Origin of the sequence: Herbidospora cretacea (genome assembly GCF_001570605.1) — a bacterium.
GTDB classification, from domain to species: Bacteria; Actinomycetota; Actinomycetes; order Streptosporangiales; family Streptosporangiaceae; genus Herbidospora; species Herbidospora cretacea.
This window is the reverse complement of record NZ_BBXG01000010.1, coordinates 181,144-225,175: the sequence shown is the minus strand read 5'-3', so window position 1 is coordinate 225,175 and position 44,032 is coordinate 181,144. Positions and strand designations below refer to the sequence as shown.

Annotated in this window: 43 protein-coding genes, 1 rRNA gene and 1 pseudogene (1 of these 45 cut by a window edge); 18 read left to right on the top strand and 27 right to left on the bottom strand. The window is 69.2% G+C overall.

The window, feature by feature from the left end; genetic code table 11:
* Positions 1–226: ribosomal RNA gene (locus AW270_RS22055) — 16S ribosomal RNA — on the bottom strand; the annotation flags it as partial.
* Positions 227–658: 432 nt separating this feature from the next.
* On the opposite strand from AW270_RS22055, the gene AW270_RS22050 reads away from it, so the two are divergent.
* On the top strand, positions 659–1,708 hold the full coding sequence (locus AW270_RS22050; RefSeq protein ID WP_061297010.1) for an AI-2E family transporter: 1,050 nt from the start codon (positions 659–661) through the stop codon (positions 1,706–1,708).
* Positions 1,709–1,954: 246 nt separating this feature from the next.
* Here AW270_RS22050 and AW270_RS22040 read toward each other — a convergent pair whose 3' ends face one another.
* The 5 genes from AW270_RS22040 to AW270_RS22020 all read right to left on the bottom strand — a co-directional run bounded on the left by AW270_RS22040 (position 1,955) and on the right by AW270_RS22020 (position 9,282).
* Complete coding sequence (locus AW270_RS22040) at positions 1,955–3,388, bottom strand: putative hexosyltransferase (RefSeq protein ID WP_063819294.1); 1,434 nt, start codon at positions 3,386–3,388, stop codon at positions 1,955–1,957.
* 236 nt (positions 3,389–3,624) lie between these two features.
* The gene (locus tag AW270_RS22035; RefSeq protein ID WP_061297008.1) at positions 3,625–5,169 is read right to left on the bottom strand and encodes a cellulose binding domain-containing protein; all 1,545 of its coding nucleotides are present in this window, start codon (positions 5,167–5,169) and stop codon (positions 3,625–3,627) included.
* Between the two features lie 12 nt (positions 5,170–5,181).
* Entirely contained in the window at positions 5,182–6,948 is a 1,767-nt protein-coding gene (locus AW270_RS22030; RefSeq protein ID WP_061297007.1) for a chitinase, read from the bottom strand.
* A complete protein-coding gene (locus tag AW270_RS22025) occupies positions 6,949–8,562 on the bottom strand; it encodes a chitinase (RefSeq protein ID WP_061297006.1) in 1,614 nt (537 codons plus the stop codon). It lies immediately after the preceding gene.
* A 246-nt stretch (positions 8,563–8,808) separates the two neighbouring features.
* Complete coding sequence (locus AW270_RS22020; protein ID WP_061297005.1) at positions 8,809–9,282, bottom strand: GbsR/MarR family transcriptional regulator; 474 nt, start codon at positions 9,280–9,282, stop codon at positions 8,809–8,811.
* A gap of 83 nt (positions 9,283–9,365) precedes the next feature.
* Here AW270_RS22020 and AW270_RS22015 point away from each other — a divergent pair, with 83 nt between their 5' ends.
* Positions 9,366–10,247, top strand: a complete 882-nt coding sequence (locus AW270_RS22015; protein ID WP_061297004.1) for an ABC transporter ATP-binding protein — start codon at positions 9,366–9,368, stop codon at positions 10,245–10,247.
* On the top strand, positions 10,244–11,803 hold the full coding sequence (locus AW270_RS22010; RefSeq protein ID WP_061297003.1) for an ABC transporter permease: 1,560 nt from the start codon (positions 10,244–10,246) through the stop codon (positions 11,801–11,803). The genes AW270_RS22015 and AW270_RS22010 overlap by 4 nt, the downstream gene beginning before the upstream one ends.
* A gap of 76 nt (positions 11,804–11,879) precedes the next feature.
* Here the strand turns inward: AW270_RS22010 and AW270_RS22005 are convergent, their stop codons facing one another.
* Positions 11,880–12,968: a YeiH family protein gene (locus AW270_RS22005; protein ID WP_061297002.1), complete on the bottom strand. Its 1,089-nt coding sequence runs from the start codon at positions 12,966–12,968 to the stop codon at positions 11,880–11,882.
* Positions 12,965–13,093, bottom strand: a complete 129-nt coding sequence (locus AW270_RS41840) for a hypothetical protein (protein ID WP_269321531.1) — start codon at positions 13,091–13,093, stop codon at positions 12,965–12,967. The genes AW270_RS22005 and AW270_RS41840 overlap by 4 nt, the downstream gene beginning before the upstream one ends.
* A gap of 59 nt (positions 13,094–13,152) precedes the next feature.
* Here AW270_RS41840 and leuE point away from each other — a divergent pair, with 59 nt between their 5' ends.
* The 3 genes from leuE (at position 13,153) to AW270_RS21990 (ending at position 15,114) form a co-directional block, all read left to right on the top strand.
* Positions 13,153–13,791, top strand: a complete 639-nt coding sequence (gene leuE, locus AW270_RS22000) for a leucine efflux protein LeuE (RefSeq protein ID WP_061297001.1) — start codon at positions 13,153–13,155, stop codon at positions 13,789–13,791.
* A gap of 194 nt (positions 13,792–13,985) precedes the next feature.
* A complete protein-coding gene (locus tag AW270_RS21995) occupies positions 13,986–14,615 on the top strand; it encodes a VC0807 family protein (protein ID WP_061297000.1) in 630 nt (209 codons plus the stop codon).
* A 28-nt stretch (positions 14,616–14,643) separates the two neighbouring features.
* On the top strand, positions 14,644–15,114 hold the full coding sequence (locus AW270_RS21990; protein ID WP_061296999.1) for a TspO/MBR family protein: 471 nt from the start codon (positions 14,644–14,646) through the stop codon (positions 15,112–15,114).
* On the opposite strand, the gene AW270_RS21985 is transcribed toward AW270_RS21990, so the two are convergent.
* A complete protein-coding gene (locus tag AW270_RS21985) occupies positions 15,111–16,052 on the bottom strand; it encodes an ROK family transcriptional regulator (protein WP_061296998.1) in 942 nt (313 codons plus the stop codon). The two genes, AW270_RS21990 and AW270_RS21985, sit on opposite strands and share 4 nt — an antisense overlap.
* A gap of 54 nt (positions 16,053–16,106) precedes the next feature.
* Here AW270_RS21985 and AW270_RS21980 point away from each other — a divergent pair, with 54 nt between their 5' ends.
* The 7 genes from AW270_RS21980 (at position 16,107) to AW270_RS21950 (ending at position 22,527) form a co-directional block, all read left to right on the top strand.
* The gene (locus tag AW270_RS21980; protein ID WP_061296997.1) at positions 16,107–17,243 is read left to right on the top strand and encodes an MFS transporter; all 1,137 of its coding nucleotides are present in this window, start codon (positions 16,107–16,109) and stop codon (positions 17,241–17,243) included.
* A gap of 11 nt (positions 17,244–17,254) precedes the next feature.
* Positions 17,255–17,986 (top strand): SDR family oxidoreductase, encoded by a 732-nt coding sequence (locus AW270_RS21975; RefSeq protein WP_061296996.1) that lies wholly within the window; start codon positions 17,255–17,257, stop codon positions 17,984–17,986.
* Positions 17,987–18,201: 215 nt separating this feature from the next.
* On the top strand, positions 18,202–19,020 hold the full coding sequence (locus AW270_RS21970) for a DMT family transporter (RefSeq protein ID WP_061296995.1): 819 nt from the start codon (positions 18,202–18,204) through the stop codon (positions 19,018–19,020).
* A gap of 11 nt (positions 19,021–19,031) precedes the next feature.
* Positions 19,032–20,255 carry a glycosyltransferase gene (locus tag AW270_RS21965; RefSeq protein ID WP_061296994.1) on the top strand — a complete coding sequence of 408 codons (1,224 nt, stop codon included), beginning with the start codon at positions 19,032–19,034 and terminating at the stop codon, positions 20,253–20,255.
* Between the two features lie 11 nt (positions 20,256–20,266).
* Positions 20,267–20,902 carry a DUF998 domain-containing protein gene (locus tag AW270_RS21960; RefSeq protein WP_061296993.1) on the top strand — a complete coding sequence of 212 codons (636 nt, stop codon included), beginning with the start codon at positions 20,267–20,269 and terminating at the stop codon, positions 20,900–20,902.
* Positions 20,903–21,197: 295 nt separating this feature from the next.
* Complete coding sequence (locus AW270_RS21955) at positions 21,198–21,638, top strand: hypothetical protein (RefSeq protein ID WP_061296992.1); 441 nt, start codon at positions 21,198–21,200, stop codon at positions 21,636–21,638.
* Positions 21,639–21,690: 52 nt separating this feature from the next.
* Positions 21,691–22,527 carry a phosphotriesterase family protein gene (locus AW270_RS21950; RefSeq protein ID WP_061296991.1) on the top strand — a complete coding sequence of 279 codons (837 nt, stop codon included), beginning with the start codon at positions 21,691–21,693 and terminating at the stop codon, positions 22,525–22,527.
* Here the strand turns inward: AW270_RS21950 and AW270_RS21945 are convergent.
* From AW270_RS21945 to AW270_RS21915, 7 genes are all read right to left on the bottom strand, one after another.
* Positions 22,484–23,380 (bottom strand): alpha/beta hydrolase, encoded by an 897-nt coding sequence (locus AW270_RS21945; protein ID WP_061296990.1) that lies wholly within the window; start codon positions 23,378–23,380, stop codon positions 22,484–22,486. The genes AW270_RS21950 and AW270_RS21945 overlap by 44 nt on opposite strands.
* Before the next feature lie 24 nt (positions 23,381–23,404).
* Positions 23,405–24,802, bottom strand: coding sequence for an NAD(P)/FAD-dependent oxidoreductase (locus AW270_RS21940; RefSeq protein WP_061297032.1), 1,398 nt, complete (start codon positions 24,800–24,802; stop codon positions 23,405–23,407).
* Positions 24,803–25,118: 316 nt separating this feature from the next.
* Positions 25,119–25,907 carry an ABC transporter permease gene (locus AW270_RS21935; RefSeq protein WP_061296989.1) on the bottom strand — a complete coding sequence of 263 codons (789 nt, stop codon included), beginning with the start codon at positions 25,905–25,907 and terminating at the stop codon, positions 25,119–25,121.
* Positions 25,904–26,755, bottom strand: coding sequence for an ABC transporter permease (locus AW270_RS21930; RefSeq protein WP_061296988.1), 852 nt, complete (start codon positions 26,753–26,755; stop codon positions 25,904–25,906). Before AW270_RS21930 ends, AW270_RS21935 begins: the two co-directional genes overlap by 4 nt.
* A gap of 4 nt (positions 26,756–26,759) precedes the next feature.
* Positions 26,760–27,959, bottom strand: coding sequence for an ABC transporter substrate-binding protein (locus tag AW270_RS21925; protein WP_061296987.1), 1,200 nt, complete (start codon positions 27,957–27,959; stop codon positions 26,760–26,762).
* Between the two features lie 84 nt (positions 27,960–28,043).
* Positions 28,044–29,138, bottom strand: coding sequence for an ABC transporter ATP-binding protein (locus tag AW270_RS21920; protein ID WP_061296986.1), 1,095 nt, complete (start codon positions 29,136–29,138; stop codon positions 28,044–28,046).
* Positions 29,139–29,154: 16 nt separating this feature from the next.
* Positions 29,155–30,582, bottom strand: coding sequence for a gamma-aminobutyraldehyde dehydrogenase (locus AW270_RS21915; RefSeq protein ID WP_061296985.1), 1,428 nt, complete (start codon positions 30,580–30,582; stop codon positions 29,155–29,157).
* Between the two features lie 182 nt (positions 30,583–30,764).
* Here AW270_RS21915 and AW270_RS21910 point away from each other — a divergent pair, with 182 nt between their 5' ends.
* The gene (locus tag AW270_RS21910; protein ID WP_061296984.1) at positions 30,765–31,247 is read left to right on the top strand and encodes an Lrp/AsnC family transcriptional regulator; all 483 of its coding nucleotides are present in this window, start codon (positions 30,765–30,767) and stop codon (positions 31,245–31,247) included.
* A 39-nt stretch (positions 31,248–31,286) separates the two neighbouring features.
* Here the strand turns inward: AW270_RS21910 and AW270_RS21905 are convergent, their stop codons facing one another.
* Genes AW270_RS21905 through AW270_RS21895 form a run of 3 tightly spaced genes read right to left on the bottom strand, consistent with a single transcriptional unit; the run spans position 31,287 to position 32,753 of the window.
* Positions 31,287–31,961, bottom strand: a complete 675-nt coding sequence (locus AW270_RS21905; protein ID WP_061296983.1) for a hypothetical protein — start codon at positions 31,959–31,961, stop codon at positions 31,287–31,289.
* A complete protein-coding gene (locus AW270_RS21900; protein WP_082801735.1) occupies positions 31,958–32,515 on the bottom strand; it encodes an RNA polymerase sigma factor in 558 nt (185 codons plus the stop codon). The genes AW270_RS21905 and AW270_RS21900 overlap by 4 nt, the downstream gene beginning before the upstream one ends.
* Positions 32,508–32,753, bottom strand: coding sequence for a hypothetical protein (locus AW270_RS21895; RefSeq protein ID WP_061296981.1), 246 nt, complete (start codon positions 32,751–32,753; stop codon positions 32,508–32,510). Before AW270_RS21895 ends, AW270_RS21900 begins: the two co-directional genes overlap by 8 nt.
* Before the next feature lie 47 nt (positions 32,754–32,800).
* Here AW270_RS21895 and AW270_RS21890 point away from each other — a divergent pair.
* Positions 32,801–34,189, top strand: a pseudogene (locus AW270_RS21890) (Nramp family divalent metal transporter).
* Between the two features lie 36 nt (positions 34,190–34,225).
* Here AW270_RS21890 and AW270_RS21885 read toward each other — a convergent pair.
* Positions 34,226–35,611 carry a M1 family metallopeptidase gene (locus AW270_RS21885; protein WP_063819293.1) on the bottom strand — a complete coding sequence of 462 codons (1,386 nt, stop codon included), beginning with the start codon at positions 35,609–35,611 and terminating at the stop codon, positions 34,226–34,228.
* A gap of 56 nt (positions 35,612–35,667) precedes the next feature.
* Between AW270_RS21885 and AW270_RS21880 the strand changes: the two genes are divergently transcribed.
* A complete protein-coding gene (locus tag AW270_RS21880) occupies positions 35,668–36,369 on the top strand; it encodes an ABC transporter ATP-binding protein (protein WP_061296980.1) in 702 nt (233 codons plus the stop codon).
* Positions 36,366–37,031: a hypothetical protein gene (locus AW270_RS21875; protein ID WP_061296979.1), complete on the top strand. Its 666-nt coding sequence runs from the start codon at positions 36,366–36,368 to the stop codon at positions 37,029–37,031. Before AW270_RS21880 ends, AW270_RS21875 begins: the two co-directional genes overlap by 4 nt.
* Here the strand turns inward: AW270_RS21875 and rlmN are convergent.
* Positions 37,021–38,133, bottom strand: a complete 1,113-nt coding sequence (gene rlmN, locus AW270_RS21870; protein ID WP_061296978.1) for a dual-specificity RNA methyltransferase RlmN — start codon at positions 38,131–38,133, stop codon at positions 37,021–37,023. The two genes, AW270_RS21875 and rlmN, sit on opposite strands and share 11 nt — an antisense overlap.
* Before the next feature lie 77 nt (positions 38,134–38,210).
* On the opposite strand from rlmN, the gene AW270_RS21865 reads away from it, so the two are divergent.
* Positions 38,211–39,248 carry a suppressor of fused domain protein gene (locus AW270_RS21865; protein WP_061296977.1) on the top strand — a complete coding sequence of 346 codons (1,038 nt, stop codon included), beginning with the start codon at positions 38,211–38,213 and terminating at the stop codon, positions 39,246–39,248.
* On the opposite strand, the gene AW270_RS21860 is transcribed toward AW270_RS21865, so the two are convergent.
* The 6 genes from AW270_RS21860 to AW270_RS21835 form a co-directional block, all read right to left on the bottom strand.
* Positions 39,245–40,078: a phosphatidate cytidylyltransferase gene (locus AW270_RS21860; RefSeq protein ID WP_061296976.1), complete on the bottom strand. Its 834-nt coding sequence runs from the start codon at positions 40,076–40,078 to the stop codon at positions 39,245–39,247. The two genes, AW270_RS21865 and AW270_RS21860, sit on opposite strands and share 4 nt — an antisense overlap.
* A gap of 73 nt (positions 40,079–40,151) precedes the next feature.
* Positions 40,152–40,709, bottom strand: a complete 558-nt coding sequence (frr, locus tag AW270_RS21855) for a ribosome recycling factor (RefSeq protein WP_061296975.1) — start codon at positions 40,707–40,709, stop codon at positions 40,152–40,154.
* Between the two features lie 10 nt (positions 40,710–40,719).
* Entirely contained in the window at positions 40,720–41,487 is a 768-nt protein-coding gene (gene pyrH / locus AW270_RS21850) for a UMP kinase (protein WP_030455680.1), read from the bottom strand.
* Positions 41,488–41,568: 81 nt separating this feature from the next.
* Positions 41,569–42,402 (bottom strand): translation elongation factor Ts, encoded by an 834-nt coding sequence (gene tsf, locus AW270_RS21845; protein WP_061296974.1) that lies wholly within the window; start codon positions 42,400–42,402, stop codon positions 41,569–41,571.
* An 85-nt stretch (positions 42,403–42,487) separates the two neighbouring features.
* Entirely contained in the window at positions 42,488–43,396 is a 909-nt protein-coding gene (gene rpsB / locus AW270_RS21840; RefSeq protein WP_061297030.1) for a 30S ribosomal protein S2, read from the bottom strand.
* Between the two features lie 299 nt (positions 43,397–43,695).
* Positions 43,696–44,032 carry the 3' portion of a helix-turn-helix domain-containing protein gene (locus AW270_RS21835; RefSeq protein ID WP_063819292.1) on the bottom strand. The gene runs 245 nt beyond the window's last position, so the window shows 337 of its 582 coding nt (coding positions 246–582); its start codon lies off the right edge, out of view; its stop codon occupies positions 43,696–43,698.

The window sequence follows — 44,032 nt, the reverse complement described above, 5'->3', positions numbered from 1 at the left end:
GCCCATCCCTGACCGAAAAAACTTTCCACACACAGACGATGCCATCGTGTGTCGTATCCGGTATTAGACCCAGTTTCCCAGGCTTATCCCAGAGTCAGGGGCAGGTTACTCACGTGTTACTCACCCGTTCGCCGCTCGAGTACCCCGAAGGGCCTTTCCGCTCGACTTGCATGTGTTAAGCACGCCGCCAGCGTTCGTCCTGAGCCAGGATCAAACTCTCCAAAAGATGTCTTCAGAGATGTTCTCCCAGCCAACATTCGTCATGAATGTCAACCAAAGGAATCCGTCATCAAATGACGGGGTTGTGCATCATGCACTGGCTTTTAGCACACTGTTGAGTTCTCAAGAAACGGACTTGCTTTTAAGCTTTTGTTTTTTCTTGCTGTTGTGCCTTTATCTTTTCAGCGTTTCCCGCTAGTGTCAAACTGGCACTTTTTGCGGTTCCTGCCGAAAAGCAACCCCTCTAACTTAGCCAGATTCCAGGCGATGTCAAACCGCCCGGATTCCCGGATCTTGTTGAGTGGGGTTTGTCGAACCAGGTCGACGGATTAAAGATTAACAGCTCCCCGGAGTGCTCCCGCACGTTTACCGGGTCACGGGTCGGTCAGTTGATCGCCAACGGTGGGTCTCCGCCGGTCAGAAGGGTAGGAGACGGCTCATGGTCCAATTGCCGCGCGCACTGGTCGTCCTGCTCACCACGGCGGCGGCCGTCGTGACACTCGCCGGGATCCAGGCCGTGGGGTCCATCGTCGGTCCGGTGATGCTGGCCTTGGTGCTGGTGGTGGCGGTCGCACCGGTCAGGGGCGTGCTGGAGAGGAAGGGCGCGCCGCAGTGGCTGCAGGTCACTGTTCCCTTTCTGATCGTGCTGCTGGTGCTGGCCGGGATGCTGGCGATCATCGCGGTGGCCGCGACTCAGCTGGCGGTGCTCGCACCCACGTACGCGGATAAGTTCGCCGCGCTGGCGGCGGAGGCGCGCGCCTTCGCGGCCGGGATCGGGCTGGGGACCGACCAGATCGACAAGGCGGTGGCGTCGTTCGATCCGAGCCGGCTGCTGCCGGTCGCGCAGGGGCTGCTGGCGGGGGCGCTGGGGGCCGGGTCTGCGCTGTTCCTGATCGTGGTGCTGTCGCTGTCGATGAGCCTGGACGCGCCGGCGTTCACCCGGATCATCCGGGTGGCCAAGACCGAGCGGCCCGAGATGCACGCCGCGCTGACGACCTTCGCGGCGCGGACGCGGCGGTACCTGCTGGTCTCCACGGTCTTCGGGATCATCTGCGCGGTGCTCGACGTGATCGCGCTGCTCTTCCTGAGCGTGCCGCTGCCGCTCCTGTGGGGGATCCTGGCGCTGATCACCAACTATGTGCCGAACATCGGCTTCATCCTCGGGCTGGTGCCGCCGGCGCTGCTCGGGCTGCTCGACGGGGGATTCTCGACGATGGTGCTGGTGATCCTGGCCTACATCGTGATCAATGTGGTGGTGCAGTCGTTCGTGCAGCCGAAGTTCCTCGGGGACGCCGTCGGACTGTCGACCACGATGACGTTGGTCTCGCTGATCGTGTGGGCCTTCGTGATCGGGCCGCTGGGGGCGTTGCTGGCGATTCCGCTGTCGCTGCTGGTCCGGGCGCTGATCATCGACAGTGATCCGTCCGCCCGGTTCGCCCGCGCGCTGGTTTCCGGGGAACCTCCCCCGCCGGAGCGGGCGGCGACGTAAGGTCACCGGATGCGCAGATGGGACATCGACGAACGGCAGACCGGGATCGCCGACGGCACGGCGATGGACCCCCAGGTCGCCAGTCTGCTGGCGGGCATGCGCCGCGACGGGTGGGTGACCGAGGAGCCGGAGGTCCACCTGCTGCCGCACCTGAAGAAGGCGTGTGGCCAGACCTGGCGGATCACCGGCGAACGGCTCGTCGACGACGGGGTCTACGAGGTCACGCTGGCGACCGGCGCGGAGCTGTCAGGTGTCGCGCTGCACCGTGCCGCTGTCGGTCTTCTCGCGGCGATCGCCGAGCCCGTCTTCTTCGTCCGGCAGAGCGAACCCCGGGTCTTCGACTGCGTCACCGGGGTGCTCGACGGCGACCCGCCCGGCTTCAAGAGTCACGGGCACCTGGTCCGGCTGATCGTCGAGTGAGCCCAGCGTCCGGCGGGCCCACGGCATCGCGGCGATGAGCAGCGGGAACAGCACGATCGAGCTGATCGCCCACGGCGCGTGCAGCGCGCCCCAGTCGGGGCCGCGGAACTGGGTCAGCACGAGATAGCCGGTCGCGGCCCACAGCGAGCTGCCGATGATGGCCGGCCACGCCCAGCGGGTCGGGCGGGCGACCAGGAACGGCATGAACCAGAGCAGGTACTGCGCGCCCAGGCGGGGCGTGACGACCATGAATCCCAGCAGGATGGCGATCGACACGTCGACGGGGTCGGCCTTGCGCCACCACCACAGGCAGAACGCGGCCACGGCGTAGATCATGTACTGGCCGACGACGAGCTTCCACGGCGTGAGGTCCCAGTTGCCGCCGTTGATCACGGCGGTCCAGCCCCAGTCGCCGGTGATCGGCCGCACGTCGCTCGGCCGCAGGCTGATCTCCTTCAGCACGTCGACGAGCTGGTCCCAGCGCACCCAGCCGCCGAGCGGCATGGTCAGCAGCACCAGGATCGGCGGCACGGCCACCGCCAGCCCCGAGACGATCCGCGCCCGCACTCCCGGCAGGAACATCAGCATGCCCGGCACCAGGATCACCGGCCAGCTCTTGGCGCAGAGCGCCAGCCCCATGAGCATCCCGGCGCAGACCGCGCGGCGGGTCACCCCGGTCGCGTCGCGGGTGAGCAGGCTGCGCACCATCCGGTCGGGCCGGTCGAGCAGCGGCTCACTCCCCCGGAACTCGCCCGGTCCGCGCGCCACGACGTAGGCGGCCACGGCGAACACCAGCGAGACGGGCTCGACCTGGCCGTGGACCGAGGCGACCAGGACGGCGAGCGGATTGCACGCGTATTGGAAGGCGCGCAGCCTCCCCTGCCCCCGACCGGCGAGTCTGCCGACGAGGGGAATGAGCGCGAGGTCGGCGACGACGGTGACGAGCCGCCCCGCGACCTCCCACGGGATGCCCAGCCACATCAGCGACCCGTAGACATAGGGGATCGCCGGCAGGAAGTGCCACCCGCTGTTGACCGGGTTGCGCCCTTCGAGGATCGCCTCCCCGGCCGGGCGGAAGCTGTTGACGAAGTCGATCGGCTGCCAGGAGTCGGCGGCCGAGAACGCCATGATCAGCACCCGCACCGCGATGCCGACCCCGAGGATCGCCAGGAGTGAGGGTTGCCACCCCCTCCGCTGCGCGAGGACGGCGAGCACGACACCGGTGACGAGAAGGATTCCCGTGGGGATTGCGTAATCCATGACGCGCCAACCTTAGCGACGAAGGCGGCCGCCGGTTCCCGCACGGCGAAGAGCCTCTTCTTTCTTTCCGTTACGGCTCCGCCCGGCCGGCCCCGCCCGCCGCCTCCGCGTCTCGCCGTGACCGGCGCCGACCACCCGCTCCCGCCTCGCCCCGTCACGACTGACCGGGGCCGATCGAAAGAGGGCGGTGCGCGCCCCGGCGTCCCGGCGTGGGTGCGCACCGCCCTCGGCTTGGGTCAGAAGCCGCCCGTGATCCGGGTGAAGTCCCAGTTCGACTGGCTGATGCCGGAGCAGTTGGCGACCACGCCGCCGCCCGGACAGGGGCGGTCGCGGTTGACCGACCACGTCGCGAAGCGGGTCAGACCACGCTGGAGGGCGTAGTCGCGGATGGCCGTCCAGGCCGCGGGGGTGGTGGTCTCCAGTTGGTCGGACAGGCCGACCATGCCGGAGATGCCCATCTTCGCGTAGGCCTGGGCGTCGGTGTAGCCGTAGGCGGACTTGAGCACGTTCTTCAGGCCCTCGGACGCGTTGATCGTGTCCTGCTGGATGTTCGAGCTGCCGAAGTCGAACGTCATGATCGTGAAGTTGTCGATCGGCACCGCCAGGGCCCGCGCCTGGTTGATCAGGCGCACGCCGTGGGAGGTGGGGCCGGTCGTGGACGTCCCGAAGGTGACCGCGATCTTGATGTTCGGGTTGTTCTGCTTGACGATCTTGAGGCCGTTCAGGATGCGGTCCTGGACGGTGTAGTTCTCGAACTCGTCGGTGTTCTCGATGTCGAAGTCGACCACGGCCGGCCCGGTGGCGTTGATCACCGTCTGGACCGCCTGCGCGTAGGCCTGCGGCGTCGAGCAGTTCGGGCCGAGCTTGTTGCCCTGCCAGCCGCCGAAGGAGACCTGGATCGACCCGCCGGCCGCCTTGATCGCGTTGATGGCGTTGACGTCGGCCGCGTTGTTCAGCGGGCGGTTGCCGTCCCAGGCCGGGTTGCAGCCGCCGCTCGACAGGATGAAGGCCATCGTGAACGACTTCACGCCGGTCGCCGACATCACGCTCGCGGGGTTGGGCGGGTCGCCCCAGCCCATGTAGAGGTAGGGCGCGCCGGGCATCCGGGGCCCGCCGGTCGGGCAGCCGGTGGTCGAGCCGGTCACCGAACCGGACGACGACGACTCACCCACGGTGTTGTACGCCCTCACGACGTAGGTCTTCGAGGTGCACGCCGCGATCCCCGAGATGGTCGCCGAGGTGCCGGTGACCTGCGCGCGCTGGGTCGAGCCCTCGTACACGCGATAGCCCGTGACCGTGCCCGAGGACGCGCCCCACGACAGGGAGATCGACGAGCCGGTGGTCCCGGTCACCGACGGGGTCCCGGGGGTGCCGGGGGCGCCGGGGTTGGTGGTGCCGCCGCCGCAGGGCTGCCCGTTCAGGGTGCAGTTCGCGGGGACGGCCGAGCCGGGTGAGGCGATGAAGCCGAAGCTGGCGGTGGCTCCCGGCGCCAGGGAGCCGTTCCAGCCCACGTTGGAGAAGGTGAAGCGCTGCCCGCTGCGGGACAGCACGGCGTCCCACTGAGAGCTGACGTTCCCGCCCGAGGGCAGGTCGAAGGCGACCGACCAGCCGTTGATGGTGGACGTCGTGCCGTTGGTGATGACGTACTTGCCCTCGAAGGCCGAGCCCCAGTCGGAGGTCTTGGTGAAGACGGCGGTGGCGGGGGCGGCCTGCGCGGGGGTGGCGGCGACGAGGACCCCGGCGAGAGTCCCTAACGCGACCAGAGTCGCACGTAGTTTCATCGGAAAGGTCCCTTATCCGAGCGCGTTGAGGTAGGCGCGGTGGTTGCGGGAGAACTCGAAGTTGTTGAACCGGTCCCAGTTGATCGACCAGGTCATCAGGCCTCGGAGGTTCGGGTAGACACCGCGCGGCCGGTACGTGCCGCAGTTGGTGCCCTTGGCCAGGCAGTCGAAGGCCTTCTGGACCTCGGCGACGCTGGTGAAGCCGTTGCCGGCCTGGCCCGACGCCGGCAGCCCGATGGCCACCTGGTCCTGGCGCAGCGCCGGGAACACGTTGTTCGCGTTGCCCTGGATCGGGAACCCGGCGAGCAGCATGTCGGTCATCGCGACGTGGAAGTCGTGGCCGCCCATCGTGTGGTACTGGTTGTCCAGGCCCATGATCGGCCCGGAGTTGTAGTCCTGCACGTGGAGCAGGGTCAGGTCGTTCCGCATCGCGTGGATGACCGGCAGGTAGGCGGCGGCGCGCGGGTCCGCGCCTCCCCACTGGCCCGAGCCGTAGAACTGGTAGCCGAGCTGGACGAAGAACGTCTCCGGAGCCATGGTCAGGATGAAACGGCTCCCGTAACGGGTCTTCAGCGAGCGCAGCGCCGCGATCAGGTTGACGATCACGGGGGTGGTCGGGTTGCGGAAGTCGGTGTCACCGGTGTTCAGCGACAGGCTGTGGCCCTCGAAGTCGATGTCGAGACCGTCGAGGCCGTACTTGTCGATGATCGCGCCGACCGACTGGACGAACTTGTCGCGCGCCGCCGTCGTCGTGAGCTGGACCTGGCCGTTCTGGCCGCCGATCGAGATCAGCACCTTCTTGCCGGCCTGCTGCTTGGCCCGGATGCCCGCGATGAACTGCGCCTCGGTCTCCACGTTGGGGCACTCGGCGGCCGGGCACTGGGTGAAGCGGATGTCGCCGGAGGTCACCGAGGTCGGCTCGCCGAACGACAGGTTGACGACGTCCCACTCGTTCGGCACATCGGCCATCCGCGTGTAGCCGGAGCCGTTGGCGAACGAGGCGTGCAGGTAGCCGACCAGGACGCGTTTCGGCAGGCCCGTCGGCGGTGGCGGGACACTGCCGATCACCGCGGTGACCGTGTTGGAGCGCCCCGACTCGCCGGCGGCGTTGACCGCGCCGACCTGGTAGCCGTAGGTGCCCGCGGCGGGCCGGTCGGTGTAGGTCGTCCCGGTCTGCGTCGCGATCAGCGCGCCGTTCCGGTAGACGCGGTACTGCGTGGCCCCGGAGACGGCGGGCCAGGACAGGTTGGCCTCGGAAACGGTCTGGCTGAGCGACAGCGCCGGAGCCGCCGGGGGCTGCGGGCCGGGCGGGTTGCCGCCGGGGCCGTCGAGGACGACGTCGTCGGCGTAGTAGGTGCCCTGGCCGTACCAGCCGTTCAGGTAGATCGTCACGGAGGTCTGTGACGCGCCGGTGGTGAACGAGCGGGTGAGCTGGGCCCAGTTCGCCCCGGGCGCGGCCCAGGTCTCGGAGAACCCGATGGCGCCGAGGAAGACGTAGGGGCCGCGCACCCACGCCGAGAGCGTGTAGGCGGTGTTCGGCTGGACGGTCACGGTCTGGGAGCACCGGGCGAAGTCGCTGCCCGCCGGGGTGGCGGCCAGCGCTCCGGAGCCCGATCGGACGGGGGTGGTGACGGCCTGCGCGCCCGAGGAGCACGTCCAGCCTGTCAGGCCCGACTCGAAGCCGGGGTTGGTGGCGATGTTGGCGGCCTGGGCGGGCGACGCCACAAAGGCGCCGCCCAGCACGAGGGCCGCAGCTGCTATGAGGCTGCGGATCTTCATCTACGGAAGGGTGTTCAGGTGGGGGCGGACGGTCCGGGAGAAGTTCCAGTTGTTGCTGGCGTCCCAGTTGATCGACCAGGTCATCGCGCCCCGGATGCCCGGGTAGGCGCGCGGCGGCACGAAGCTGCCGCAGTTGGTCCGGGTCGCCAGGCAGGTCAGCGCCTGGTTGACCATCGAGGGGGCGACCACGCCGCCGCCGGCCGCGCCGGGCCCGGACGGCAGGCCGAGTGCCACTTGGTCGTCGCGCAGGCCGTTCTCCAGCTGGATGCAGGCGAGGGCGGTGAGGAAGTTGACCGAGCCCTGGCCGTAGGCGAACGACTGGTCGCAGCCGAGCATCGAGCCGGAGTTGTAGTACTGCATGTGGACGACGGTGAGGATGTCCTTGATGGCCAGGGCCAGCTTGAAGTACTCCATGCCGGTCGACTGCATGTCGATCGTCTGCGGCGCCATCGTGATGATGAGCGACGAGCCGACGCGGGAGCGGAGCTGGCGCAGCGCGTCGCCCATCCACTGGGCGTTGAGGCCGTTCTCCAGGTCGATGTCGACGCCGTCGAAGCCGTAGGTCTGCATGATCGAGTAAACCGAGTTGGCGAACTGGGTCGCGGCGGCGGAGCTGGCGACCTGCACGCGGCCGGTCTCGCCGCCGACCGAGATGATGACCTTCTTGCCCGCCGCCTTCTTGGCCTGGACGTCGGCCTTGAACTGCGCCTCGGTGTAGCCGCCGACGGCCGAGGCCAGGCCCGGGTCGAGGGCGAAGGTGACCTGGCCGGGGGTGGTGGTGGCCTCGGCGAACGCGATGGCGATCAGGTCGTACTCGTTCGGCACCGCCGACAGCTTCAGCTCGGTGGCCGGGTTGACGAAGTTGTGCCAGTAGCCGGTGAGGAAGTGCTTGGGCAGCGGCCCGATCGGGCAGCCGGTGGTGGAGCCGCTCACCGCGTCGCTGGCGACCGACTCGCCCTGCGCGTTGTAGGCCTTGACCGTGTACGTCTTCCCGGTGCAGGCGGCCAGCCCGGAGACGGTCGCCGTGGTGCCGGTGACCTGGGCGCGCTGGGTCGAGCCCTCGTACACGCGGTAGCCGGTGACCGTGCCCGAAGACGCGCCCCACGACAGCGAGATCGAGGAACCGGTGGTGCCGGTCACGGTCGGGGCGCCGGGCTTGCCGGGCACCCCCGGCTGCGGCGAGGGAGAGGGCGACGGGGAGGGGTTGGTGCCGCCGCCGCAGGAGACGCCGTTGAGGGTGCAGTTGGCCGGGGTCGCGCCGCCGGGGCTGGCGATGAAGCCGAAGCTCACCGAGCCGCCGACCGGGATCGCGCCGTTCCAGCCGACGTTGCCGAAGGTGAAGCGCTGGCCGTTGCGGGACAGCACGGCGTCCCACTGGGAGCTGACCGCGCCGCCGGACGGCAGGTCGAAGGCGAGCGACCAGCCGTTGATCGCGGTGGGGCCGGCGTTGGTGATGACGTACTTGCCCTCGAAGGCCGACCCCCAGGAGGAGGTCTTGGTGAAGGTCGCCGTCGCGGCCGCGCTGGCGGGACTGGCGACGAAGGGGATCACGACGAAGGCGAGCGCGAGCGAGAAGACCGCCGTCAGCGCACGCCAGAGGTACCTGCGTTGCATGTCACAACCTCTGTGGGACGGGTGGGGGGAACAGAGCTGTGGCCGCGTCCGGTGACTTGACGCAGTGGTTCAGGATTTCTTTTAGTAAAGTTTCCTAAGAGTTGTGGGGATCGTAGCCCGCCGATCCCGCCCTCACAAGGCCCATCCCGGTATCCGGTGAGACATGACGAAACCGCCCCGGAATCCCGGGGCGGTCTATGTCAACATATGTCAGACCCTCTGTCAGTCACGGGGTCAGTCACAGGGTCAGTCAAGGCCGTGTTCCACCTTGTACTTCCGCCAGAGCTCCATGAGCATCGGCAGCGACTCGTGGACGAACTTGAAGTATTCGTTCATGGTCCCGACCCGGCGGGCCGCCGGGGTGTCCTCCCCGAGCGCGACGACGATCTCCTCGGCCATGGCGGCCAGGGTGATGAAGAGGTCGTTCTTCAGGACCGTCGCCTCGTACCAGGGGTTGTCGGGCAGCCGGTAGACGTCGCTGCGCGAGCCGATCTGCGGCTCCTTGGCCAGCATGCCCACCTGGAGCAGGTAGCGCACCGCACCTGACACCGCCGCCGGGCTCACCCCCAGCCGCTCACCGATCTGGCCGGCCGTGAGCGCGTCCTCGTCGGCGATCATCACCGTCATCAGCACCCGGGCGGACATCCGGGGAAAGCCCCAGCTCGTGAACACCATGGCCATCCGCTCGGTGGCCATGCGTACCTGTTCCTCGTCTCGCATCCAACCTCCCCACCGAAATATATATGCGATTCATACGCGTCACTCATTTCACAACTTCGTGAAACGAGTGTACGGTCCGAAACATGGAAAACGCCATCATGGTGTCCGGCCTCCACAAGACGTTCGGCCGGACGCACGCGCTCAACGGACTCGACCTCACGGTCAAGACCGGGGAGGTGCACGGTTTTCTGGGCCCGAACGGATCGGGGAAGTCCACCACGATCCGGGTCCTCCTCGGGCTGCTGCGTGCCGACTCCGGCTCAGCCCGGCTGCTCGGCGGCGATCCGTGGAAGGACGCCACCGCGCTCCACCGCCGCCTGGCCTACGTGCCCGGTGACGTCACCCTGTGGCCGAACCTGTCGGGCGGCGAGGTCATCGACCTGCTCGGCCGGCTGCGCGGCGGGCTGAACCCCCAGCGCCGGGCCGAACTGCTGGAGCGCTTCGACCTCGACCCGCGCAAGAAGGGCCGTGCCTACTCCAAGGGCAACCGGCAGAAGGTCGCCCTGGTCGCGGCCCTCGCCTCCGACGTGGAGCTGCTCATCCTCGACGAGCCCACCTCCGGCCTGGACCCCCTGATGGAGGAGGTCTTCCGCGAGTGCGTGGTCGAGGAGAAGCGGTCGGGTCGCACGGTCCTGCTGTCGAGCCACATCCTGGCCGAGGTCGAGCAGCTCTGCGACCGGGTGAGCATCATCAGGAACGGCCAGACCGTCGAGACCGGCACCCTCACCGACCTGCGCCACCTGACCCGCACGTCGATCAGCGCCGACCTGGCCGCCCCCCTGACCTCCATCCCGGGCGTGCACGACCTGGTCGTCGACGGCACCCGGGTCCGCTTCGAGGTCGACACCGACCGGCTCGACGAGACCCTCAAGCACCTGACGACGGCGGGCGTGCGCAGCCTCACCTCCCAGCCCCCCACCCTCGAAGAGCTCTTCATGCGCCACTACCAGGGCGTGGCGTCATGACCGGCGGATGGCACCTGATCCGGTTGATCCTGCGGCGCGACCGGGTCCTGCTCCCCCTGTGGGTGCTGATCCTCTCGGCCCTCCCCGCCGCGTACGCCGCGAGCTTCGCCGAGCTCACGCCCACCGAGGAGTCCCGGGCCCTCTACGCGCGGACCACGGCGGGCATCCCGTCGATCGAGGGCATGCTGGGCCCGATCTACGGGTCGAGCGTCGGCGCCCTGGCCACCCAGCGGGCCGGGCTGACGCTGCTGATCGTCGCGCTGATCAACGTGCTGGTGGTGATCAGGCACACCCGCACGGAGGAGGACGCCGGGCGGCGGGAGCTCGTCGCCGCGACCGTCGTCGGGCGGCACGCCCCCCTCGGCGCCGCTCTCCTCGTGGTGATCGCCGCCGATCTCGTCCTGGGCCTGCTGACCGCGGCCTTCATGGGCTTGTCCAGCGGCTCGCTGCTGCTGGGCATGTCGGTGGCGTCCGCCGGGATCGTGTTCGCCGCCGTCGGCGCGGTGGCCGCGCAGCTCACCGAGAACGCCGGACCGGCGCGCGGGCTGGCGCTGGGCGCGCTCGGGGTGGCCTACCTGGTCCGCGCGGCCGGTGACGCGACCGGCTCCGGCCTGTCGTGGGCCTCGCCGCTGGCGTGGAGCCAGTACACCCAGCCGTTCGCCGACGAGACCTGGCTGCCGCTGCTGGCCTCCGCCGGCCTGGCCGTGCTGCTGGCCGGGCTGGCCGGATGGCTGTCGGTCCGCCGCGACGTGGGCGGCGGGCTGCTGCCGGCCCGGCTCGGCCCCGCCGGTTCGACCTCGCTGACCGGCCCGTTCGCGCTGGCCTGGCGGCTGCAGAAGGGCCTGCTGATCGGCTGGAGCGCCGGTTTCCTGGTCTTCGGGCTGGCCTTCGGCGGCGCGGTGTCCGGCGCGACCGAGGCGTTCAACGGCAACCCGGAGCTGGCGGAGCTGTTCGCCCGCCTGGGCGGCGGGGTGTCGCTCACCGACACCTTCATCGCCACCCTGCTGGGCATGGCGGCCATCGCCGCCGCGGCGTACGGGATCCAGGCGGCGCTGCGGATGCGCGCGGAGGAGAGCGCGATGCGGGCCGAACCGGTGCTCGCCACGGCGACCGCGCGGGTGCCGTGGGCGCTCGGCCACGTGGTCTTCGCGGTGATCGGCCCGGTCGTGGCTCTGGTCATGATCGGCGCGGGCCTCGGCCTCACCTACGGAGCGGACGTCGGCGACCTGGGCCAGGTCCCCCGCCTGATCGGCGCGGCGCTCGCGCAGGCCCCGGCGGCGGCCACCCTCACGGGCCTGACGGTCGCGCTGTTCGGGCTGCTGCCGCGTCTTTCGGCGGTGGCGTGGGGGATCCTGGCGATCTGCCTGCTGCTGGGACAGATCGGCGCACTGCTCCAGCTCAGCCAGGCCGTTCTCGACCTGTCGCCGTTCACCCACACGCCCCGCCTCCCCGGCGGAGAGGCGACCGCGCTTCCGCTGGTCGTGCTCACCGGGGTCGCCACGGTGCTCGTCGCAGCGGGGCTCTGGGGCTTCCGCCGCCGCGACGTCGGGGTGTGAAGCTACCGGCAGGGTGACGCCCCGAACAAGGGGCGTCACCCGTGAGCACGTTCCAGCGATCGAATTGTGACCCAGGTCACACGGTGAACCCGCTGAACAGCAGCAGGGCGAGCCCGAGTGCCAGGACCAGGTTGAGCACGGCGGCGCTGCCGAACACCACGACGGGCCGCCAGCCCGCCTCCCGCAGCGAGCTGACCTTGAACTCCAGCCCGATGCTGACGAAGGCCAGGATGAGGAACCACACCCGCAGGTCGTTGGCGACCGCGATGGTGGCCTTCCCCTCGTCGGAGGAGACCGTGGAGAGGTACCAGGTCGCGATCACCGAGGCGGCCACGAACCCGAGCACGAACTTGGGGAAGCGCGCCCAGAACTCCCCGATCCCCGGCGCTCTGGCCCCGGGGGTCCGCTCGATCCGGAACGCGAACCACGCCGTCAGCGCGATCACCACGATGCCGATCAGCGCGTTCTGGGTGACCTTGACGATGGAGGCGACCGCCAGCGCGTCCTCGCCGACCAGCGCGCCGGCGGCGGTGACGGCGGCGGTGGTGTCGATGTTGCCGCCGATCCAGGCCCCCGCGACCTCGTCGCTCAGCCCGAACACCGAGGCCAGCCACGGCACCAGGAAGATCGACGGCAGCGCGAAGGCGATGACCAGGCTGGCCGTGTAGGCCAGCTGCTCCTTCTTCGCCTGGACGGCTCCCGCCGCCGCGATGGCCGCGCTCACCCCGCAGATCGACACGGCCGACGACAGCAGCGCGCGGAGCTTGTCGTCGATCCCGAGCCGCCCGGCCAGCCACCAGGTGAACAGGAACACGCTGGTGATGAGCAGGATCCCCTGGATGATCGCGGGCCCGGCGGCCGTGACGATCACCTTCAGGTTGATGGACGCCCCGAGCAGCACGAGCCCGGTCTTGATGAAGAACTCGGTCCGGAAGCCGCCCTCCAGCCGCTCCCGCCACCCGGTGGCGGTCAGGATCGCGTTGCCGAGCAGGCCGAGGACGATGGCGTAGACGGGATATTCGACGGCCTTGGCGAAGTCGCCCTCGAACCAGGTCGGGACGTTCTTCTCCAGGAACCGGGTGGCCGCGCCGAGCAGCAGCACGACGACGACACCGAGAGCGGCGTACAGCCCGGTGCTCCGGGTCTCGGTCCGGGTCTCGGTCACGGGATCAGCCCCGGCGGGATGACGCCGACGATGACGAGCACGAGCAGGAGGAGTCCGATGACGGTGGCCGCCCAGTCCTCGTTGAACTGGGTGCGACTCTCCTGCCGGGTGGGGGGTTCGGTCATACATTCCATACTAAACATATAGGAATTACCGGCAAAGCCTCCGGGAGTATCGTGACCACGTGTTCTTCGGCATCACCGACATATGGACTTATGTCATCGGCGCGTTCCTGATCGTCCTCCTCCCCGGCCCGAACTCCCTGTTCGTGCTCTCCACCGCCGCCCAGCGCGGCGTCCGCGACGCCTACCGCGCGGCGGCCGCGGTCTTCATCGGCGACTCGGTCCTGATGATCGCCTCGGCGGCGGGGGCCGCCTCCCTGCTCATGTCCAGCGACCTGGTCTTCACGATCGTCAAGTACGCCGGTGCGGCCTACCTGGCCTACATCGGGATCAGCATGATCTGGGGCGCGTGGCGGACCAGAACCGTGACCGCGGGCGTCGAGACCCCGGCGCCCTCCCCCGACCCGTTCCGCAAGGCGCTCGTCATCAGCCTGCTGAACCCGAAGGCGATCCTGTTCTTCGTCTCGTTCTTCATCCAGTTCGTCGACCCCGGCTACGCCGCGCCCGCGCTGTCGTTCCTCATCCTCGGGGCGATCCTGCAGGTGTTCTCGGTGCTCTACCTGTCGGCGCTGATCTTCGGCGGCACGTTCCTGGCCGGGCAGTTCCGGCGGCGGAAGGTGCTGACGGCGGGGCTGACGACGGGCGTGGGGGCCGTGTTCCTCGGCTTCGGGGCGAAGCTGGCGACCACCAGCCTGGGGTAACCGGACGGCCGTGACCAAGAGGGTTACATCCCTCTAACTCCGTACATGTCCCTTAAGGGGTAAGCCGTGGGCACCCCTAGGGGTCGGGTACTGTAACGGATCGGCCACGGCCTTCCCAACGGGTTTTCACAGACCGCCCCATGGGTAGGCGCGCAAGCTTTAGCGTCGGTGCTTTCGACGCCCGAAGGAGCGGCATGACCCACCCGCCATTCACCCTGCCCCGGCTGACCGCCCTGTTGCGTACGGCGGTCCCCCGGCTGCTGGAAGGGGTGGTCGCTCCTCTGGTGGTCTTCTACACCGCCTTCGCGCTGCTCGGTCTCGACGGCGGGCTCATCGCCGCCGTCTCCTGGGTCTACATCGGCGTCCTCTACCGGCTGGTCCGGCGGCGGCCGGTGCCCGGGACCATGGTGCTGGCGGCGATCGCGATCACCGTGCGGGCGCTCCTGGGGTGGTGGAGCGGGGACGCGGTGGTCTACTTCATCCAGCCGGAGCTCGGCACGATCTGCATCGCGCTGGCCTTCCTGGCCTCCGTCCGGCTGAACAAGCCGCTGGTGCAGCGGCTCACGCTCGACTACATCCACCTGCCGCAGTTCGTGCTGAGGCACGAGCGGATGCGGCAGTTCTTCGCGCGGATCACCCTGCTGTGGGCGTTCGTGCTGATGTGCAACTCGGCGGTGAGCATCTGGCTGCTGCTGCACAACAACGTCTCGACCTATCTGCTGGTCCGCACGTCGGCGGTGGCCGTGATCACCGGTGTGGCGTTCGCGGGGTCGATCTGGGCGTTCAAGCGGGTCCTGAACCGGATGCACGCCGAGCCCGCTTGACCTGAGCCCCTCCGGGCAGGGGTGGGTCATGAGTACCCTCACCCGTCACCGCTGGCCCGGTCTCGCCCTGTTCGCGCTGGTCGTGGCGCTGGTCGCCGTGGTCGGCGGGCTCGCGGCCGCCAACGCCGGCGCCGTCTACGTCCGGCTCGACCTGCCCGTGTGGGCGCCGCCGCAGTGGCTCTTCGGCCCGGCCTGGACGGTCCTCTACATCCTGATCGCGATCTCCGGCTGGCTGGTCTGGGAGGCGCGCGGCTTCGACTCCTCGTTCGTCCCGTACGCGGTCCAGCTCGTTCTCAACGCCCTCTGGACGCCGCTGTTCTTCGGCGCCGGGCTCTACGGGGCCGCGTTCCTGGACATCTCGCTGCTGTGGGTGGCGATCCTCGTGAACATCGTCATGTTCCTGCGCCGGCGGCCGGTCGCCGGGCGGCTGCTGGCGCCCTATCTGCTCTGGGTGACCTACGCCGGGGCGCTCAACCTGTTCATCTGGCTCAACAACTAGCCGAACGTCTCGTCCCTGGCCGCGTCGAGGGCCAGCAGGGTGGCTCCGAGCAGGACCGGGTTGTCGGCGACCTCGCTCGCCCTGACCTCCACGGCCACTGGGCAGATCGCGTCGACGGCGCGCTGGACGCGCAGGGACAGATCCGGTCCGCCCGCGTGGCCGGTGCCGCCGCCGAGCACGACCAGGCCGGGGTCGACGACCTCCGCGATCGTGGCCACGCCGAGGGCGACCCGTTCGGCCAGCGCGTCGAGTGAGCCGGGGGCCGTGGCGACGAGGTCGTGCAGGTCGCCGCCGCGCAGCGGGAGGAAGCCCACCTCGCCCGCCGCGCCCGAGACGCCCCGGCGCAGCTTGTGGTCGAGGACCAGCGCGCCGCCCGTCCCCTCGTCGAGCCAGAGCAGGGCGAAGTCCGCACGGCCGACCGCCGCCCCGGCGCGGTGCTCGGCGACGGCGGCCAGGTTGACCTCGTTCTCGACCACCACGCGCACGCCGAGTTCCGCCTCCTCGGCCGGCGCGTGCCGGGAGCCGTGGCCGGGCGCGCCCACCACGACGGTGTGCAGCGGATCCTCCGCCACCGCCCGGACGGCGGCGACGATGCCCGGCTGACCCGGCAGCACCGCCTCGGTGAGCGTCCGGCCCGCGAGGTCGGCGCAGACCGCGCTGACGTGGCAGGGGCGCACGTCCACACCCACCACGTGGGCGCGCGCGGCGGCCACCCGCCACAGGCGCGCGTTGGGGCCGCGTTTGTCGGCGCCGCTCTCCCCGGCCGGTTCGATCAGGGCGGCGTCGTGGAGCCGTTCGATCAGGTCGGAGACCGACGGGCGGGACAGGCCGGTCAGCTCGCGCAGTTGCGGGGCGGTCAACGGGCCCTGCTCGACCAGCAGGTCGAGGGCCATGCGGTCGTTGATCGCCCGTGCGGTGCGGGGGGTCGCCTTAATCATCAGGAAGCCTAACTGTTAGTTTGATCATACCCCTTTAGATCACTGGAGTATGAAATGCGTCGCGCGATCTCGCTGGTCTTCCTGAGCCACGGACTGGTGGCGGGAAGCTGGTCCACGCGCATCCCCTGGATCCAGGAGCACCTGGGTCTGTCGGCCACCACCCTCGGTCTCGTCCTGCTGGCCACGGCGGGCGGGTCGATCATCGGCCTGCTCGCCGCCGGGCCCCTGTTAGCCCGCCTCGGGGCGCGGAACGCCACCGCGGTCCTCGTCCCGATCTACTGCCTCACCCTCGGGCTTCCCGCGCTGTCCCCCAGTCTCCCCTTCCTCTGCCTGGCCCTCGTCTGTTACGGCGCCGCCGCCGGGGCCTCCAACGTCGCGGTCAACGCGGAGGCCTCCGGCGTCCAGAAGGCCGCCGGTCAGCCGATCATGACGCGCCTGCACGGCATGTGGTCGGTCGGCATGCTGGCCGGCGCGGGGGCCGGCGCCCTCGCCGCCACCTTCCAGGTCGGCGCGCCGCTCCACCTGGGCGCCGTCGCGGTCCTGACGGCGGGCGCCGCCGCGCTGGCCGCCCGTTCCCTTCCGGTACGTCCCGACGCCGGCGTCCCCGGGCGGGGGCTGGCGCTGCCGTCCCGGCCGGTGCTCGCGATCGGGCTGCTGGCCTTCTGCTCCTCCTTCGCCGAGAGCTCGGTGGTCAACTGGTCGGGCATCTACGTCCGCGACGTGACCGGGGCCGACGCCGTCGCGGCGGCGCTCGCCTACGTCGCCTTCGCCTGCACCGCCGCGGCCTCCCGGCTGGGGTCGGTGGCGGTGATCGTGCGGCTCGGGATCGTGCGGACCGTCCGGGCCGGAGCGCTGACCGGGCTCGCCGGGGGCCTGCTGGTCGTGCTCGCGCCGGTGACCTGGGTGGCGGCGCTCGGGTTCGCGCTGATCGGGCTCGGGCTGGCCACCGTGGTGCCGCAGGCCTTCAGCGCCGCCGCCGACGCCGCGCCCTCTCCCGGGGAGGGCGTGTCGGGGGTCGCCATGCTGACCCTGTTCGCCGGGCTCGGCGGGCCCACGCTGTTCGGCGCGGTCGCCGACGCCTTCTCACCCCGCGTCTCGTTCCTGCTGGTCACCGGGGCCGTGGCGGCGATCGCCCTGGCGGCGCCGGTGCTGCGTCCGCGAGTATCGGCACCTGTTCCCGTGCACGTCTGAAAGGACCTCCCTTGCCTGAAGGAACCGCTCTCGTCACCGGCGCCAGCCGCGGGCTCGGCGCCGTCATCGCCGAACGTCTCGCCGCCGACGGGTGGCACGTCCTGCTCAACTACGCCCACGACACCGCCGGGGCCACCGCGGTCGCCGACCGGGTGCGCTCCCGGGGTCACTCGATCGACGTCGCGCGGTTCGACGTCACCTCCGAGGAGGCGGTCGCCGCCGCCATCGCCGCCGCCGGGCCGATCGCGGTCGTGGTCAACAACGCCACCGGCCCGCAGCCGGAGATCCCCGTCGAGGACCTGACCTGGGACGACCACCTCGACCAGCTCAAGTTCTTCGTCAAGGCCCCGCTGCTGATCCTCCAGGCGGTGCTGCCCGGGATGAAGGCCGCCGGGACCGGCCGCATCATCAACATCGGCAGCGAGGTCGCCGACCTGGGCAACCCCGAGTTCTCCCAGTACGTCGCCGCCAAGATGGCCATGCACGGCCTGACCCGATCGTGGGCCCGCGCCCTGGGACCCCACGGCATCACGGTCAACACCGTCGAGCCCGGCTGGATCCCGGTCGAACGCCACGCCTCCGTCCCGGCCGACGACCACGAGTCGTACCGGAAGACCCTCGCTCTCCCCCACATGGGCACCCCCGCCGACGTCGCCGACACGGTCGCGTTCTTCGCCTCCGACGCCTCCCGGTTCGTCACCGGGCAGCGGATCGCCGTCAACGGCGGCAAGACCATGAGCTGAGAACACGCTGATGAATTCCCCGAGATCGCGCCCAGGGATGACCGGTCGTCATCTCAGGGGCGATCCCGGATGGATCTCTCCCCCGTTTGAACCAGGCTGCGCTTAGCAGTCAGGCACGACAGCGGAAATCTCCCACGAGTTCCCGAACCGGACGCCGTATCGCGGCGTTCCGGCCACCGTGCCATGGCTTCATCCAGGGGAGAGGAGTCCGCACCATGACCATGCTCGCGGCGGCGCCGTCAGCGGCCGTAGCCCTTGCCGGTTCGCTCTTCTTCGCCCTCGGCGCCGCCCTCCAGCAGCACGTGGCGGCCACCGGGAACGAGCCCCGCCTGCTGGTCCTGCTGCGCCGGCCGCGCTGGCTGGCCGGCGGCGCGGTGATCGCCGCGGGCGGACTCCTGCACGTCTACGCCCTGAGCATCGGCCCGCTGACGATCGTGCAGCCCATGGGTGTGGCCAGCCTGCTGTTCGCGCTCCCCATCGCCGCCGCGCTGCACGGGCGCACGACCTCCCGGCGCGAGCTGGCGGCCGGGGCGATGGTCGCGATCGGCCTGATCGCGCTGGTCCTGATGGTCCCGGTGCCGTCGCGGCCACCGAGCATGACCGGCGCCGAGGTGACCCTGATGCTGGGTCTGGCGGGCGGCGTCGCCCTCCTCTGCCTGGCCGCCGCCACCCGGATCGCGCCGCCGGGGCGCACCGCCCTGCTGGCCGTCTCCGCCGGGGTCATGTACGGCGCGGCGTCCACCCTGATGCGGGTCATCGCCGACGGCTGGCCGAGCCAGCTCTGGTTCGCCCTGGCCCTGCCGATCCCGCTGGTCATGGCGCTGATGCTGCTGCAGAAGGCGTACGCGATCGGGCACTTCGGGGTGGCCTTCGCGGCGTTGCAGGTCACCGACCCGGTGACCGCGGTGTCCTTCGGCGCGCTCCTGCTCGGTGAACCCCTGCCCGCCAACGGCCTGGCCGCCACCGCGGCCGCCGCCCTGGCCGCGGCCGGCACGGTCGCGCTCGCCAGAACCACCCCCCTGTCGAAAAGGTGAACGGAGCCCCCATGAGCCTCACCCTCGCCGAGGCGTCGGTAGCGCAGTCCCGCCCCCGCCGGGTGCTGATAGCGACCGACACCTACCCGCCCGACGTGAACGGCGCGGCCTATTTCACCCACCGCCTGGCCTCCGGCCTCGCGGCCCGGGGGACGGAGGTGCACGTCGTGTGCACCTCCGACGACGGCCCGCCGGTCACCGACGTGCTGGACGGGGTGCTCGTGCACCGGCTGAGGTCGGCCCGCCTGATGGTCCACCCGACGATGCGGTTCACCGTCCCGGCCGGGCTCGGCCGCACCATGGACCGGCTGGTCCGGCGCATCGGGCCCGACGTCGTGCACACCCAGGGCCACTTCGTGGTCGGCCGCTCCGCCGTGGCCGCCGCCAAGCGGGCCGGGCTGCCGGTGGTGGCCACCAACCACTTCATGCCGGACAACCTCTTCCAGTTCACCGGGGTCCCCCAGCGGCTGCGCCGCCGCGTCGGCGAGCTGGCCTGGAAGGACCTCAACCGGATCTTCGAACGGGCCGACCACGTCACCACGCCCACTCCGCTGGCCGCCGGCCTGCTCTCGGCCAAGGGCCTGCGCAGCGAGGTCGAGCCGGTGTCGTGCGGCATCGACCTGTCCCGGTTCCACCCGCAGCCGCAGGCCTGGGCGCGCCGCCGGTTCGGCGTCCCGGAACGTCCGACGATCATGTTCGTCGGCCGCCTCGACGAGGAGAAGCACCTCGACGAGATCGTGCTGGCGCTGCCGAAGCTGCTCAACGACGTCGACTGCCAGGCCGTCTTCGTCGGCCAGGGCAACCGCAGGGAGTACCTGGAGCGGCTGGCCCACCGGGTCGGCGCCGGGGACAACGTGAAGTTCCTCGGCTTCGTCGCCGACGCGGACCTCCCCCAGGCGTACGCCGTCGCCGACGTGTTCTGCATGCCCGGCACGGCCGAGCTCCAGAGCATCGCCACCCTGGAGGCGATGGCGAGTGGCCTGCCGGTCGTCGCCGCCGACGCGATGGCGCTGCCGCACCTGATCGAGGGCAACGGCCACCTCTACACCCACGGGGACGTCTCAGAGCTGGCCCGCCACCTGAAGTTCATCCTCACCCACGACGAGGAGCGGGCCGCGATGGGCAGGGCGAGCCTCGCGCTGGCCGCGGCCCACACGCACGAACGGTCGCTGGCCCGTTTCGAGGCGATCTACGGGGAAGTCCTGCACCACTCACCCATATCGGCTGTCCATTAAACGGGGGACCCATGATCCTGCTGGCGACGGCGGGCCCGGCGGCGGCTCTGCTGCTGATGCTGGCCCTGCACCTGTTCTTTCCCGACCTGATCGACCCGATGACGGGCCTGCTGAGCGACTACGCCGTGACGAGCACCATGACCGAGACGATCTTCGCTCTCGGCATGATGGCCCTGGCGGCGGGCTGCGTGGCGACGGCCTGGACGCTGACCCGGCTCGACCCCTCCCGGACCGCGGCGACGCGCTTCCTGCTGATCGTCGCGGCGGCCGGGCTGGTCCTGGCCACCGTCTTCCCGACCGACGTGTCGCCGACCGTCACCTCGCTCGCCGGTGAGATCCACCGCTGGTCGACGGCGGCGGTGTTCACCTCGATCCCGGTGGCCGGCTGGATCCTGACGCGGCGGGGGCCGCTCGGGGCGATCGGCGTGCTGGCCCGGGTGAGCGGCGCCGTCCTGGCGTTCTACCTGCTGAGCCACCCGACGTCCCCGGTGTCGGGGCTGATCGGCGGGGAGGACTACTACGGGCTGCTGGAGCGGATCGTGGTCGTCCTGGACATCGTGCTCGTCGTCGCGCTGGCGAACACGGGCAAGGTCGCGGCGCGCGCGGTCTCCCCGGCGAAGCAGCCGGAACCCGCGCTGCACGGCTGACCATTCACCGCCCCTTTATTCACAAAAGGGGCGGTGAATCGATTTTCCCCAAATGATCTGAGGACACTCCCCCATACTCCCCTTTATGGGAATCACCATCCGGATCATGGCCGCTGCCTGCGGTGTTGCCGTCGCGGTGGCTTGGGGATACTCAGATTCGGATTTGTCCGACAAATACCTCGGGCCGGTCAGCCTGTTCGCCGGATTCGCCGCTTTGGCCCTTCTGGTGGTCAGCCTTTCCAACAAATCCACCCAATCGCGACTTATGCCTTTTGTCATCGCGGGATTCTCGTTGATGACCGCCGGACTGGCCGTCTCCCTCGTGCGGCAGACCGGCGTCGCGACCCCGGCGCGGACGCCGCTCGCGGTCAGCTACGGGATGGTGCACATCAACCATCCGGTCGACGGCGGCTTCACCCCGACCTGCACGACCGTCTCCGGCACGGCCATCCCTCCCGGCGCCGGGAAGCTGTGGCTGGTCGTCGGCGGCACGGGCGTGCACGACCTGCGACCGGCCCACGACGGGACCTGGAAGGTGCCGGTGCGCGTCGGCGTCGAGGACCCCCGCGACGCCGACCACGACTACGACGTCAAGGTCTACTGGGTGCCCGGCCACGCCACGCCCCCGGCGGTCCCGGCCGAGGCGCAGCTCCTGGACGAGATCTTCGTCGTGAAGGACCCGGCGAAGACGGCCTGCGCGGCGGCAGAGCCGACAAACACTCACACTCCGGGGTAAAGGAATCCCAAGAATGACCTGATCACGCCTCAAAATCGGCTAATGTCCGGTCATGTTCGAGGCTCGCATCCAGACCGTCGCCGGGACCGTCCCGGTCAGTTCCGTCGAAGGTCCCGTGCTCCCCTGGGAGACCCTGCGGTCCGACACCCGCTGGGGCGTCGGGGTCGAGTCCGATCCTGAACGGTGGCTGGACGAAGAGGGCCACGTCACCGCCGAGCTGACCCGCCTCAACCGGGAGTTCGGCCTCTCCCTGGTCGTCGACCACACCGGCCTCGGCATGGGGCGTGACACCACCGCGCTGACCCGCATGGCGGCCGGGAGCCGGGTCGCGATCGTCGCGGCGACCGGGTTCGGCGCCGAGCCCTTCGCCGGGGAGCTCATCAGGAAGGCCGGGGTCGACGACCTGACCGGAGACCTGCTGCGGGAGATCGGCGTCGGCCTCGACGGCACCTCCGCCCGGCCCGGGATCATCGTCAGCGCCTCCCACGACGAGACCCCCACCCCCGCCGAGGAGCGCGCGGCCGTCGCCGCCGCCCGCGCCTCGCTGCGGACCGACCTGCCCGTCGCGACCAGCGGGCTGGCGCTGCTGGAGACGCTGCTGCACCACAAGGTGCCGGCCCAGCGGGTCAACGTCAGGACCAACGACCCGCTGGCCCAGCGCAAGATCTGCGAGACCGGCGCCTACGTCACCGTGACCTGCCCCGACGACGTCTTCACCCTGCTCGACGCCGGGCACGGCGAACGCGTCCTGTTCAGCGCCGGGGTGACCCGCCGGGGCCACCTCGCCCCCTACGGCGGCGAGGGCTACGCGCGGCTGTTCGAGGTGGAGGGCGTGCCCGACCTGGTCACCCGTGTGAACCCCGTGCGGTGGCTGGCAGGTGGACGCTGAGGAACTCCGCCACCGCCTCCACCGCCTGGCTGACGTAGGGCTCGGTGTCGTAGAGGTCGACGTGGAGCTTGGCGTCGAGCCAGACCAGCTTCTTCGGCTCGGACAGGCGGGCGTGCGCCTCGTGGGCGCCCTCGGGCGCGCAGTAGGCGTCGACCACGCCGTGAACGAGCAGGGCGGGCTTCGGGGACAGGAAGTCGGCGCCCATCATGTTGTCCATCGTGATCAGCTCGCGCAACGAGGCCCTCGTCACCTCGTTGACCCAGCCGGCGGCCTCGCCGCGCGTGGTTCCGTAGTACTGGAAGGGCTCGTCGCCGCCCATCGCGGCGTCGGCCGAACCCACCGCCGGCACGTATTCGGGCCGGGCCCCCTGGTCCTGCCGCTCCAGCACCTCGGTGAACGTCTTGAGCGCGCCCGTCCACCAGTCGCCCGACCGCATCGTGTAGGGGCTGTTGTAGCCCCCCGCGATGCCCACGAACAGCCGGACCCGGGGGTCGAAGGCGGCGAACTTCAGCGCGTAGCCGCCGCCGAGGCAGATGCCGACCGCGCCGATCGCCTCTGACCTGACCTCGGGGCGGGAGCGCAGGTAGCTCACCGCCGCCCGCAGGTCCTCCAGCTTGCCCTGGGGATCCTCGTGACGGCGCGGCTGGCCGTCGGACTCACCCCAGTTGCGGTGGTCGAAGGCCAGCGTGACGTAGCCGAGGTCGGTGAGACGTTCGGCGTAGAGCCCGGTGACCTGCTCTTTCACACCGGTGAAGGGGCCGGTGAAGACAAGCGCCGGGTGGGGACCCGGGCCCGTGGGCACCCTCAGCTCGCCGACGAGCCGGAGGGTGCCTGCGGTGAACTCGACTCTCATCCCCTCAGTGTTGACGTAAAGATCTCATGAGTCGAATCCCAGCCCGAGCCGGTCGAGAGTGCGCAGCCACATGTTGCGGCGGCCCCCGTTGGCATCGGCCTGGGCCAGCGACCACCGGGTCAGCTGGATCACCCCCGACCTGACGGGCTCAGGCGGGAAGGGCACCGGCTTCTGGCGGACCATGTGCAGCCTGGTCCGCTCGGTGTCCCGGCCGTCGAGGAGGTCGAGCATCACGTTGGCGCCGAACCGCGTCGCCGCCACGCCGAGGCCCGTGTAGCCGACCGCGTAGGCGAGGCGGGTGCCGTAGGCGGTGCCGAAGAAGGCCGAGAACCGGCTGCACGTGTCGATGACGCCGCCCCACTTGTGGGAGAACCGCACGTCCTCCAGCTGCGGGAAGGTCTCGTAGAAGTGCTCGGCCAGGGTGGTGAAGGTGGTGTCGCGCTGGTCGTAGGTCGGGCGGACCTGCCCGCCGTTGTAGTAGACCGCGTCGTAGCCGCCCCACAGGATGCTGTTGTCGTCGGTCAGCCGGTAGTAGTGGAACTGGTTGGCCGAGTCGCCCATGCCCTGGCGGTTCTTCCAGCCGATCGAGTCGAGCTGGGCCTGGCTCAGCGGCTCGGTCATCAGGGCGTAGTCGTACACGGGCACGACGTAGTACTTCAACCGGCGCAGCAGCGGGGAGAAGACGCCCGTGCCCAGCGCGACCCGGCGGGCGCGCACGGTTCCGTACACGGACTTGAGCTGCATCGACGGGCCGAGCGTGGTGATCTCGCGGACGGGCGAGTGCTCGTACATGCGGACCCCGAGCTTCAGGCACGCCTGACGCAGGCCCCACGCGAGCCGGGCCGGGTCGATCATGGCGCACTCGCCGCGCTCCCAGACGCCGGCGATGTAGGTCGGGGAGTTGACCTCGGCCCGCACCTCGTCCTGGTCGAGGTACTGGATGTCCATGCCGAGCTCGCGGCCTATCGTGTGGACCTCGTGCATCTCCTCGACCTGCCACGGCTCGGTGGCGACGTTCATCTCGCCGGTCCGCTCGAAGGAGCAGTCGATGCCATAGCGCTTGATCGTCTCTTCGATCTCGTTGAAGTTCTCGATGCCCATGCGGTGCAGGTCGGCGATCTCATAGGGCCACCGCTCCAGCCCGTTGCCCAGGCCGTGGGTCAGGCTGGCGTGGCAGAAACCGCCGTTGCGGCCGGTGGCGGCCCAGCCGACCTTCTGGCCCTCCAGCAGCACGACGTCGCGGTGGGGGTCGCGCTCCTTGGCGAGCAGGGCGGTCCACAGGCCGGAGAACCCTCCGCCGACGATGGCCAGGTCGGCGGTGGTGTGGCCGAACAGGCGGGGCAGGGTGGCCGGCTCGAACGGGTCCTCGTCCAGCCAGTAGGGCTTGCGCTCGGCATCGGCCAGCGCGCGTCGGGGGTCCATCATCGCCTCAACACGGGTTCGTCGCCGGCGGGGATTCCGACAATTTTTCTGGTACGCCTCATCATCGAGATCTCTTTCTTGGGGATAGCGGAAATGCCGACATGACGACGTCACATCGGTGGGGGAAAAGCAGACAGCCCCGGAGCACGGCTCAACGGGGCGGGGTCAGATCAGGTGGGCGCGGCGGACACGCCGGGCTCGCGCCGACCTAGACGGGCGGCGCGGGCGGGACACGCGGACGTAGTGGAACTACGGGGGCACTTGCCCTTCGCGATGCTAGGAAAGCTGTGCGGAGGGGTCACACATTTCACGTCCCTTAGTGGGTCGTCTTCCTTCGGGCGGACACGGCATTGACGACGGCAAGCAGTACGCCGATACCAAAGATAAGGGTTCCCATCACGTTCACTTGCGGCGGGATGCCGACCTTCACGGCGCCGATGATCCACAGGGGGAACGTCTGGGTCGAGCCGTTGACGAAACTCGTCACGACGTAGTCGTCGATCGACAGGGCGAAGGCGAGCATCGCGCCCGCCGCCACGCCCGGCATGATCGACGGGAGGGTGACCAGGCGGAACGTCGTCCACGTCCCGGCGCCCAGGTCGCGGGCGGCCTCCTCCAGGGAGGGATCGAGGCCGACCACCCTCGCCCGGACCGTCACGACGACGAACGCGAGCGAGAAGAGCGTGTGCGCGATGATGATCGTGATGTGGCCGCGCGGGGCGTTGCCCGACACGAACAGCGACAGCAGCGAGGCGCCCATGACCAGCTCAGGGGTGCTGATCGCGGCGAAGATGAGGAAGTCGGTGACGCCCTTGCCGCGGAACCGGTAGCGGCCCACGGCCAGGCCCAGCAGGGTGCCGAGCACGGTGGCCAGGACGGTGCTGATCAGCGCGATCAGCAGCGAGTTCACCAGGGCGGTGGTCAGGCCGTCGATGGCGAACAGCTGGTGGTACCACTTGAACGTGAAACCCTGCCACGAGGTGTTCGACTTCGACTGCTTGTCGTTGAAGCCGAACAGGATCATCACCGCGATGGGCAGCGACAGCCACCCGATGATGAGCCACGTGTAGATGTAGAGAACGCGGTCTCCGAGTCCGCCTCTCATCTCGCCGCCGCCTCCAGCACGTTCTCGGTGCCGAGGGCACGCGCGTAGATGAAGATGCCGATCAGGAGCACGGCCATCAGGGTGAACGAGATCGCCGACGCGGTCGGATAGTTGTTGTTGACCAGATATTCGGTCTGCACGATGTTGCCGATCATCGTGTTGCCGGTGCCGCCCAGGACCTGGGCGTTGATCGGGTCGGCCGTGGCCGGCACGAACGTCATCAGGACGCCGGCGAACACCCCGGGCAGCGACAGCGGCAGCACCACCCGGCGGAAGGTCGCGAACCGGGAGGCGTAGAGGTCGTAGGCGGCCTCGATGACCGTGGGGTTGACCCGCTCCAGCGCCACGTAGATCGGCAGGATCATGAACGGCAGGAAGTTGTAGACCAGGCCGCCGATGACCGCCACCGTCGTGGCCAGCACGTGGAAGTCCTCGGGCAGCACGCCCCAGCCCTTCAGCGTGCCGAACAGGATGCCGTCGTCGGCGAGCAGGAAGCCCCACGAGATCGTGCGCAGCACGAACGACACGAAGAACGGCAGGAGCAGCAGGAACAGGAACATGGACTTGCGGTGCCCGGCCTTGAAGGCGATCCAGTAGGCCACCGGATAGCCGAGCACCAGCATGATCACGGTCGCGATGCCGCCGTACAGCAGCGAGCGCAGGAACTGCGTGCTGTACTTGGCGATCGCGTCCGAGTAGTTGGAGACGCTGAACGTCTGCGCGAACCCGTCGATGAGGTTGCCCGTGGTCAGCGACACCGAGGCCATGGCCGCGATGGGCACCACCAGGAAGATGGCGAGCCACAGCCACGCGGGCAGGGCCAGCCAGTAAGGCGTCCAGCGTCTCATTCGGTCAGCCCTGGGTGATGGTCTGGAAGAGGCCGTTGAAGACCGGCTCCTCGGCGTTGGTCAGAGTGCGGTAGCTGCGCAGCTTCGCGTAGTCGGCGTCGGTCGGGAAGATCAGCGGGCTGTCGGCCAGCGCCTTGGAGTCCTTGTCGTCCTTGGCCGCCAGGATCTCCTGCACGCCGGTCACCGGGGTGACGTACTGGATGTAGGCCGTCAGCTCGGCGGCCACCTCGGGCTTGTAGAGGAAGTCCATCAGCATCAGCGCGTCGACCGGGTTGGCGGCGCCCTTGGGGATCGCCATGTTGTCGATCCAGATCGTGCCGCCCTCCTGGGGCACCACGAACTTGACCGGCTCGCCGGCGAGCTGGCGCTGGAACACGTCGCCCGACCAGGCCTGGCTCAGCCAGATGTCGCCCTTGGCGACGGCGTCGATGTAGTCCTGCGCGTAGTACTTGCGGACGATGCCCTGGTCGCGCTGCTCCTTGAGCTTGGCGGCGGCCTTCTCCCAGTCGGCCTGGGTCGACTTGTCGGGGTCGACCCCGACGGCGAACATGCCGAAGTTGCCGATCTCCTGGGCGTCGGCCATCATGCCGACCTTGCCCTCGTACTTCTTGTCGAACAGCGACTGGATGCTGGTGATGTCCTCGTCGACGTACTTGGTGTTGTACGCGATGCCCGTGACACCGGCCTGGTAGGGGATCGTGAAGGTGTTGTTCGCGTCGTAGGCCGGGTTCTTGTACTTGGCGCCGGCGTTGGCCGCGAAGTTCGGCAGCTGCTTGTGGTCGAGCGCGGTCAGGTAGCCGAGCTGGATCATCTTGCCGAGCTGGATGCCGTTGGTCATGACGATGATGTCGTAACCGAGCGGCTGACCCGCCCTGAGCTGCGGCTCCGACTTGCCGAAGAACTCCGCGTTCTCCTGGATGACCTCTTTGTACTCGTACGAGATCCCGGTGGCCTGCTGGAACTGCTTCAGCGGCGCCTGGTCCTCGGGCATGTACTCGGGCCAGTTGGCGAAGACGACCGTCCCGTTCTTCTTCTGGGTCGACCAGAAGTCGGCGGCGGCGCTCGGCGCGGGGGCGGCGGCCTTCTGGCCCTGCACGCCGCACGCGGCCAGGGCCAGCCCGGCGGCGGAGAAACCGGCGACGCGGATGGCGTCGCGGCGGGAGTATCGGGACTGCGTCAGGCCACGCAGAAGCGGATTGTTCATCAAGGCTCCGAGGGGAGAAGAGCGGTCGTTCCTAGCTGTACTTTTCCGACGTTATCCGGAGATTTCCCCCGGTTACGCCGCAGGTTACGACAGGGTGTAAGAGTGCTGGGGCCGCCACGACAGCCACACCGCGTCCCCGCGTTCCGCGGTGGTCGAGCTGTCGAGGGCGTTCTGCTGGAAGACCGTGATCTCGGTGCCGTCGGCCAGCGCCACCGCGTAGCTGTTGTACGTGCCCAGGTAGGTGAGCTCGCCCACGGTGCCCTGGACCATGCTCAGCCCGGCCTCGGGCCGCTCGGTGGAGATCGTGATCTTCTCCGGCCGCACGGTCAGGTCGACGGTGTCCCCCACAGCCGCCGTGCCCGGTACGAGAATGCGGTCGTGCTCGCCGAGGCGGACCACCAGCAGGTCGCCGTCGGCGGCGTCGACCCGGCCGCTCAGCAGGTTGGACGTGCCGATGAACCCGGCCACGAACTTCGAGGCGGGCCGCTCGTAGATCTCCCGGGGATCGGCGAGCTGCTCGACCAGGCCGTCGTTCATGACCGCGATCCGGTCGCTCATGGTGAGCGCCTCGGACTGGTCGTGGGTCACGTACACGAACGTGATGCCGACCTCCCGCTGGATGCGCTTGAGCTCGGTCTGCATCTGCTGGCGCAGCTTCAGGTCGAGGGCGCCCAGCGGCTCGTCGAGCAGCAGCGCCCGGGGCCGGTTGACCAGCGCGCGGGCGAGCGCCACCCGCTGCTGCTGGCCGCCGGACATCTCCCGGGGACGCCGCTTCTCGCGGCCCGTGAGGTCGACGATCTCCAGGATGTCGCCGACGCGTTTCTTGATCTCGGCCTCGGCCACCTTCTTGCGCCGCAGCCCGAAGGCCACGTTCTCCCACACGTTCATGTGCGGGAACAGCGCGTACGACTGGAAGACCATGTTGATGTCGCGCTTGTTGGGCGGGACGTCCGTGACGTCCTGCCCGAGGAGCTTGACGAGGCCCTTGGTGGGCTCCTCGAACCCCGCGATCATGCGCATCGTCGTCGTCTTGCCACACCCGGACGGGCCGAGGAGGGAGAAGAACTCCCCCTCCCCGATCGTCAGGCTGACACCCTTGACCGCCTGCACCGTCTCGCCGTGCGAGAGGTACTCCTTGACGACGCCGTCAAGCTCGATGGCGGGGACATCCTCGGGCATATCACCTCTCGCTTACCTAGTCACCAATGAAGTGCATGACGTGCTTCACCCGGGTGTAGTCGTGCAGGCCGAAGACCGACAGGTCCTTGCCGTACCCGGAGTGCTTGAAGCCGCCGTGCGGCATTTCCGACACGAAGGGGATGTGGGTGTTGACCCACACGACCCCGAAGTCGAGCCGCTTGGACATGCGCATCGCACGCCCGTGGTCGGAGGTCCAGACCGAGCTCGACAGGCCGTACTGCACGCCGTTGGCCTTGGCCAGCGCGTCGGCCTCGTCGGTGAAGGTCTGGACGGTGATGACCGGCCCGAAGACCTCGGTCTGCACCATCTCGTCGTCCTGCTTCAGGCCGTCGACGACGGTCGGGGCGAAGAAGTAGCCCGCCTCGCCGACCTGCTCGCCGCCGGTGAGCACGGTGGCGTGCTCCGGCAGCCGCTCGAAGAAGCCCTTCACCCGGTCGAGCTGGTTCGGGTTGTTGAGCGGGCCGTAGAAGGCGTCGTCGCCGGTGCCGGTGACGGTCGCGGCGGCGGCCTCCTTGAGCGCGGCGGCGAACTCGTCGTGGATCGACTCCTGGACGATCACCCGGCAGGCCGCCGTGCAGTCCTGCCCGGCGTTGTAGAGCCCCGCGCCGGCGATGGCCTCGGCGGTGGCCTTGATGTCCTTGACGTCGTCGAAGACCACGACCGGAGCCTTGCCGCCCAGCTCCAGGTGGACGCGCTTGAGGTCGTCGGCGGCGCTCTTGGCCACCGCCATGCCCGCGCCGACCGAGCCGGTGATCGCGACCATCGATGCGGTCGGGTGGGAGACGACCAGCGAACCGGTCTCGCGGTCACCGGTCACGACGTTGAAGACGCCGGCCGGCAGGACGTCGCCGATGATCTCGGCCAGCTTGACCGTGGAGACGGGCGTGGTGTCCGAGGGCTTCAGCACGATCGTGTTGCCCGCCGCCAGCGCCGGGGCGATCTTCCAGACGGCCATCATCATCGGGTAGTTCCAGGGCGTGACCTGGCCGATGACGCCGACCGGCTCGTGCCGGATGACCGAGGTGTGGTCGGCGAGGAACTCGCCCGCCGTCGGGCCCTCCAGCGTGCGGGCCGCCCCGGCGAAGAACCGGAAGTGGTCGGCGGCGACCGGCGTCTCGTCCTCGCTCATGCGGGCGTAGGGCTTGCCGGTGTTGCGGCACTCGGCCTGGTTGATCTCCTCCGCGCGCGCCTCGATGGCGTCGGCTATCTTCAACAGCAGGTTCGCTCGCTCACCCGGAGTGGTCTGCCCCCAGGTCTCGAACGCCGTGGCGGCGGCCTCATAGGCCGCGTCGACGTCGTCCTGACCGGAGAGGGGCGCCTGCGCGTAGACCTCGCCGGTGCTCGGATCCACCACGTCGGAGAAGCGTCCGCTCTTGGCGTCGACGAACTTCCCGTTGATGTAGTTCTGCAGGCGGGTGGTCACTTCGACCTCCTGTTGAGGTGTTCAAAGTTGTCGCGACTCTGACAGACATATCAGACAACGACAAGGGATTTCGTAGCGAAAGATATCAAATTGCTACGGAATCGCTTGACAAGGGACGCTGAACTGACAACATGTCGCACCTAGGCGGCAACCTGTCGGAAACATGAAGGGCTTATGCGGGGATGACCACGTCGAAGGTTCGGACCACCAGGAACGGCCCCGTGGTGCTCGACGAGATCTCCAAACAGATCGTCGAGCAGCTCCAGGCCGACGGCCGCAAGCCGTACGCCGCCATCGGGAAGGCCGTCGGACTCTCCGAGGCGGCGGTCCGCCAGCGCGTGCAGCGCCTGCTCGACGCCGGCGTCATGCAGATCGTGGCGGTCACCGACCCCCTGACTCTCGGCTTCCCGCGCCAGGCCATGATCGGCATCAAGTGCGAGGGCGACCTGGAGGCCGTGGCCGACGAGCTCTCCTCCATCGAGGAGGTCGACTACGTCGTCCTGACGGCGGGGTCCCTCGACATCATGGTCGAGGTCGTGTGTGAGGGCGATCAGCACCTCCTGGAGATTCTCGGCAAGATCCGTGCGATCCCGGCGGTACGCGCCACCGAGACTTTTGTATACCTCAAGCTGCACAAACAAACGTACAGCTGGGGCACCCACTAACCCGGGCAGGCGCTGAACGCCCCTGCCCGGGTCCTGAGGTCACACGGGCACGTGGTCCCGGGTGTATCCGGCCTGGATCTGATAGCGACCGGGCGCGATCTCAATCGAGTCGGCGCGAATGAGGTCGGCGACCTCGCTGGGCCAGATGGTGGCGTCATCCCACTCGACGCCGAGAAGCGCATCAATGTGACGCGCGCTGATGGCCAGCTCGGACAGATCTCTTCCGGTCACGCTCAACCGATAGCGCGCCGCTTCAGCCTGAACCGCTTGAAGGCGGCCCATCACGTGATCCAGCTGTTCTTCGGCGAACAGGCGGCGGGAGAACGGCGCGCTTCCCTGGGCGGCCCGGGTCAGGATGAGGAGATGTGACAGAGCGACGTGAAGGTTCAACCGCATGGACGAGTTGTGACCGTACCCTTCCTCCCATCCCAGATCATGGGTCGCCATGAACAAGCGGATGCGGCGATCCACCCCCTCGAAGCATGTGACCCACGTGGTCGTCAGGCAGGCCGCAATGCCCTCGCCGAAGCTTTCCGATGCGGCCCAGATGAGCTCCTGGAGATCGATGCGCATCAGCAACTCTCCCGGGGCCGGCCTGGGTTGGCATCTGAGCAGCGCGTCGTAGAAAGCGCCAAGATCCTCCGGTTCGCGCAGGTAGGCGAGGAGATCCGCCTCCGCCGCCACGAGGAGGGCGTCCAACTGTTCGTCGTTCATCGCACCCCCTCCGAGAGCGTCCGGCGCAAATTCTCTCGGGCCTGGCTGATCAGATTCGTGACCTGGCGCGGCGTGATCTCCAAAAGATCGGCGATATGGGATGTCGACAAGCCATCCATGTGGCAGGCCATCACAAAGCGGTGCCGACGAGGAAGTGCCCTGAGCGCGTTGAGCACGTCGATCGTCGCGGTCGCGAGATCGCAGGGAGCGTCAAGTGGAGAGGCGACTTCTGGCAACTCGGCGACCAGAAGTGGGTTCAACTGAATCCGGCGCAGCCCCGGTGGCCTGCCGGCTGCTCGTAACGCGACCTTGCGCAACCACGCTTTCGGTTCTCTGATCTTGTGCCAGTCCTCTACTCGCCGCCACGCCTCGATGAGTGCATCCTGAGCCGCGTCGTTGGCGTCCTCCATCGAGCAGCCGCAACGGAGCAGGAACTGGATCAGTCGAGACCGTTCGTCCTGAACCAGGTCCAGGAAGGCCGCGCGCGCCTCGACGCCAGCGCGGTCAATCATTGGAGAGGGCGGGTCGGCCTTGGTCAGCCGATCCTCATTCATTCGGCGGCCTTCCCACGTCGATGACCACTCCCCGGCTGCCCAGGTCCAGGACCCGGCTGCCCGGTGGCAGATGGCGGATGTGGTCGCGGCGGGATTCCTCCCGTAGGCGTATTCGTTGTAAGTGGACGCGCAGCCACAACCCGGCCAGTGCGGTGGCCGTCGCGATGATGATCGTGTAGTCCATGGGCTCCTCGCCGACGATGGTGTCGTAGGAGAAGTGGCGGAATCTCATGATCATCGGAACTGCCGGGCTAAAAGTGCCCGGTTCGGGTAGCCACGCGAGCTATGAGCAGCATGCCCGCGTTCAAGGTCGCCCAGTTGCCCGAGCCCCAGCCGCTCCGCCGCGTCCTCGGGCCGGGGGTGATCGCCGCCGGGGTCGGGCTCGCGTCGGGTGAGTTCGTCATCTGGCCCTACATCTCCGCCAACGTCGGGCTGGTGTTCTTGTGGGCGGCCGTCGTCGGGGTCGTGGCGCAGTTCTTCCTGAACATGGAGATCGAGCGGTACACGCTGGCCACCGGCGAGACCGCGCTCACCGGGTTCTCGCGGCTGGGTCGCCACTGGGGGATCGTGTTCGCCCTCATGGCGCTGCTGGCCAACATCTGGCCGGGCTGGGCGACCTCGTCGGCCACCGTGTTCACCTAGGCCATCGGGCAGGGGAACGTCACGGTCATCGCGGTCATCGAGCTGGTGATCATCGGGGTGGCGCTCACGCTCTCGCCCGTCGTCTATCGCACTGTCGAGGCGACCCAGTTCGTCAAGGTCGCGGCGGTGCTCGTCTTCCTGGTCGTCGCCCTGTTCGTGGCGATCACGGGAGAGGCGTACAAGGGGCTGGGAGAGGCGGTCACGAGCATCGGGACGATCCCCAGCCAGCTCGGCACGGCTCTGGTGCTCGGCGCGCTGGCGTTCGCGGGGGCGGGCGGCGGTCAGAACCTCGTGCAGAGCAACTGGATCCGGGACAAGAACATGGGCATGGGGGCCCGGATCCCCCGGCTGGTCTCGCCCGTGACCGGGGAGGACCAGGCCGCGCCGGCGACCGGTTACACGTTCGAGCCGACCGAGGAGAACCTGTCGCGGTGGCGGCGGTGGTGGAAGGTCGCGAACATCGAGCAGCTCATCTCGTTCGTCGCGATCACCATTTTCACGATCTTCCTGATGTCGATGCTGGCCTACTCGACCGTGTTCGGCACCGGCAACACCAACGACATCACCTTCCTCCAGGCCGAGGGTGAGGTGCTGAACCAGCGGCTGAGCTGGTTCGGGACGTTCTTCTGGGCCATCGGCGCGCTGTCGCTGTTCGCCGCCGCGATGGGGATCTGCGACTACGTCGGGCGGATGGTGGCCGACATCGTCAAGACCGTCTACCTGCCGGAGTCGTCGCGGTGGACGGAGAGCCGCGTCTACTCGCTCGTCGTCTGGTTCATCGTGGTCTTCGGGATCGCGATGCTGACGATCGGGTTCGACCAGCCGATCACGCTGCTGGTGATCTCCGCCAGCGTCGGCGGGATCATGATGTTCCTCTACTCGGCGCTGCTGGCGGTGCTGAACCGCAAGATGCTGCCGCAGCCCATCAGGATCCGCGGCTACCGCATGGTCGCGGTGCTGCTGACCTTCGCGTTCTTCGGATTCTTCTCGGTGCTGACGCTGATCGAGCAGGTCGGCAAGCTGACCGGGTGAGGGCGGGTTCCACCGGGAAGCCCGCCCTCCGCGGTTCTAGAGGGCGGGCTTCTTGGCCACGTACAGCCACTTCTTGAAGAGCGGGCCGAGGTCCTCGCCGCTGAGCTCCTCGGCCAGCGCGATGAAGTCCTTGGTGGTCGCGGTGGCGTGCTTGTAGCGGGCCGGCCACTCCTTGAGCAGCTCGAAGAACGTCTCGTCGCCGATCTCGACGCGCAGGGCGTGGACGGTCATCGCGCCGCGCAGGTAGATCGCCTCCCAGTCGAACATGTTCTTCTTGCCGGGGTCGCCGGTCTTGACGTCCCAGAACTTGCCCGTGTTCTTGTAGTGCGTGGCGAAGGTCTTCGCGGCCGTCGGGCCGTTGTGGGTCTCCTCGTAGAGCCACTCGGCGTAGCTGGCCAGGCCTTCGTTCAGCCAGATGTCGTTCCACGACTTCACGCCGACGCTGTCGCCGAACCACTGGTGCGCGATCTCGTGGACGATCAGCAGGTCGTCGCTGGCGTCGCCGTCGTAGACGGGACGGCCCTGGGTCTCCAGGGCGAAGTTGACGCCGAGCTTGTCGGCGATGCCGCCGGTCGAGCCGAACGGGTAGGGGCCGAAGTGCTCCACTCCCCACTTGGTCGCCTCGGCGGTCTCCTTGTGCAGGTACTTCGCCGTCTTGGCCAGCGCCGGGTCGTAGGCGGTGATGTTGAGCAGGCCGCCCGTCGTGCTCTCCGTGACCTTGTACTTGCCGATGGCGATCATGGCCAGGTAGGGGGCCATGGGCTGGGCCATCTTCCAGCGGGAGACGACGTAGCCCTTCTTCACCCGGACGATGCCGGAGTTCTGCGGCTCGCCGTTGGCCAGCACGGTCAGGCCGGCGGGAGCGCTGATCTCGTAGGAGAAGGTGGCCTTGTCACGCGGGGTGTCGTTGGCGGGGAACCAGGTGCGGGCGCCGTCGGGCTGGGAGACGACGACGGCCCCGTCCTTGGTGTGGATGAAGCCGGTGACGCCGAGCTCGGAGTCGCCGGCCGGCTTCGGCCTGCCGTCGTAGTCGACGACGACCTTGAAGGTGGCCTCGTCGGCGATGCCCTTCTTCGGCGTGACGGTCAGCTCCTGGCCCTTGCGGGACCACTTGGCCTTGCGGCCGTCGACCGTGACCGACCGGACGGTCAGGCCCGACAGGTCGAGGTTGAAGCGCGACAGGCCCTTGGTGGCCTTCGCGGTGATCGTGGCGGTGGAGTCGATCTCACCGGACTTGGGGGTGTAGCGCAGCTTCAGGTCGTAGTGCTGGACGTCGTACCCACCGTTCCCGGCGTGCGGGAAGTAGGGGTCGCCCACCCCGGAGGAGCCCGGGGAGTGGGCGTCGGCCCAGGCCGGGGCTGAGGGGGCGAGTAACGCGGCGACCGCGAGCAGCGCCGCGCCGGGGATTCGTGTGCGAAGCATGCCGTTCATTATCGAGATGAATCCGGCAAGAGCCACAATCAACCTAAAATCGGTAGGTGCTCGCGACGAAGGTGTACTTCCGTTACAGGCGGGGCGAACCGTGGGTGCTCGACGACGCCTCCCTCGACCTGTCCCCCGGGTCGGTGGCCGAAATCACCGGGCCCAACGGCACCGGCAAGTCGACTCTCCTGCGGCTGCTCGCGGGTCTGCTGCGGCCGGTCAGAGGCGGGATCACCGGCCGTCCGCCGGTCGTCGGCTACGCCCCCGAGCGGTTCCCCTCCGCGCAGCCGTTCACCGTGGCGGCCTACCTGCGGCACATGGGGGCGGTCCGGCGCGCGCCCGTGCCGGAGGAGCTGACCGCCCGGCTCGGCATGGACCACCTGCTCGGCCAGAGGCTCTCCGACCTGTCGAAGGGCAGCGCCCACAAGGTCGGCCTCGCCCAGGCCCTCGCCGGGGATCCCGGGCTGCTCATCCTCGACGAGCCCTTCGCCGGGCTCGACGCGCAGGCCCGCGCCGAGCTGTCGGTGATCGTCGCCGAGGTCGCCGCGCGGGGCGGCATCGTCGTCGCCAGCGACCACCAGGGCGACCTGCGGGCGGTGCCGGGCGTGACCCGCCACGAAGTGCGCGACGGGAAGATCACCCAGGTCGCGCTGCCGGTCGACGACGACCCGCTGACCACCCTGACGATCAAACTGCCGCAGTCGAGGGCCGCCGCGCTGGCCGCCCGGCTGCGGGCGGAAGGCCACGAGGTGTCATGATCCCCCTGGTCGCGTTCCGGCTCTCCGGTTATGTACGGTCGCATCGGATCTTCCAGCCCCTGCTCGGGCTGCTCGCCGTCCTGTCGATCCTGTACGCCACGGGCGTCCCCGCCGGCGGAGAGCTGCCCAGCTACGCCGACTCGGCGGGCATCCTGATGCTGGTCTTCGCCTGGGCCGCCCGGGGGCTGCTCGACAACGAGCCCGACGAGCAGCGGCTCATCGCGATCACCGCCGTCGGCCGCCGCCGCGAGCTCACCGCCGGGCTGCTGGCCGCGCTGGGCCTGACGTCGCTGCTGGCGCTGACGGCGGTCGTGTTCCCGCTGTTCGTCGGCTTCGCCGAGACCCCGTCGGGGGCCGATCTCGGCTACGGCGCGGGCCTGCACCTGCTGGCCGTGCTCGCCGGGACGGCGCTGGGCGCGCTGACGAGCCGCCCGGTGCTGGCCTCCCCCGCCGCGTCGGCGGCCGTGCTGGTCGGCGGATACATGGCGATCCTGCTGCTCAGCTCGGCGAGCCCGTGGGCGTCGGTGCCCGTTCTCGACTGGATGAACGCCGCCCACCACGACGACCTTCCGCAACGGCTGGCGGTCATCGTGGCGTCGGCGCTGGCGTGGAGCGCGGCCGGGCTGGCCGGCTATGCGGCGGTGAGAAGGGTCAGGGGTTAGCCGCCGCGAGCTGGCCGCAGGCCCCGTCGATCTCGCGGCCACGCGTGTCGCGGACCGTCACCGCGACGCCGTGGGACTCCAGGCGGCGGACGAAGGCCCGCTCGTCCTCCGGCCGGGAGGCGGTCCACTTCGAGCCCGGGGTCGGGTTGAGCGGGATCAGGTTGACGTGGACCAGCTTGCCCTTGAGCAGCTTGCCGAGCAGGTCGGCCCGCCACTCCTGGTCGTTGATGTCCTTGATGAGGGCGTATTCGATCGAGACCCGGCGCTTGGTCTTGGCGGCGTAGTCCCACGCCGCGCCGAGGACCTCGGCCACCTTCCAGCGCGTGTTGATCGGCACGAGCGTGTCGCGCAGCTCGTCGTCGGGGGCGTGGAGCGAGACGGCCAGCGTCACCGGCAGCCCCTCGTTGGACAGCTTCTCGATCGCCGGGACGAGACCGACCGTGGAGACGGTCACCCCGCGCGCCGAGATGCCCAGGCCCTCGGGCGACGGGTCGACCATGCGGTGGACCGCGCCGATCACGGCCTTGTAGTTGGCCATCGGCTCGCCCATGCCCATGAACACGATGTTGCTGACCCGGCCGGGCCCGCCCGGCAGGTCGCCCTTGGCCAGGGCCCGCTGACCGGCCACGACCTGCTCGACGATCTCGGCGGTCGACATGTTGCGGGTCAGCCCGGCCTGGCCGGTGGCGCAGAACGGGCAGTTCATGCCGCAGCCGGCCTGCGAGGAGACGCACATCGTGACCCGGTCGGGATAGCGCATCATGACCGACTCGACCAGGGAGCCGTCGAACAGCTTCCAGAGGGTCTTGCGGGTCATGCCGTCGTCGCAGGTGATCTCGCGGACCGAGGTCAGCAGCGACGGGAGCAGCTGGCCGAGCGTCTCGCGGGAGGCCGCCGGAAGGTCGGTCATCTCCTCGGGCGACCCGGTCAGCTTGCTGAAGTAGTGGCGCGAGAGCTGGTCGGCCCGGAACGGCTTCTCGCCGAGTTCCGCGACGGCCGCGCGGCGTTCGGCCATGGTCAGATCGGCCAGGTGGCGCTGCGGCTTCGCCCGTCGCGGGGCGACGAACGTCAGCTGACCGGCCTTGGGGGCGGCCTCGGACATAACCAACCTCTCAAAACGACGACTGCACTTACGGCCGGGCGGCACCGGGCTTAGAGTCCTGATCTGGGAGGTGAGGCGTGGACAGCACCACCGTCGTGCTCACCAGCACCAATCCCTACGGGAGCCGCACTCTTACCGTCGAGCGCGATCAGGTGTCCTCGGTAGCTTACCTGCGCGACCCGGCCGGATCCGTCCGCGGAGCGGTCTGGCTGGGCAACCACGTCACCGCCCCGATGTCACTCGACCTCGCCCGTCTCAACAACGGACGCCCCCCGGTCATGCCCAGGGCCGGGACCCGCCGCCCTCTCGGCACCGCCCACCTCGACCCGGCCAGGCTGCGGGTGCTCTGGTTCGAGGAGGGCGACGGGGTGGCCCTCTACGACGACGAGGGCCTGCTGGCGGTGATCCCCGGCTGGGCCGACCTGGAGCGCGGCATGCCCGGCTACGCCCGCGAGGCCGTCGGCGAGTGGCCGTTCGCGTGGGCGCTGTCGGAGGCGCTGGAGGGCCTCAGCCCCCGGGTCGCCAAGGCCGAGGCCTACTGGCAGTGGCGGGCCGGTGAGGCGTCGTGGGCGTCGTTCCAGCAGTTCGTGATGGGTCACCTCGACGGCAGGCTGGGCCCGCCGGGCCGATTCTGGGACGCCGGGGGCGGCCGGCTCCCCGCCGTCTGGGTCACCGAACGCGGCCCCTGGTACGGCCGCGCCTTCACCGTGCTGTCCACCATCGGGATGAGCTGCCAGCGCATGCCCTCGGCCGAGCTCTACGACACCCCCACCCGGGTCGAACTCGCCGTCGCCACCAGGGGCGATCCCCGGTCGGCGGCCCGCCTGTTCCTGTGGCTGGGCCAATATCCGTGGCGTTCGGTCACCTGGCTCGGCGACGGCCACACGGCCCGCTGGTACCACCAGCCCGGGACGTTCCCCATCTCCGGCGGCTACGAAGGCGTCATGATGCTGTCCGCACCCCCCGGCATGCCCGACTTATCGGGCTTTCAGGTGGGCGGCGACGTGGTCCGCTGGCTCTGGTTGGTCCCGGTCACCGACGCCGAGCTGAGAGAGGCCGCCACCCACGGGCACGACGCCGTCGCCGCCCGGCTGGACACCCTCCACCGCCTCTAGCGGACGAACGCCGCCAGCAGCAGCCAGCAGGGCACCAGCGTGAACAGCAGCGAGTCGATGCGGTCCATCATGCCGCCGTGGCCGGGCAGCACCGACCCCATGTCCTTGATGCCGAGGTCGCGCTTGATCACCGACTCGATGAGGTCGCCGATCGTGGCGCAGACGACCACCACGGCCCCGAGCAGCGCGCCCTGCCAGATCTCGCCCCTGAGCAGCCAGGTCACCAGCCACGCGCCGACCGCGACGCAGGCGACGGCCGAGCCGGCGAAGCCCTCCCACGTCTTCTTCGGGCTGATGATCGACATGGGGTGGCGGCCGAAGAGCACCCCGGCGGCGTACCCGCCGATGTCGGAGGAGGCCGTCACGGCGACGAAGATGAGGGCCCGGTGGGCGCCGTCGGGCGGCGCGAGCAGCAGGCCGACGAACCCGGCGAACAGCGCCGGGTAGACCACCAGGAAGACCGACGCGGTCGCGTCGCGGACGAACCCGTCGGACCCCTGGAACAGCCGCCAGCCCAGCACGCCCATGATGGTGATCGCGAAAATGCCGAGGAAGACGCCGGTGCCGAAGTAGTAGGCCCCGGAGATCATCGCGGCCAGTCCGGCCAGCACGGGGATCAGCGGCACCCGGATGTCGCGGGTGCCCAGCCCCTTGACCAGCTCGTGGATCCCGACGCCGACGGCGGCGATGACGACCACGATGAACGCGGGCTTGTACAGGTACAGCGATCCGATGATCACTATCGCCAGCCCGACCGCCGAGATGATCGCCGCCGGCAGGTTCCGGCCGGTACGGCTCCCGCCCGCCGGGGGTGACACCGTTCCGTCCAAGATGTCCTACTCCCTACATGCGCGCGATCCCTGCCCCTGCCGGGGCAAGGATCGCGGTGGTGCGTTGTGGTCGTCAGACCTCGAGCAGCTCGGCTTCCTTGTGCTTGAGCAGCTCGTCGATCTTGGCGACGTGCTTCTGGGTGAGGTCGTCGAGCTCCTTGACGGCGCGGTGGACCTCGTCTTCGCCCGACTCGCCGTCCTTGACCAGCTTGTCGAGGACTTCCTTGGCGTGGCGCCGGATGTTCCGGATCGACACGCGGCTGTTCTCGGCCTTGGTGCGAGCGATCTTGATGTACTCCTTGCGGCGCTCACCCGAGAGCTCGGGGAAGACCACGCGGATGACGTTGCCGTCGTTGCCGGGGTTGACCCCCAGGTCGCTGTCGCGGATCGCCTTCTCGATCCCGCTCATCGAGCCCTTGTCATAGGGCTGGATCAGGACCATGCGTGCCTCGGGCACGTGGAAGGAGGCGAGCTGCTGGATGGGGGTGAGCGAACCGTAGTAGTCAACGTTGATCTTGTTGAACATCGCGGGGGTGACCCGGCCGGTGCGGATGGCGGCGAAGTCCTCCTTCGCGACGGTCACCGCCTTCTCCATCTTCTCTTCGGCCTCGAAGAGGGTTTCCTCGATCACAGTTGGCTCCCTATTTCCCTGCCGGACTCACCAGCGTGCCGATCTTCTCTCCGCGGACCGCCCGGAGGATGTTGCCTTCGCCCATCAGCTCGAAGACCACGATGGGCAGGCCGTTGTCCTTGCACAGGCTGATGGCCGTGGCGTCCATCACCGCGAGGTCACGCGTGAGGACCTCGCCGTATTCGAGCCGGTCGAACCGGACCGCGTCGGGGTTCTTCCTGGGGTCGGCGTCGTAGACGCCGTCGACCTGGGTGCCCTTGAGCAGGGCCTCCGCGCCGATCTCCAGCGCGCGCTGGGCGGCGCAGGTGTCGGTGGAGAAGAAGGGCGAGCCCAGCCCGGCCCCGAAGATGACCACGCGGCCCTTCTCCAGGTGCCGGATCGCCCGGCGGGGCAGGAACGGCTCGGCGACCTGCTGCATCGTGATGGCGGTCTGCACGCGCGTCTCCACGCCACGCTTCTCCAGGAAGTCCTGCAGCGCGAGACAGTTGATGACCGTGCCCAGCATGCCCATGTAGTCGGCGCGGGCCCGGTCCATGCCGCGCTCGGACAGCGCGGCGCCCCGGAACATGTTGCCGCCGCCGACGACCACCGAGACCTGGACCCCATCGCGGACCGCCTCCGCGATCGAGTCGGCGATCTTGGCGACGACGACCGGGTCGATGCCGAGGGAATCCCCGCCGGCGAACGCCTCGCCGGAAAGCTTCAGCATGACCCGCTTCCAGCGCAGCGGCCCGTCATATGACGAAGCCGCCGGGGCGGGTTCGGTGTTCTCCTGCACGGCGGCGGCCTCCTCAGTGGATTTCGGGCTGAACAGGTCGCCCCGCTCGAATGCGGGACGACCTCAGACAACAGCCCCAGACTATGCCTGGCCGACCTTGTAGCGGGTGAAGGCCAGGACCTTGACCCCGGCCTCGTCGGCGTACTTCTTGATCGACTTCTTGTTGTCCTTCACGAACGCCTGCTGGAGCAGCGTGAAGTCCTTGTACCAGCCGTTGACGCGGCCTTCGACGATCTTCGCGATGGCGGCCTCGGGCTTGCCCTCCTCGCGGGTCATCTCCTCGAAGAGCGCGCGCTCCTTCTCGATGACCTCGGCCGGGACGGCGTCGGCGTCGAGGTACTTCGGCGCCATGGCGGCGGCGTGCTGCGCGATGTCCTTGGCGACCTCGGCGTTGGCCGAGTCGAGCTGGACCAGGACGCCCACGGCCGGGGGCAGCTGCGGGTCGGTCTTGTGCATGTAGGCGCCGATGAAGCCACCCTCGAGCACGGAGAACCGGCGGATCTCGATCTTCTCGCCGAGCGCCGCGTTGGTCTCGTCGAGCAGCTCCTTGACGGTCTTGCCGTCGAGCTTGGACTCGAGCAGCTCGGCCACGTCGGCGGGCTTGGTCTCCAAGATGAACGCGACGACCTGGGCCGCCACCTCCTGGAAGCGCTCGCCCTTGGCGACGAAGTCGGTCTCGCAGTTGAGCTCGAGCAGCGCGGCGGCGGAGTCGCCGTTCTGCTTGAGGGCGACCAGGCCGTTGGAGGCGGTGCGGGCCTCGCGCTTGCCGACGTCCTTGGCGCCCTTGAGGCGCAGCAGCTCGACCGCGCGGTCGAAGTCGCCCTCGGACTCCTCCAGGGCCTTCTTGCAGTCCATCATGCCGGCGGCCGTCAGCTCGCGAAGCCGCTTGACATCGGCCATGTTCACGGAAGCCATTGTCATTTCCTCATGGGTTTCGTCGTGGAGCGGGTGGACGTGTCAAATCGCGACACGCCCACCCGGAAAGAGCTTTGGGGGAGAACTACGCCTTCGGCTCGTCACCGGCGGCCGGGGCCTCCGGCGTCTCGTCGGCGGGCGCCTCGGCGGCGGGGGCCTCTTCGGCGGCGGCCTCGGCCGGAGCCTCAGCGGGGGCCTCGGCGGCGGGGGTGCCCTCGAGCAGCTCGCGCTCCCACTCGGCCAGCGGCTCGGCGACAGCCACACCGGCCGGCTTGTCGTCGCCACCGCGCGAGGCGCCGGCGCGGGTCATGAGACCGTCGGCGACGGCGTCGGCGATCACCCGGGTCAGCAGGCTGACGGCGCGGATGGCGTCGTCGTTGCCCGGGATCGGGTAGTCGACCTCGTCGGGGTCGCAGTTGGTGTCGAGGATCGCGACGACCGGGATGCCGAGCTTCTTGGCCTCGGAGATCCCGATGTGCTCCTTCTTGGTGTCCACGACCCAGACCGCGCTCGGGACGCGGGCCATGTCCCGGATGCCGCCGAGGGTGCGCTCCAGCTTCTCCTTCTCACGACGGCGGAGCAGCAGCTCCTTCTTCGTGAGGCCGGAGGCCGCGACGTTCTCGAAGTCGAGCTCCTCGAGCTCCTTCAGGCGCTGGAGGCGCTTGTGGACGGTCGAGAAGTTGGTCAGCATGCCGCCGAGCCAGCGCTGGTTGACGTAGGGCATGCCCACGCGCGCCGCCTGCTCGGCGATCGACTCCTGCGCCTGCTTCTTGGTGCCGATGAACATGATCGTGCCGCCGTGGGCGACGGTCTCCTTGACGAAGTCATAGGCCCGGTCGATGAAGGCCAGCGACTTCTGGAGGTCGATGATGTAGATGCCGTTGCGCTCGGTGAAGATGAAGCGCTTCATCTTCGGGTTCCACCGGCGAGTCTGGTGTCCGAAGTGAACGCCGCTCTCCAGCAGCTGTCGCATGGTGACGACGGGGGTGGCCATGAAATGGTCCTCCACGATCTCGGTTATACGCACGGGCCGGCGGCCCGCGCCCTGACGCCCCGAACCGTTCCAGCCGCCTGAACGGCGGACCGAGAGAACGTTCCGTGAATGGGCGTGCGAATTCGGCCTCACCCAAGGAGACCACCGGACAGTCTACCCGGAACCGGTGGAGGACTTGACCTGCCCGGGGCACGCCGCCGTCACGGCGCGCGGTGGAGCGGCCGGTCGGCGCCGGGTGCGGCGCGGGGCGGGGCGGCGGTCGGGGCCGGGGTGGGCGGAGCCGTAACGGAAGAAGGTTTTCAGCGGTTGGGGGCGCGGGGGAAGAAGCGGAGCTGGAACTCGGTGACGCGGGCGCCGTTGGGGGCCGTTTCGGGGTCGCGGTCGACGATGCGGTAGGGGGCGACGAGTTCGTCGATGCGCTCGACGAGGGAGCGGACCTCGTCGGGGTCCATGTACAGGACCATGTGGGACAGGCGGGTCGCGTCGCGCCAGTCGGCCGACTCCCGGGACGACTGGGCCAGGTACTCCGACAGCCTCCGGGCCGCCTCGTCGAGGACGGTCTGGATCACCGCGCTCTGGGCGGCGAGGAGTTCGGGGGTGAGTTCGCCGCTTTCGGGGTCTTTCATGCCCCACCCC

Excerpts from the sequence above, each read along its gene's own strand:
- AW270_RS21905 (WP_061296983.1), bottom strand. The coding sequence starts at position 31,961 with ATGAACGACGAACAGTTGGACGCCCTCCTCGTGGCGGCGGAGGCGGAT.
- AW270_RS21960 (WP_061296993.1), top strand. The coding sequence starts at position 20,267 with ATGATCCTGCTGGCGACGGCGGGCCCGGCGGCGGCTCTGCTGCTGATG.
- AW270_RS21995 (WP_061297000.1), top strand. The coding sequence starts at position 13,986 with ATGACCCACCCGCCATTCACCCTGCCCCGGCTGACCGCCCTGTTGCGT.
- AW270_RS21965 (WP_061296994.1), top strand. The coding sequence starts at position 19,032 with ATGAGCCTCACCCTCGCCGAGGCGTCGGTAGCGCAGTCCCGCCCCCGC.
- AW270_RS22020 (WP_061297005.1), bottom strand. The coding sequence starts at position 9,282 with ATGCGAGACGAGGAACAGGTACGCATGGCCACCGAGCGGATGGCCATG.
- AW270_RS21940 (WP_061297032.1), bottom strand. The coding sequence starts at position 24,802 with ATGGACCCCCGACGCGCGCTGGCCGATGCCGAGCGCAAGCCCTACTGG.
- AW270_RS21920 (WP_061296986.1), bottom strand. The coding sequence starts at position 29,138 with ATGCCCGAGGATGTCCCCGCCATCGAGCTTGACGGCGTCGTCAAGGAG.
- AW270_RS21910 (WP_061296984.1), top strand. The coding sequence starts at position 30,765 with ATGACCACGTCGAAGGTTCGGACCACCAGGAACGGCCCCGTGGTGCTC.
- AW270_RS21985 (WP_061296998.1), bottom strand. The coding sequence starts at position 16,052 with ATGATTAAGGCGACCCCCCGCACCGCACGGGCGATCAACGACCGCATG.
- AW270_RS21875 (WP_061296979.1), top strand. The coding sequence starts at position 36,366 with ATGATCCCCCTGGTCGCGTTCCGGCTCTCCGGTTATGTACGGTCGCAT.
- AW270_RS21950 (WP_061296991.1), top strand. The coding sequence starts at position 21,691 with ATGTTCGAGGCTCGCATCCAGACCGTCGCCGGGACCGTCCCGGTCAGT.
- AW270_RS21970 (WP_061296995.1), top strand. The coding sequence starts at position 18,202 with ATGACCATGCTCGCGGCGGCGCCGTCAGCGGCCGTAGCCCTTGCCGGT.
- AW270_RS22040 (WP_063819294.1), bottom strand. The coding sequence starts at position 3,388 with ATGGATTACGCAATCCCCACGGGAATCCTTCTCGTCACCGGTGTCGTG.
- AW270_RS21980 (WP_061296997.1), top strand. The coding sequence starts at position 16,107 with ATGCGTCGCGCGATCTCGCTGGTCTTCCTGAGCCACGGACTGGTGGCG.
- AW270_RS21955 (WP_061296992.1), top strand. The coding sequence starts at position 21,198 with ATGACCGCCGGACTGGCCGTCTCCCTCGTGCGGCAGACCGGCGTCGCG.
- rlmN (WP_061296978.1), bottom strand. The coding sequence starts at position 38,133 with ATGTCCGAGGCCGCCCCCAAGGCCGGTCAGCTGACGTTCGTCGCCCCG.
- rpsB (WP_061297030.1), bottom strand. The coding sequence starts at position 43,396 with ATGGCCACCCCCGTCGTCACCATGCGACAGCTGCTGGAGAGCGGCGTT.
- AW270_RS21990 (WP_061296999.1), top strand. The coding sequence starts at position 14,644 with ATGAGTACCCTCACCCGTCACCGCTGGCCCGGTCTCGCCCTGTTCGCG.
- AW270_RS22050 (WP_061297010.1), top strand. The coding sequence starts at position 659 with ATGGTCCAATTGCCGCGCGCACTGGTCGTCCTGCTCACCACGGCGGCG.
- AW270_RS21945 (WP_061296990.1), bottom strand. The coding sequence starts at position 23,380 with ATGAGAGTCGAGTTCACCGCAGGCACCCTCCGGCTCGTCGGCGAGCTG.
- AW270_RS21895 (WP_061296981.1), bottom strand. The coding sequence starts at position 32,753 with ATGATCATGAGATTCCGCCACTTCTCCTACGACACCATCGTCGGCGAG.
- tsf (WP_061296974.1), bottom strand. The coding sequence starts at position 42,402 with ATGGCTTCCGTGAACATGGCCGATGTCAAGCGGCTTCGCGAGCTGACG.
- AW270_RS22030 (WP_061297007.1), bottom strand. The coding sequence starts at position 6,948 with ATGAAGATCCGCAGCCTCATAGCAGCTGCGGCCCTCGTGCTGGGCGGC.
- AW270_RS21925 (WP_061296987.1), bottom strand. The coding sequence starts at position 27,959 with ATGAACAATCCGCTTCTGCGTGGCCTGACGCAGTCCCGATACTCCCGC.
- AW270_RS21900 (WP_082801735.1), bottom strand. The coding sequence starts at position 32,515 with ATGAATGAGGATCGGCTGACCAAGGCCGACCCGCCCTCTCCAATGATT.
- AW270_RS21885 (WP_063819293.1), bottom strand. The coding sequence starts at position 35,611 with ATGCTTCGCACACGAATCCCCGGCGCGGCGCTGCTCGCGGTCGCCGCG.
- AW270_RS22035 (WP_061297008.1), bottom strand. The coding sequence starts at position 5,169 with ATGAAACTACGTGCGACTCTGGTCGCGTTAGGGACTCTCGCCGGGGTC.
- AW270_RS22015 (WP_061297004.1), top strand. The coding sequence starts at position 9,366 with ATGGAAAACGCCATCATGGTGTCCGGCCTCCACAAGACGTTCGGCCGG.
- AW270_RS21930 (WP_061296988.1), bottom strand. The coding sequence starts at position 26,755 with ATGAGACGCTGGACGCCTTACTGGCTGGCCCTGCCCGCGTGGCTGTGG.
- AW270_RS21935 (WP_061296989.1), bottom strand. The coding sequence starts at position 25,907 with ATGAGAGGCGGACTCGGAGACCGCGTTCTCTACATCTACACGTGGCTC.
- AW270_RS22010 (WP_061297003.1), top strand. The coding sequence starts at position 10,244 with ATGACCGGCGGATGGCACCTGATCCGGTTGATCCTGCGGCGCGACCGG.
- AW270_RS41840 (WP_269321531.1), bottom strand. The coding sequence starts at position 13,093 with ATGACCGAACCCCCCACCCGGCAGGAGAGTCGCACCCAGTTCAACGAG.
- AW270_RS22025 (WP_061297006.1), bottom strand. The coding sequence starts at position 8,562 with ATGCAACGCAGGTACCTCTGGCGTGCGCTGACGGCGGTCTTCTCGCTC.